This is a genomic window from Silanimonas sp., from assembly GCF_027531545.1.
Lineage (GTDB): Bacteria > Pseudomonadota > Gammaproteobacteria > Xanthomonadales > Xanthomonadaceae > Silanimonas.
Map to the genome: position 1 here is coordinate 1 of NZ_JAPZSC010000020.1, position 57,671 is coordinate 57,671.

Genomic DNA, 57,671 nt, shown 5'->3' on the forward strand with positions numbered 1-57,671 from the left:
CAGACCGATCCGCTCACCGGCGTCGCCACCCGCCAGCATTTCAACGAGCTCGCCGCCGCGGCACTGGCACGGGCGCGCGAAGGCACTCGTCCGCTGATGCTGGTGGCCTTCGACCTCGACCACTTCAAGCGCATCAACGACAACCACGGCCATCTTGCCGGCGATGCCGTACTGCGTGCCGTCAGCGAGGCCGTGCGTACCGTGCTGGCCCCGGTGCCGCGCATCATCGGTCGAATCGGTGGCGAGGAGTTCGCGGTGCTGCTCGAAGGCGCCACCGAAGCCCAGGCCGCCACCTATGCCGAGGCCTTGCGCCGGGCCGTGGCCGCCGCCGAGATCGCCGTGGAAGGCAGCGCCCCCTTGGGCGTCACCGCGAGCTTCGGCCTCACCGGCACCCACGAGGCCGGCCACGATCTGAAAGCGCTGCTCGACCGCAGCGACCACGCGCTCTATCGCGCCAAGCACGAGGGCCGGGACCGCATCATCGCCACCGTCGGCAGGCCAGTCCGCGAAGCCGCCTGAGATCCGCGCGACCCGCAGGCGAGGGCCGTGGCGCGGCTGCTAAGCTCCGGGGCACGTCGTCGCTACCGTGCCATCGGTCGTGTGCGACGGCCGACCACCAGGGGATGCACCGACGATGACGACACTGATCCACTTCCTTTCCGAGCTTGCCCGCCAACCGGCGATGCCGCTGTCGAACCTCGACGAATGCGCGCGCGCCGCAGGCATCGAGCTCACCGATGCGGAAAGCGATGCGCTGCGCCGCCGCGACGCCTCCGGTCTGGGCCGACTGGTCGAGCAAGGGCCGAAGCTCTGGTGCGTGCTTTTCCCCGCGGAAGACACACCCACGCCCGACAAGAGGCCCGATGACGCGCCGCAGGACGATGCGCCGCCCACGGAGCCGCCCGCGTCCGACAAGACGCACTGAGCCCGGACATGGCTGCCTTCGCCCGGCCTCGCTGGTGGGGCGTCTTGGCCGCCGCAGTGATCGTCGCGGTGTCGCTGCAAGCGACCCCAGCGACCTTCGAAGCGCGCCTCGTCGAAGCAGACGAGGTGCGCAACACCGACCCGGCGCGGTTCCGTGAGCTGCTCGCCTCGTTGCAGGCGGACCGTGCCACGGCGATGCCCTCCCAGATCGAGCGCGTCGACTACCTCGACGCGCACGCCGAAGCGTATGCGGGTGATTTCGACGAAGCCATCCGCAAGGCCATCCGTCTGCACGAAAGCGCGACCGATCCCGGGGTGCGCTTCCGCGCCGCCTCGCTGATCGTCAACAGCGCGGCCGGCAACCGCGACTTCGCCACCGGCTTCCGCTACCTCAACGTGCTGACGCAGTCGGCCGCAGGCATCGAAGATCGTGCGCTCCGCCACCAGGGCCTCGGGACGGCGACCACGCTGTTGAACCAGGCTGGCCAGTACGAGGATGGGCTGCGTTACGCACAGGCCCTGCTCGACGACCATCCGGAGTTGCCGAGGCGCTGCGCCGCCGGTTACCTGAAGCTCGAAGCGCAGGCGGAGCTGACACCGGATGCAGTCGGCGACGCCGCCATCGTCGCTCTCATCGACGAGTGCGAGCGCAGCAGCAATCCCCTGGTCACCGGTCTCGCCCGCTTCCAGCGCGCGCGCTTGATGGCACGTCGCGGGGATGACGCCGGAGCCCGCGCCTTGCTGCTCAGCGACGCCCCGGCCGCCGACGCCACCGGCTATCCCCGCCTGATCGTCGAGGTGCAGGCACTGTTGGCGCAGGTGAACCTTCGCCTCGCCGACCTCGATGCCGCTGCAACCCATGCCGAGCGTGCCGTCGAAGCCGGGAAGGGCGCGCGCTTCAGCGTGCCGGTGGTGGAATCGCTGCAGGTGCTCGCCGATGTGGCGCGGCAGCGTGGCGACAACCCCGAGGCGTTGCACCGCATGGCCGATTTTGCCGAGGCGCAGCGCGGCTACCTGGATGAAGTCAGGTCTCGCGAGCTGGCCGTGCAGCTGGCCCGCCACCAGACGCTGCAGCAGGCGCAGTCGCTCGAACTGCTCGAGCGCCAGAACCAGCTGCTGCGTCTGCAGCAGGACGTCGGCGAGCAGCGGCAGACGATCTTCCTGCTGGCGCTCGCGTTGCTGGCGGGCCTGCTCGGCTTCGTCGTGTACTGGGCGCTCCGGGTGAAGCGCCTGCAGTTGTCTTTCCAGCGCCTCGCCGAGACGGACGGCCTGACCGGCCTCGCCAACCGCGCGCATTTCACGGCGCAGTGCGAACAACGGCTGGCGAAGGCGAACGCCGCAGGCCGGACGCTGGCGGTGGTGCTGTTCGATCTCGACCACTTCAAGCAGGTGAACGACCGCCACGGGCATCCAGCCGGCGATGCCGTACTGCGCGCCGTGGGTGAAGCCGTCCGCAACGCCCTGCGGCCCGGCATGCAGGCGGGTCGCATGGGCGGCGAGGAATTCGGCCTGGTGTTCGAGGCCGATGACCTGCCCGCGGCGCTGGCCGGCGTCGAAGCCTGCCGCGCGGGTATTGCTGCGCTGTCGGTGCCGATCGATGCCACGATCCTCGCCATCACCGCCAGTTTCGGCATGGCGCGCTCGCATGCGCGACGCCGCGAATTCAAGGCCCTCCTGATCGCCGCCGACGCAGCGCTCTATGCGGCCAAGGCCGGTGGCAGGAACCGCGTCTGCCTCGCGCCGGAAAGCGACGCCGCGCCTACGCCGGCAACGATGACTTCCCTTCTGAACACCTCGCCCCAAGGACCCACCCATGGCTGAGCCTACTTTGCGCCCGATCGCCATCGCCCTCGTCCTCGCCCTGCCGCTCGGGGCCAGCGCCGATGCGCAGGCCGCCAGCACCGTCGTCAGCGCCGACCGCCTGTTCGACGCCCGCAGCGGCCGCATTGAGCGCGATGCCGAGCTGCTCGTCGTCGACGGCCGCATCGCCGCCGTCGCCACCGGCGGCCGGGCGGTGCAGGCCCCGGCCGACGCCACGCGCGTCGACCTCGGCGACATGACCGTGCTGCCCGGCCTGATCGACATGCACGTGCACATCGACAGCGACCCGACCTACAGCGGCTACACCGGCCTGCAGTTCAACGACCGCTACTGGTCGGTGGTGGCGGTGCCACACGCCTTGCGCACGCTCGAGGCGGGATTCACCACGATCCGCACCCTGGGCGCCGACGCCTGGAACGACGTCGGCCTGCGGCAGGCGATCGACGAAGGCAAGGTGCCCGGGCCGCGCATCATGACGGCGGCCTTCGCGTTCGGCGCCACCGGCGGGCACTGCGACAGCACCTACTTCCCGCCCTCGATGGCGCAGCGCAACCGCTACAACGCGGACAGCCCGGACGAAGGCCGCCAGCGCGTGCGCGAGCTGCGCAAGTACGGCGCGCAGGTGATCAAGATCTGCGCCACCGGCGGCGTGTTCTCGCGGAACACCGAACCCGGGCAGCAGCAGATGCGTTTCGAGGAGATGAAGGCCGTCGTCGACGAGGCGCACCAGTGGGGCCTCACGGTCGCCGCGCATGCGCACGGCGCTTCGGGCATCCGCGAGGCGATCCGCGCCGGCGTCGACACCATCGAGCACGCCAGCCTGATCGACGATGAGGGCATCCGCCTCGCGAAGGCGAATGGCGCGTGGCTGTCGATGGACATCTACAACACCGAGTACACGCAGTCGGAAGGCGCGAAGAACGGCGTGCTGCCGGACAACCTGCGCAAGGACCGCGAGATCGCCGAGGCGCAGCGGCAGAACTTCAAGCGCGCCCACGAAGCGGGCGTTCGCATGGTCTATGGCACCGACGCCGGCATCTTTCCGCACGGCGAGAACGGCAAGCAGTTCGCGGTGATGGTGCGCTATGGCATGACACCCGCCGAAGCGATCCAGGCCGCGACGATCAACGCCGCGACGGCCATGAAGCGCGAGGACGTGGGCGCGCTGGAAACGGGCCGCTTCGCCGACCTGATCGCGGTGCCCGGCGACCCGACGCAGGACGTGACCCTGCTCGAGCGCGTGCCCTTCGTGATGAAGGGCGGCGACGTGGTCAAGGACGCGCGCTGACGCACCCCGCGGCGTCAGCGGCGCGTCTCGACATCACGAAACCATTGATAGGCCCCGCCTATCAATTCGAGTCAAACAATCCATTTCCCCATTGTCATGGGAGGGGCGTAGGTTGCTGGGCACGCGGCATCCCGTCGCGCCAGCGCCGCAACCCGCCGCGCGGATCCTCACAGGAGCCTCCCATGTCCACCGAACCGAAGTGCCCGTTCTCCTCCGGCAGCCGAACGACCTCGCAGACCGGCCAAGGCGGCAATGCCGCGTGGTGGCCCGAGCAGCTCAACCTCGCGATCCTCCACCAGCATTCGACGAAGTCGAACCCGCTCGGCAGCGACTTCGACTACCGCAAGGCCTTCGCCGCGCTCGACATCGATGCCGTCGTCGCCGACCTCAAGGCGCTGATGACCGACTCGCAGGACTGGTGGCCGGCCGACTACGGCCACTACGGCCCGTTCTTCGTCCGCATGACCTGGCACGCGGCCGGCACCTACCGCATCCACGACGGCCGCGGCGGCGGTGGCCACGGCGGCCAGCGCTTCGCGCCGGAGAACAGCTGGCCGGACAACGGCAACCTCGACAAGGCGCGCCGTCTGCTGTGGCCGATCAAGGCGAAGTACGGCCAGGCCCTGAGCTGGGCCGACCTGTTCATCCTCACCGGCAACGTCGCGATGGAGACGATGGGCTTCAAGACCTTCGGCTTCGCCGGTGGCCGCCCGGACATCTGGGAAGCGCAGGACGACATCGATTGGGGCCCGGAGACCGAGTGGCTCGGCGACAAGCGCTACAGCGGCGACCGTGATCTCGCTGCGCCGCTCGGCGCCGTGCAGATGGGCCTGATCTACGTGAACCCGCAGGGCCCGAACGGCAACCCGGACCCGGTCGCCTCGGCCCGCGACATCCGCGAGACCTTCGGCCGCATGGCCATGAACGACGAAGAGACCGTCGCCCTCGTCGCCGGCGGCCACACCTTCGGCAAGGCGCACGGCGCCGGCCCGGAAAGCCACGTCGGCCGCGAGCCGGAAGGCGCGCCCGTCGAGGCGCAGGGCTTCGGCTGGGCCAACAGCTTCGGCAGCGGCAAGGGCGGCGACACCATCACCTCGGGCATCGAGGGCGCGTGGAAGCCGAACCCGACCACCTGGGACAACGGCTACTTCGACACCCTGTTCGGCCACGAGTGGGAGCTGACCAAGAGCCCGGCCGGCGCGCACCAGTGGAAGCCGAAGGGCGATGCCGGTGCTGGCACCGTCGTCGACGCGCACGATCCGAACAAGCGCCACCAGCCGATGATGACCACGGCCGACCTCGCGCTGCGCTTCGACCCGGCCTACGAAAAGATCTCGCGCCGCTTCCACCAGAACCCGGCCGAGTTCGCCGATGCGTTCGCCCGCGCCTGGTTCAAGCTGACGCACCGCGACATGGGCCCGCGCGCCCGCTACCTCGGCAAGCTGGTGCCGAAGGAAACCCTGATCTGGCAGGACCCGGTGCCGGCCATCGACCACGCGCTCGTGGATGCCGGCGACATCGCCGCGCTGAAGGCGCAGGTGCTGGCCTCCGGCGTGGGCATCCCCGCCCTCGTCTTCGCGGCCTGGGCCTCGGCCTCGACCTTCCGCGGCAGCGACAAGCGCGGCGGTGCCAACGGCGCGCGCATCCGCCTCGCCCCGCAGAAGGATTGGGCGGCGAATAACCCGGCCGAGCTGGCGAAGACGCTCGCTGCGCTCGAGGGCGTTCAGAAGGACTTCAACGCGAAGTCGCCGGGCGGCAAGAAGATCTCGCTGGCCGACCTGATCGTGCTCGCTGGCGGTGCCGCCATCGAAGCCGCGGCCAAGGCCGCGGGCCAGTCGGTGACCGTGCCCTTCCACCCCGGCCGCACCGATGCCGGCCCGGAGCACACCGATGCCGCTTCGTTCGCGGTGCTCGAGCCGCAGGCTGACGGCTTCCGCAACTTCGCCAAGCCGGGCCGCGAGGCCAAGGCCGCGGAGCTGCTGGTCGACAAGGCCCAGCTGCTCACGCTGACGGCGCCGGAGATGACGGCGCTGGTCGGTGGCCTGCGCGTGCTCGGCGCCAACACCGGCGGCAGCGCCCACGGCGTGTTCACCCACCGTGCCGGCGTGCTGAGCAACGACTTCTTCGTGAACCTGCTCGACATGGGCACGGCGTGGTCGCGCTCGGCTTCGAACCCGAACGTGCTGGAAGGCCGCGACCGCAAGAGCGGCGCCGTGCGCTGGACGGCCACGGTGGTCGACCTGGTGTTCGGCTCGAACTCTCAGCTGCGTTCGCTGGCCGAGGTCTATGCGCAGAGCGATTCGGCGGCGAAGTTCACCGCTGATTTCGTGGCGGCGTGGACGAAGGTGATGGAGCTGGACCGCTTCGACCTGCGTTGACCGAACGCGTCACGGCTGAAAACGCACGGGGTGGGCTGGCGAAAGCTGGCTCACCCCGTTTTCGTTTGCGGCGCATTTCGCCGAGTGCTGGCTGCGCCACAGCACGCCCGCGTGGCGACGCTGGCCCGCCCCGTCACCATCGACGTCATCTGCCCGGCGGCCCGCTCGAATGCGACGTCCCTGTCGCTCGAGCGGCGGCGCATCCATGCGCCGCCCTTCGGGCTTTCGCCTGATGATCCGGCCGGGGCTCCTTATTCGCGTCGCCACGCGGGCGTGCTGTGGCGCTTGCCGCAATCGGCGATGCGCAGCATCGGGAGCGATGAAGCTCGAACGCGCCGCCGCCAACCCACTCGCGGAGTTCCGCGAGCGGCGGCGCAGGGCCGGCCGCCAAGGCGAATAAGGAGCCCCGGCACGCTGTTGAGGCGCAAGGTCCGAAGGACCGGCTCAGGGATGAGCCGTCCGATCGAGGGGCAGGACGCCCCCTTCGATCGGACCGCCTGAAATCTCGCCTTGAAGGTGACGGGGCGGGCCAGCCTTGGCAGACGACCCTGCGCTGGCGCCATGGAGATCCCCGCGATCCACCACCGCAACCGCGCGACACGCGCCGCTAGAATCCTCGCAGTCCCCATCACTCGAGCCGCCGCCATGCCCATCCGCCCCTTCCGCGACAAGACGCCCCTGCTCGGCGAACGCTGCTACGTCGACGAGGGCGCGCACGTGATCGGCGACGTGGTGCTGGGCGACGACGCCTCGCTTTGGCCGGGCGTGGTGGTGCGCGGCGACGTCAACCACATCCGCATCGGCGCGCGCACCAACGTGCAGGACGGCACGATCATCCACGTCACGCACGACGGCCCGTACACGAAGCCGGACGGCTTCCCGACGATCATCGGCGCAGATGTCACCATCGGCCACGCGGCCTGCATCCATGCCTGCACCATCGAGGACGCCTGCCTGATCGGCATGAAGGCCCTGGTGCTCGATGGCGCGGTGGTTCGCAAGCATGGCTTCGTCGGTGCGGGCGCGGTCGTGCCGCCGGGCAAGGTCGTCGAGAGCGGCGAGCTGTGGCTCGGGAATCCGGCCAAGCCGGTGCGCCGCCTGAGCGACCGCGAGATCGAACAGCTCTACTACTCCGCCAAGCACTACGTGCGCCTCAAGGACGCCTACCTCGGCCTGCCGCTTGAATGAGCGGCGGCCGCCCGGCCGCGGCGGTCACTCCGCCGTGTGCAGGGCCACCGCGCCGGCGCGAAGTTCGCTGTAGATCGGGTCGGTGTCGGGCGCCTGCCCGTGCCACAGCCGAAAGGCTTCGGCCGCCTGCTCCACCAGCATGCCCAGGCCGTCGAGGGTGATCTCGCAGTCTTGCGAACGCGCCCACGACAGGAAGGCGATGGCGGCTTCGCCATAGCTCAGGTCAACCGCGAGGGTGCGCTCCGTCGCCAGTGACGACGGCAGCGCCATCGCGCTGGCACTGCGCCCCGCCGACGTGGCGTTGACGATCATGTCGAACACGCCGAGGTTGGGCAGGTCGTCCCAGTAACGCGTGTGCACGCGGCCGGGCTCGCCGAGGCGATCGCTCAACGCATCGGCGCGGTCCGGGCTGCGGTTGACGATCCACAGCGATTCGATGCCGGCATCGAGCAGTGCGGGAGCCACGCCGTGCGCCGCGCCACCGGCGCCAAGCAGCAACACCTTGCGCGCGCGCAGGTCGAGGCGATGGCGCTCGGTGAGGTCGTGCACGAGGCCGGCGCCGTCGGTGTTGTCGCCGTGCCAGCCATTGCTGCCGCGGATCAGCGTGTTCACCGCGCCGCAACGGCGTGCGCGCTCCGAGAGCGTGGCGCACAGGGCACGCGCGGCCTCCTTGTGCGGCAGCGTCACGTTGAGGCCCGCGCCGCCACTGCGGGCGAACGCAGTGACCGCGGCGTCGAAGCCCTCCGGCGCGACGTCGATGAGCCCGTACTCGAGGGCGATGCCGCACTGCGCGCCGAAGGCGGCGTGGATGCGCGGCGACAGCGAATGCGCGACAGGCTGGCCAACCAGGGCATAGCGTCCGCTCATGGCGTTCTCTCCTTGGCGAAGCGGTGGAAGCACTCGTTCAGCCTGCGCGCAACCAGCGCGCGGCGTCCAGCGCGAAGTAGGTCAGGATGGCGTCGGCGCCGGCGCGCTTGATCGACAGCAGGGCCTCGAGGGCGCAGGCGCGCTCGTCGAGCCAACCGTTCTGCGCCGCCGCCTTGAGCATCGCGTACTCGCCGCTCACCTGGTAGACGAAGGTCGGCGCGCCGTAGGCATCCTTCACCCGGCGCACGATGTCGAGGTAGGGCAGGCCCGGCTTCACCATCACCATGTCGGCGCACTCGTCGAGGTCGAGGCCGACCTCGCGGATGGCCTCGTCGCTGTTCGCCGGGTCCATCTGGTAGGTGTATTTGTTGCCCTTGCCGAGGTTTCCGGCGCTGCCCACCGCATCGCGGAACGGCCCGTAGAAGGCGCTGGCGTACTTCGCCGAGTAGGCGAGGATGCGGGTGTGCACGTGGCCCGCGGCTTCGAGCGCATCGCGGATGGCGCCGATGCGGCCATCCATCATGTCGCTGGGCGCGACCACGTCGGCACCGGCCTCGGCGTGGCTGAGCGCCTGCTTCACGAGGGCGTCGACGGTGGCGTCGTTGACGACATAGCCGCTGTCGTCGATGAGGCCGTCCTGGCCGTGCGTGGTGAACGGGTCGAGCGCCACGTCGGTGATGACGCCAAGCTGCGGGTGTGCCGCCTTCAAGGCCCGCACGGCGCGCTGGGCGAGGCCCTGCGGGTTCCAGGCTTCGGCGGCGTCGAGGCTCTTGGCCGATGCAGGCGTCACCGGGAACAGCGCCAGCGCCGGGATGCCGAGCGCCACGGCCTCCCCGGCCACCTTCAGCAGTTCATCGATCGACACCCGCTCGACGCCGGGCATGGAGCCGATGGCCTCGCGGCCCGGAAGCTCGTGGACGAACACGGGCAGGATCAGGTCGTCGGCGGTGAGGCGGTTCTCGCGCACCAGGCGGCGTGAAAAGTCGTCACGACGCAGGCGACGCGGGCGTTGGCGGAGGGCACTCATTCGGGAAAACGTCGGTGGGCAGGGGATGAATGCCGATGGTACGCCGCCGGGGGCGGTCGGCAGGGCAAGACGGCCATCCCATTCCGCCCCGGGCAACCGGGCTTACACTCGGCCGAATGACGACGCCACCCTCCCCTCGCAGGACCGCGCCGGGACCCGCACCGCCGGACCCGGTGCCGCCGCCCGGGCAGGCGTTGGCGGACGCGGAGCGGGAGATCGCTCGTCTGCGCACGGAGCTGGACCGCCGCGCCCACGCGATGCGTTTCCAGGAGGCCCTGTTTGCCATCTCCGAGGTGGCCAGCTCGTCGAAGCCGACGGCCGAGGTCATGGCGGCGATGCATCGCATCGTCGGCACGCTGATGTACGCGGAGAACTTCTTCATCGCGCTGCGCGATCCGGAACGTCGCACCCTGCGCTTCGTGTATTTCGCCGACAGCGAGGACGCCGACGGCCTCGAGCCGGACCTGGAGATCCCCGAATCCGAGCTCCGCGGCAGCCTCACGGTGCAGGTGATCCAACGTCAGCAGGCGCTGCGCGGGCCCTCCGCGCAGCTGGCCGCCAGCCTCGGCATGCAGGACGAGGCGCATGGCCCCGAGAGCAACGACTGGCTCGGCGTGCCGATGACCAGCGACGGCATCACCCAGGGGGCGGTGGTGGTGCAGAGCTACCGTCCCGAGCACTCCTACAGCGCCGAAGACGAACAGCTGCTGTCCTACGTGGCCGAGCACATCGCCACCGCGCTGGCCCGCCGCCAGTCGACGATCGAACTCGAGCGCCGCGTGCAGCAGCGCACCGAGGCACTGCAGACCGAGGTGGTCGAGCGTGAACGCGCCGAGCGGCTGCAGACCGCGTTGTACCGGATCACCGCGCTGGCCAGCCGCCACGAGTCGGACGACGACGCGCGCTTCTACGCCGACGTGCACAGCATCGTCGGCGAGTTGATCGATGCGCGGAATTTCTACATCGCGCTGTGGGACGAAACGACGGACGAGACCTCCTTCCCCTACTCCGTCGACGAGCGGACGCCGACGCGCCCGTCCCGGAAGGCCGGCCAGGGCCTGACGGAGTACGTCCTGCACAGCGGCGAACCGCTGCTCGCCACCGAATCGGTGATGCGCGAATTGAATGCCCTGGGCGCGACCACGCCCGGGCAGCAGTCGGCGAGCTGCTGGCTGGGCGTTCCGATGATGGTGGACGACGCACCGGTGGGCGTGATCGCGGTGCAGAGCTACCGCGCGGACGTGCGGTTCACCCACCGCGACCTCGAACTGCTGAGCTTCGTCGGCACCCACATCGCCGCGGCGATCGGTCGCCGACGGGCCGGTGTCGCGCTGCGCCAGGCCTACCTCGACCTCGAACACCGCGTGTCGGAGCGCACGCGCGAGCTGGGGCTGGCCAACGAGACGCTGCGCCAGCAGATCAGCGCGCGCGAAGGCGTGGAACGCCAGCTCAAGCACCAGGCCCTGCACGACAGCCTCACCGGCCTGCCGAACCGCCAGTACCTGCTCGACCGCCTCGTGGCCTCGATGGCCCAGCACTCGGCGCAGCCGGAACGGCTGTTCGCGGTGCTGTTCCTCGACCTCGACCGGTTCAAGGTCATCAACGATTCCGAAGGCCACCTCGTCGGCGACGCGCTGCTGCGCGAGGCCGCGAAGCGGATCGGCGAGTGCGTGCGCAACCCGGACGTTCTCGCCCGCCTCGGCGGCGACGAGTTCGCCGTGCTGCTGGAGCGCATCCGCAGCGTCGAGGACGCCATCCAGGTCGCCGAACGCATCATGCAGGTGCTCGACCAGCCCTTCTTCATCGAAGGGCGCGAGCTGCACAGTTCGGCCAGCGTCGGCGTCGCCGTCGCACAGCCGCACTACGCGTCTGCCGAGGAGATCCTGCGCGACGCCGACGCCGCCATGTATCGCGCCAAGGCCGATGGCCGGAAGCGCTATGCGCTGTTCGACGAGGACCTCCGCCATCTCGCGCAGCAGCGGCTCGAGCTCGAGCGCGAGATGCGCCGGGCGATGGTCCACCAGGAGTTCGAGCCCTACTACCAGCCGATCGTCAGCATCGCCAACGGCGCCGTGCTGGGCTACGAGGCGCTGCTGCGCTGGAACCGGCCGGACGGCAGCGTGCGCGCCCCCGGCGCCTTCCTCGGCCTCGCCGAAGAGACGGGAATGATCGAGGAGATCGACTGGCGCATGTACGCGAGCGCGATCGGCGACCTCGCCCGCCTGACGCCGAGCCATGCCTACGTCTCGGTGAACCTGTCGCCGCGCCATCTGCTCGCCCCGGATTTCGCGACGCGCTTCCTTGCCCTGGTGCGCGACCAGCGTGCACACCCCTCGCGCGTCTGCGTGGAGGTGACCGAAGGCGCGCTGATCGACCGCAAGGACCTCGCCCGCGCTGCTCTCGAGACGCTGCACCGCGCCGGCGTGCGCATCATGCTCGACGACTTCGGCACCGGTTACTCGGCGCTCTCCTACCTGCAGCACTTCCCGCTGCACGGTCTGAAGATCGACCGCAGCTTCGCCACCGCGCTCGAAAGCGGCGCGGAAACGCGCGGCGGCTCGCGCCCAATCATCCGCGCGATCGTCGCGATGGCCGCGTCACTCGAGCTCGAGGTCGTCAGCGAGGGCATCGAGACCGAGGAACAGCGCAAGTCGCTGTGGACGCTCGGTATCCGCCAGGGCCAGGGCTACCACTTCGGCCGCCCCGCGCCGCTGCAGCACTGGATCGACCTCGGGGCGCAGCCGGCCGCGGTCTAGGGCCGCCTCAGCCCCGCCGCACCTCGACGAGGTGCCGTTCGCCCTCCAACCCCGGCACCGACAGCCTGTGGACGGCCCCACCGACCCAGCCGGCCGGCAGCTCGGCGATTTCCTCGGCGGGGTGCACACCCTTCATCGCCAGCAGGCGGCCGCCAGGGGCAAGGAGATGGCCGCCGACCTCGAGGATGCCCACGAGGCGGTCGAGCGCGCGGGCGGTGATCGCCTCGAACGCGCCGGGTTCGGCCACCGCTTCGGCACGGGACTCGAGCACGCGCACGCGCGGGGCAAGGCCGAGCTGGCGCACGCATTCGCGCAGGAAGCGCGCTTTCTTGCCGTTGCTCTCCACCAGGGCCACGGCGAGGCCCGGCGTGGCGAGCGCCAGCGGAATGCCGGGAAGGCCGGGGCCGGTGCCGAGGTCGGCGAGCGTGGCGAGGCCGCGCACGTGCGGCGCCATCGCCAGTGAATCGAACAGGTGCTTCACCAGCATCTCGGCCGGATCGCGGATGGCGGTGAGGTTGTAGGTGCCGTTCCAGCGCACCAGCAGGGCGAGGTAGGCCAGCAGGGCGCCGGCCAGCGTGCCGTCATCGCCCGCCGCCGGCGCGGTGCGTTCCACCGGCGCGCCCGGATCGAGGCCGAGAGCGGCGAGGCCTCGCTCGAGGTCGGGGCGCAGGAATCCAAGGTCGGTCGGAGCATTCATGCCGACGATTGTCGCGCCTCCGGCCGTTCGCGCCTACCGCCCATCCGGCGTGCGCGCCTCGACCAGGCGTTGCAGCAAGGCGATCTGCTCCTGCTGCGTGGCGATGAGCGTCGCCATCTGGTCCACCCGGAGCGCGTCGAGCTTCTCGTGCAGCGCGATGATCCCGAGCTCGGCGCGCAGATTCACCTCGTAGTCGTGCGCGGCCGCGATGCGGTCGCGTTCGGCCTGGCGGTTCTGGCTCATCAGGATCACGGGGGCCTGCACGGCCGCCAGCATCGAGAGCATCAGGTTGAGGAAGATGTAGGGATACGGGTCGAAGGCCGCCGTGCCGAGCAGCTCCGTGTTGACGAGCGACCACAGGACGATGACGAGGGCGAAAAGCCCGATGAAGGTCCAGGACCCGCCGAAGGCCGCCACCCCGTCGGCCATCCGCTCGCCGAAGCTGCGCTGGGCGTCGGCCTGGAGCGCCGCGTCCTTGGCGACGGTCTTCTGGTGCAGGGCGACGTCGAGAACGCGCCGCTCGACCGCACTCGCCTCCGCGAGGGCTTTGCCGAACCACTTCTCCGCGGCACGGGTGGGGGTGCTCGTCGGTGTGCCGTTCATCGGGTCCATGGGGAGGGGTCTCGTTGCCGGGTGGTGCCGGGATTCTCCTCCGCCCGCCGGCCCGAAGCGTCAACCAACGTCATCCTGAACCACGGCGCGACCGTGCTCACGTTCCGCAGGCCCCGGATGGGCCACCTTCGGCCTCCCCCCTGCTGCGAGCCTCCCCATGGCTGAAGTCCTGCTCACCGGAGCCACCGGCTTCGTCGGCCAACACCTGCTGCGCGAACTCGTCGCGGCCGGCCACGTCGTTCGGGGCGTCTCGCGTTCGGAGTCGGGCGATGCCGCCATCCGCGCCTTGGGCGGCGAGCCCGTCCGCGCGACGCTGGGCGAAGAGCGGCCCGCCGAGTGGGCCCTGCTGCAGGCGGCGGTCGAAGGCTGCGAGGCGATCTTCCACACCGCGGCGGACACCACCCAGTGGCGCCCGCACAACCCGATCCAGACGCGCACCAACGTGCGCGGGGCCGAACTGCTGCTGCGCGCGGCGGAAGCGGCCGGCATCCGGCGCTTCCTGCACACCAGCTCGGTCTCGGCCTACTCGCACCTCGTCCACGGCGTGCTGCGCGAGGACGTGCCGCAGCGCGGCGGCGAGAGCTGGGTGAACTACGAGCGCACCAAGTTCCTGGCCGAGCAGGCCGTGCGCGGCTCGCGCGTGCCTTGGGTGGTCCTCCAGCCCTCCCACATCCTCGGCCCCGGCGACACGCGCAACTGGGCGCGGCTGATCCTGCTGGTCGACCAGGGCAAGCTGCCCGGCGCCCCGCCCGGCTCCGGCGCCTTTGCGGATGTCCGCGAGATCGCCCGGGCCCAGGTGCGGGCTTTCGAGGACGGCATCGAGGGCGAGACCTTCCTGCTCGGTGGCGCACACGCCAGCTTCGTCGAGCTGATCGGCATGATCGGCGAGCGTCTCGGCCGCAAGGCCCCCACCCGCGCCACGCCGGCCTGGGTGCTGAAGTCGGTCGCCTTCGCCAGCGACACCCTCTCGCGGGTCACCGGGAAGATGCCGGACATCACCCCGGAGGCCGCGGTGTTCCCTTGCCACGACCTGCAGGTCGACTCGTCGAAGGCCATGGCCCGGCTGGGCTACCGCGAAACCCCACTGCCCGAGCTGCTCGACGCCACCATCGCCAGCCTGCGCGAAGCCGGCCTGCTCCGCGGCGGGCCCGGCAACCGCGCCTGAGCCCGCACGCAGCCCCACCTGAGCCGGGGCTCCGGGGCGCTGTGGCATCATCCACGGCCTTGCCGGCCCCTCGGGCCGGCTGCATGGAACCCGCGTCCCGCATGGCCCGCATCCTCGCAATCGCCAACCAGAAAGGCGGCGTCGGCAAGACGACGACGGCCGTCAACCTGGCCGCCGCCCTCGCCACCACCCCGCGCCGCGTGCTGCTGGTCGACCTCGACCCGCAGGGCAACGCCACCATGGCTTCGGGCGTCGACAAGCGCGAGCTCGAGGCCTCGATGTGCGAGGTGCTGTTCGAGGAGGCGACCGCGGACGCCGCGATCGTCAAGACGCAGGAAGGCTACGACCTGCTGCCGACCAACATTGATTTGACCGCAGCAGAAATACGGCTGATGGACGAGTCGCAGCGCGAGCAGCGTCTGAAGAACGCGCTCGACACGGTGCGCGACCGCTACGACTACATCCTGATCGACTGCCCGCCCTCGCTCTCGCTGCTGACCTTGAACGCGCTGGCCGCGGCCGACGGCGTGATCGTGCCGATGCAGTGCGAGTACTTCGCGCTGGAAGGCCTGTCGGCGCTGGTCAACACCATCAATGCGCTGAAGCAGAAGCTGAACCCGGCGCTCGAGATCAGCGGCATCGTCCGCACCATGTACGACGTCCGCAACAACCTCGCCAGCGCCGTCTCGAACGAGCTCACCGAGCACTTCGGCGACAAGGTGTTCCGCTCGATCGTGCCGCGCAACGTTCGCCTGGCCGAAGCGCCGTCGCACGGCCGCAGCATCATCGGGTATGACCGTTCCTCACGGGGCGGCATCGCCTACCTCGGGCTGGCCGGCGAGATCGTTCGCGGCGAGAAGAAGCTGGCCAAGGAGGCTGCACGATGAGCACGAAAGCACGCGGCCTCGGTCGCGGCCTCGATGCCCTGCTGGGCACCGGCAACAAGGGCGCGAAGGCCGACGAACCGGCGCCGGGCGATGTCCTGAAGACGCTGCCGATCGGCCAGATGCAGGCCGGCAAGTACCAGCCGCGCCAGCATTTCGACGGCGCGGCACTCGACGAGCTCGCCGAGTCGATCAAGGCGCAGGGCGTGATCCAGCCGATCCTCGTGCGCTCGGTCGGCAAGGACCGCTACGAGATCATCGCCGGCGAACGTCGTTGGCGCGCCGCCGAGCGCGCGGGACTCGTCGAGGTGCCGGTGGTGCTGCGCAAGGTCGACGACCGCGCCGTCATCGCGATGGCGCTGATCGAGAACATCCAGCGCGAAGACCTCAACCCGCTGGAAGAAGCGCAGGCCCTGGCCCGCCTCATCGACGAATTCGCGCTGACGCACCAGCAGGCCGCCGAGGCCGTGGGCCGCTCGCGCGCGGCCGTTTCGAACCTGCTGCGCCTGCTCGAGCTGCCGGAAGCCATCCGTGCGCTCGTCGACGCGCGCAAGCTGGAGATGGGCCACGCCCGCGCCCTGCTGACGCTCAACCCGCAGGCCGCGATCGCGCTGGCCCAGCAGGCCGCCGAGGAAGGCTGGAGCGTGCGCGAGGTCGAACGCCGCGCGCACGAGCTCGCCGCCGGCAAACTGCCCGAGACCAAGCCCGGCAAGAAGCCCGCGGTGAAGCGCGACGCCGATGTCGCCGAGCTCGAGCGCGAGCTCGGCGAACTGCTGGGCACGAAGGTGGAAGTGAAGTCCGGCCGCGGCGGCAAGGGCCAGCTGGTCCTGCACTTCCACGGCAACGAAACGCTCGAGGGCTTGCTCGAGCGGCTGCGCGGCCCCGCGAACTGAAGGCCAGATCGCCGGCGGACGCATCGTCCGCGCGACGCGTGCCCGAACCGGCTCAGGTCCAGTCGACCACGCCGAACTCGTCGAGCAGCTCGTCGCACAGCACGGCCCACTCGTTGGCCACCGCGCTGTTGGTCGGATTCCGCCACACCGGCTTCTTCGCGGCGAGCGCATCGGCCACGGCGATCGCGCGGCGCAGGTAGGGCGTGCGCACCTTGAACTGCTGCGCGAGGCGAGCCGCGGTGGTGGCGTGCTGCTTCGCGCGCGGGTTGATGGCGTTGATGACGAACTCGGCCGGCGCGAGGCCCGGGTTCATGTGCTCGGCGATCGACACCGCCTCGGCCAGCAACGAGGCCACGCCGTCGACGGCGTAGCTTTCGGGCTGCAGCGGGATGACGAGGCGCTGCGAGGCCGCGAGGGCCGCGGTGAGGCGCAGGCCGATCGCCGGCGCGGTGTCGATGACGATGACGCTGAACTCCTTGTTGAGCGTCTTCAGGTGGCCAATAGCGGTGAAGGCCTGCGAGAGCTGGCCCCGGTCGGTGGCGTTCAGGCCCGCCGTGGCGGGCAGCACGGCGATGTTCGGGTCGACGCCCGGCATCGGCACCGGCACCCCGTCGGCGGAGAACAGACGCTCGGCGCCATCAGCCTTCAGAGCCTTGCCGCGATCGGCCAGGGTGCCCGTGAGGTTTCCCTGGGCGTCGAAGTCGACCGCCAGCACCTTGTTGCCGCGCTCCGCGGCCCGGAAGGCCAGGTGCGCGGCCAGCGAGGTCTTGCCCACGCCGCCCTTGTGGTTCGCCACCGTCACGATCATGCGGTTCTCCCCCGTTCCGTCCGCCCCGAGTGTCGGCGGGATGGGCCCGGGGTGGCAACGGTCGCCGCCCGACCGCCTGAACGCCCTACCCGGCGGACTTGTCCACAGGCCGGGACGCTGGCATAGTGCGCGGCTCCCTGCGTCCGGCCCCGGCCGAACCGGGGATCCTCCGCCTCGACGCCGGCAAGAGCACGCGCTCTCCAAGGCACGGCCTCTCGGCCGCGGGGCGGGCCGAAGCCACCCAGGCAATGGGCGGCACCCACGCAGCACCCAGGAGGGCCACATGGGCCGCAAGTGTCAGCTGACCGGCAAGAGCGTGATGTCGGGCAACAATGTTTCCCACGCGAACAACAAGACGCGCCGTACCTTTTCGGCGAACATCCACGAGCGCCGCTTCTGGGTTGCCAGCGAGAACCGCTGGGTGAAGCTGAAGATTTCGGCGAACGCGCTGCGCACGATCGACAAGAACGGCATCGACGCCGTCCTCGCCGAACTCCGTGCCTCGGGCGTCAAGGTCTAAGGGAGAACGAACATGGCTTCGAAGCGCGACAAGATCCGTCTGGTGTCGACGGCCGGTACCGGCCACTTCTACACCACCGACAAGAACAAGAAGACGATGACCGGCAAGTTCGAGATCAAGAAGTACGATCCGACGATCCGCAAGCACGTCGCCTACAAGGAAGCGAAGATCAAGTAAGCCTCTGGCCGAACGATCCGCTCCATGAAGAACCCGCCGAAAGGCGGGTTTTTTGTTGCCTCAATCCGGGGCCACCACGACCCGGTTCCGCCCGCCGCGCTTCGCGGCGTAGAGCGCCTCGTCGGCGCGCTGCAGGGCTGCCTCCGGCGCTTCCGAGCCCTGCCACCACGCGGCGGCGCCGATACTCATCGTCACTTCGCCCGGTCCGAGCCCATCGCCACCGGCCGCGATCGCACTTCGCAAGGCTTCGGCGAGCAGCCCGAGCTGGGCGGGATCGCGCCCGCTGACGAGCACCGCGAACTCCTCGCCACCGTAGCGGTAGAGCTTGGCGCGGCCGCGCTCCGCCTCCGACTGCAGCGCGCGCTGCAAGGTGCTGGCCACCGCCACCAGCACGCGGTCGCCCTCGAGGTGGCCGCGCTGGTCGTTGATGGCCTTGAAGTGGTCGATGTCCATCAGCAGCACGCCAAGACGCGTGGCTTCGGCACGCGGCGCGACACGCCGCGCCATCGCCTCGTTGAATCGGCGCCGGTTGAAGCAGCCGGTCAAGCCATCGCGGTCGCCGAACTCGCGCAGCATCATGCCGGCGCGCTCCTCGAGCAGGGCGTACGTCGTGACGAAGCACACCATCAGGCCGTACACGCTGGCGAAGCGGACCACGTCGATCGGCGCCAGTTGCAGCATCGCGACGCCGCAGACGAACAGCCCGAACACGAGCATGGCCACCATCGCGCGCCACGCCGGCAGCAGGAACACGACGACCACCGGGAACAGGAAACCCCAGTAGTGCAGCGGGCGCTCGTGCCACCAGCCGAACCCGATGGCGAACACGATGAGGCCGAGGATCACGCCGAAGAAGGCCATGGTGCCGGCGCGCCTCGGCAGCCAGAGCAGGCCCAGCAGGCTCGTCGCGTTGAGCGTGAAGACGATCCAGGCCAGGCGTGCCGTGTCGGCGAAGCCCAGCGAGGTGTTGAGCAGGCCGAGCGCCAGCATCAGGGTCGACATGAGGGCGACCAGCACCAGCGCCACGCGCCAGCGCAGCGTTTCTCGAGTCTCGGCGTAGCTGGGCCGCGTGGTCGGCATTCCCTCTCCCCAGGGTGCCCACCAGCCTAAACGAGCACGGCGCCCCGCGGGGCGCCGTGCACGTCGATCAAGTCCCGATCAGGCGTCGCGGTGGGCCATCGCCATGAACTCCCGGGCGTTGCCGGTGTTCTTGGTGAGCAGGCTGGCGACGATGATCGACAGCAGGGCCGCCGGGACGCCATAGAGCGCCGGGTTGCCAAGCACGCGGATGCCCATGATGTCGGGCACGGCGGCGAAGCGGGCGAAAGTGAAGACCAGCGACACCACCAAGCCCACCAGGAGGCCGGCGATCACGCCTTCCTTGGTGAGGCCCTTCCACCAGACGGAGAGGATCAGCACCGGGGCGAAAGTGCTGGCGGCGATGCCGAAACACATGGCGACGAGGATGGCGACGTTCTGGTCCTTCAACCACACCGACGCCAGCGAGGCGATCACCGTCAACACCACCGCACCGACCTTGGCGAACACGAGGCGCTCGCGGTCGCTGCTGTTCGGGCGCAGCACGCCCGCGTAGACGTCGTGGGAGAGGCTGGTGGTCATCGAGATCAGCAGACCCACCGCGGTGCTGAGCATGGCCGCCATCGCGCCGGCGGCGATCAGGCCCAGACCCACTTCACCACCAAGCTCCATGCCCAGCAGCGGGATCGCCATGTTGGTGGCGCGACCGCGATCGCCGGCGGCGAGCATCTGGATCAGCTCGTCGTAGAGGATCATCATCGTGGCGAAGCCGACGAACAGCACCGTGATGTAGAACACGGCAAGGCCGATGATCGTGAGCCGTGCACCCTTCTTGGCGTCGGTGGCGTCCTTCACCGTGTAGAAGCGGATCAGGATGTGCGGCAGACCGGCCACGCCGAGCAGCAGGCCGAGCACGAGGCTCACCTGGCTCCACACGTCGGGCACGGCAAGGCCGGGCGTGAGGGCGTTGGGCAGGTCGGCGAAGCCCTGGCGCACGGCCTCGGCCAGCACGAACGGCCCATGCGCCGCGCCTTCGGCCGCCGGCGGCACGACGACCTGGCCGATGACCTTCACCGCCTCGGTCGGCGGTACCGCGTCCATGGCCTGGCCGATGATCGCGAACGGATTGCCGCCGAAGTACAGCACGGTGGCGAGCACGAACAGCGCCAGCATGGCCGCCAGCAGGATGACGCCCTGGATGGCCTGGTTGTAGGTGGTGCCCATCATGCCGCCGAGGATCACCATCAGGCCCATCGTGACCGCCGAGACGACCACCGTCACGTTGTAGTCCCAGCCCAGCAGCAGCTGGAAGAGGTGGCCGGCACCGACGATCTGCGGCACCAGGTAGAGCGTGCCGATCACGACCGTGGTGGCCATGGCGAGGAACTTCAGGCTGCGGCCACCGAAGCGGCCGACCAGCACGTCGGCGACGGTGAACTTGCCCGAGCTCTTCAACGGTCCCGCGAGGGCGACGAGCACGAAGATCCACGCACCGAAGAAGCCGATGGCGACCCACCAGCTGTCGACGCCAGCGAGGGCGATGGCGCCCGCCACGCCAAGGAAGCTCGCGGCGCTGCAGTAGTCGCCGAACATGGCCCAGCCGTTGAGGCGCGCCGAGATCTTGCCGCCGGCCACGTAGAAGTCCGTCGTCGTCGTGGTGAAGCGCTTGCCCCACCAGCTGATGTACACCACGAGGGCGAGGCTGACGGCCAGGATGGAGAACGCAATGGGATTGTCCATGCTCAGGCTCCCTTGTCCTGCGCGAGGCACATGCGCGTGACGACGATGCCCACCGCGAACACCAGCAACCCGGTGTAGATCGCCAGCGGGATGCCGAAGATCAGGATGCCGGCGATGTCGGCGAACTTGGCGGTGGCGATCACCGCCGCCGAGAAGTACACGGTGCAGAACAGGGCGAGCAGCTTGATGGCTGCCCACATCTTGCGCTTGAAGGCGGCCTCGTCGAAGACGACCCCCTCAGGCGGATTCCCGGGTGTTTGGGTGCTCATTCGGATGCCCCTCAGAAGTTGTAGCGGACGTGGAAGTGCAGGCGGGCGAGGTCGCCCTCGGTGCCGTTCTCGAGCCAGCGGCGACCCAGCCGCCCCTCGAAGCCGACGTCGACGCGCGGGAGCGGGCTGTAGACGAGGTTGGCCGCGATGGAGCCGACCTTCTCCGTCGCGCCGGCGCCGCTCAGCGCGACATCGTTGTCGAAGGTGGCGAGGCTGCCGTAGAAGTTGCCGCGCAGCTTCGGGTTGAAGACATGCCGCAGGCCGGCGAAGCCCGCCATCATGTCGACCGCCTCGAGCCGGTTGCCGGCGTCGAGCAGCACGTCGGGCGCGATGCCGAGGCCCACGTAGCGGCTGATGCCGCGGCCGGCGGTGACGCCGAAGCGCAGGTCGTTGCTGGCGTTGATCACGCGACGGCCCGTGAGGGACAGGCCGTAGCCCGCGCCGGCGTCGTCGATCCCGGTGGTGGTCTCGTGGCGCAGCTCGCGCAGCACGCCGGCCAAGCTGAGGTGGCCCCAATCGCCGCGCCGCGTCCAGCGCGCAGTGAGGTCGGGCAGGCGGTTGTCGTCGGACGAGATGCGTGCGCCGTTGCCGCGGAAGTTGCCCACCGTGGTCTCGGGGTTCTCCAGCGCGAAGGCCCAGGCGCCCGAGGTGTAGCGCAACTGGGCCTGGCGGACGAAGACGGTGCCGTCGGTGGCGCCGATGAGGTCGATGGTGTCGACGAGCGAGGCCGGGTCCTGGAAGTTGCTCCAGTTCTGGCCGACCATCCACGGGCCCCAGCTGGCCCAAGCGTGGCGCACGGTGACGCCGTAGGTGTTGGTGGTCGCCTCGGCGCCGAGCGCGCTGCCGAACAGGTCGAACTCGAGGTAGCCGCGCAACGGCGTGCCGCTCTCGGTGGCCGCGTCGCTGCTGAACCAGAAGCGCGAGAACTGCGCGGTGGCATCGAGGTCCATGCCCTCGTCGGGCCCGCCGACCGGCGTCGCCGAGGGCACGTAGAGCAGGCGGGCATTGCTGGCGTCGGGGATCTCTCCCCCGTCGGTATTCGTGGCCACGCCTTCCATCTTGATGAAGCCGCCGAAGGAGAAGCGCGTCCCCGGCCAACCCGCGGTGTTGATCGGCGTGGTCTGGATCGTCGGCGCGGCCGGTGCAGCGGGCGCGGCGGATGGTGCCGGTGCGGCGGCGGGCGTCGGCGCGGCGGCCTGCTGCGCGATGAGTTCGCTCACCATGCGCTCGAGCGTGGCGACGCGGGCCTCGAGCGCCTGCTCGCGCTCGGTGGATGGCACGGCAGCCGGCGCCTGCGCGTGCAGGGCGGCGGGCGCGAGTGCTGCGGCCAGCATCAGGCCGGTCGCGCGCGCCAAAGGATGGACGTGGTTTCGGTGCATCGGCTCTCCCCTTCCGAACGGGTGGTTCCCAGTCCGTGCAGGCTCCGTCGTGGCCGCGGCGGCAGCCATTCGCCTTTGGTCGAACAGGCCGGTGGGCTTCCACCAAAGTCGAAGGCGCGGCGCGAGACAGTTCCGGCCCTGCGTCGCACACTGCGGCCATCCCGAGATGGAGACGACCCATGGCCACCCCCGACGAGCGCCTGCCCATTCCCGCCCACTTCGCCGCGACAGCGCATTACGACAGCGCGGGCCTCGCCGAAGCCCGCGCGACGTTCGAACGCGATCCGGACACGTGGTGGCGCTCGCTGGCCGAGCGGCTGGACTGGTCGCGTTTCCCGACGCAGATCGAGGACGTCGATTTCGATCACGAGCGCTTCCGCATCCGCTGGTACGGCGACGGCGAACTCAACGTCGCGGCCAACTGCCTCGATCGACAGCTCGCCGCGAACGGCGACAAGACGGCGATCCTCTTCGAGCCGGATGACCCGAAGGAGCCGGCGCAGCGCATCAGCTACCGCGAACTGCACGCCCGCGTGTGCCGCCTCGCGAACGCGCTCACGAACCTCGGCGTGAAGCGCGGCGACCGCGTCACCATCTACTTGCCGATGATCCCGGAGGCCGCCGTCGCCATGCTGGCCTGCGCGCGCATCGGCGCCGTGCATTCGGTGGTGTTCGGCGGCTTCGCGCCGCACGCGGTGGCCGACCGCATCGCCGACTGCGGCAGCACGCTCGTCATCACCGCCGACGAGGCGCGTCGCGGCGGCAAGCGCATCCCGCTCAAATCGACCATCGACGAGGCCTTGGCGATGCCCGGCACCACGACGGTCTCGACGGTGCTGGTGGTGCGCAACACCGGCGCCGCCGTGCCCATGCAGATGCCGCGCGATCGCTGGTACGAATCCGTGGTGGAAGGCCAAGCCGACACGCACACGGCGCCCGCGATGGGCGCGGAAGACCCGCTGTTCATCCTTTACACCTCGGGCTCCACCGGCAAACCGAAGGGCGTGCTGCACACCTCGGGCGGCTACCTCGCGTGGGCCAGCTGGACCTTCCACGCGGTGTTCGACCACCGCCCGGACGACGTGTTCTTCTGCACCGCCGACGTGGGCTGGATCACCGGCCACAGCTACGTGGTCTACGGCCCGCTCTCGAACGGCGCCACCGCGGTGATGTTCGAAGGCGTGCCGACCTGGCCGGACAGCGGGCGCCTGTGGGACATCGTCGACCGCCACGGCGTCACCATCCTCTACACCGCGCCCACCGCCATCCGCGCGCTGATGCGCGACGGCGACGAGCCGGTGAAGAAGCGCTCCCGCAAGACGTTGCGCCTGCTGGGCACCGTCGGCGAGCCGATCAACCCGGAAGCCTGGCGCTGGTACCACCGCGTGGTCGGCGACGAGCGCTGCCCGGTGGTCGACACCTGGTGGCAGACGGAGACCGGCGGCATGTTGATCTCGCCGGTGCCGGGCGCGGTGGAAGCCAAGCCCGGCTCCGCCACCCTGCCCCTGCCCGGCGTGCGGCCTGCGCTCGTCGATGCCGAAGGAAAAATCCTCGATGGCGCAACGAGCGGCAACCTCGTGCTGCTGGGCTCGTGGCCGGGCCAGATGCGCAGCGTCTATGGCGACCATGCGCGCTTCATCGAGACCTATTTCAAGGCCTACCGCGGCATGTACTTCACCGGCGACGGCTGCCGTCGTGATGAGGACGGCTACTACTGGATCACCGGCCGCGTCGACGACGTCATCAACGTCTCCGGCCACCGCATCGGCACCGCCGAAGTGGAGAGCGCGCTGGTGTCGCACACGAAGGTGGCCGAGGCCGCGGTCGTCGGCTTCCCGCACGACATCAAGGGCCAGGGCATCTACGCCTACGTGACGTTGAAGGCCGGCATCGACATGGACGAGACGCTACTGGCCGAGCTGAAACAGCAGGTCCGCCACGAGATCGGCGCCATCGCCCAGCCCGACCACATCCAGTTCGCGCCAGGCCTGCCGAAGACGCGCAGCGGCAAGATCATGCGGCGCATCCTGCGCAAGATCGCCGAGAACGCCCCGGACCAATTGGGAGACACCACCACGCTCGCCGATCCAGCGGTGGTGCAGCACCTCGTCGAGCACCGGCTGGTGCGCTAAAGGCCCGCTCACTCCATCGGATCGATCACGAACCCGCTGCCGAGGCGCTCGCGCACCTCGGCGAGGCGACGCCGGCTGATCGGCACGCGCTCGCCGCCGCGCAGTTCGCAGGCCCAGCCCTTCGCGCTCTTCGACACGCGCCGGAGATGCGCGAAAGCAATCCAGTGCGAGCGGTGCACGCGCAGGCCCGCCTCGGGCAGGGCGGCCTCGACTTCGGCGAGGCTGCCCTGCACCGTCGCCCGGCCCAACGCGGTGCGCACTTGCAGGTAGTGCAGGTCGGCATCGATGCGCACGAGATCGCGGCCGATGGCGGTGGGAAGGCGTTCGAAGAAGGACGATGCGAGCGGTTCGGGCGGCGGGGTGATCGGGGCATCGCCGTTCCGGGCGTCGACTTCCTCGACTTCCTCGACTTCCTCGACCACCGGCGGGATCGACGCGCCACGCGCGGGCGCCGCGGTGGGCTCACGGATCACCGTGGGCGCCAGCGGCACGAGGTTCAACAGCGCCCAGCTGACGAGGTAGCTCGGCGCGAGTTGCAGCCATTCGGCCACCAAGGCCAGTCCGCCACCCGCCTCCGCCCAATGATCCAGGACGTCGTCAGGGGGGCTTTCCACCGGCATCGGGAACAGGCGCTCGAACCCGAGGGCCAGCGGGGCGAAAGCGAGGCTGCCCAGCAGGCCACCGACCAGCAGGCGTGACCAGGCCGGCGCCGCGCTCAGGACGGACCAACGCGCCGTGGCATGGGTGGCGACGATGGCCAGCGCGAGCCCGACCCCGATGTGCACAATCCACACCGCCCAGGCGGCGAACCAGGGCAACGTCCGCGTCGGCTCCGGCTCCAGTTGGGCGAACAGCAGGGCCAGCGCGATGACGACGATCGGCCAGGTGCGGGCGTAATGGGCGGTCATGGCGGCAGTTTAGGGCGGCCGTTCGTGCAGGCAACCTGCCGCTGGTGCAGCCGGCACGCGGTGGTCACACCAGCGGGTGGGCGACGTGGGCAGCTTAGACCCACCGCGCACCCCGACGCGGTCTGACCCGGAGACCCCTGAAATGACCCGACACCCGACCCCGAACCGCTCCCTCCGCCGCGCCGCCCTGTGCCTCGGGCTGGCCCTGGCTGCCGCGCCCGTCGCCCAGGCCAGCGACGAGGGCCTCTACGCCACCGCCCTGCTCGGGCTGGCCAACCAATCCGACCAGACGCTGACCTGGAGCGGCGTCGGCGCCCCGCCGACCGGCAACCAGTCGCGCAATCTGGCCCTCGACAGCGGCCTGCTCGGCGGCGGCGCCCTCGGCTGGGCCTTCGGGAACGGCTGGCGGGTGGAAGGCGAGTTCGTCTACCAAAGCGTCGACGCCGGCAACCCCGGCTTCGCCCCGCCCGGCCCGCAGGGCGCCGGCGACAACTTCGCCTCCACCTCCTTCGGCCTCAACCTGCTCTACGACGTCGACCTGTTCGGGTCGGACAAGGCCAAGACGTATGTCGGCCTCGGCTATGCCCGGCTGACCGAGGTCGACATGGACATCGGCGGCTCGTCCTACAGCGGCAGCGGCGACGGCTTCCAGGTGCTCTTCGGAGCGCGCTACGACCTCGGCGAGAACCTGTTCATGGATGCGGGCGTGCGCTGGCTGGACGCCGGCAAGGTGAAGCTCGACGCGGAACGCGGCAACGGCCGCATCGAAACCGACTATGCCCCGTGGGCCCTCACGGTCGGTCTGGGCTGGCGCTTCTAACGCGGGGCCCATCGCTGACGATGCGCCCGTCGACCAGCTCGATCACCCGGTCGCAGCGGTCGGCGAGGCGCGGGTCGTGCGTCACCACGAGCACGGCGAAGCCTCGCTCGGCGTGCAGGCGACGCAGCAGGGCGAAGACCTCGTCGGCGGTCCTCGTGTCGAGGTTGCCGGTCGGCTCGTCGGCGAGCAGCAGGGCGGGCCGCGCCATCAGCGCCCGGACGATCGCCACCCGCTGCTGCTGGCCGCCCGAGAGCGCCATCGGGGGGCGGTCGGCCAGCGCGCCCAGGCCCACGGCCTCGAGCAGCGCCATGGCCTCGGCCACCAGCGCCGGGGTCGGCCGACCCTCGCGCGCCAGCCTCGGCATCATCACGTTCTCGAGCGCCGTGAAGGCCGGCAGCAGGTGGTGGAACTGGAAGACGAAGCCGATGGCCTCGCCGCGCAGCCGCGTGCGGGCCTCGTCGTCGAGCGTGCGCGTGGGCTGGCCGAGCAATTCGATCTCGCCCTCGGTGGGCGAATCGAGCTGGCCCAGCAGGTTCAGCAGGGTCGTCTTGCCCGAACCCGACGGGCCAATGAGTGCGGCGAACTCGCCGCGGCGCAGCTCGAAACCGAGGCCGTGCAGCACCTCGATCTCGCTGGGCAGGCCGACGTTGTAGCGCTTGCGAACGCCGTCGAGGCGCAGGACGAGCTCATCCGCCACGCATCGCCTCCACGGGGTCGAGTCGCGCCGCGCGTCGCGCCGGGGCCATGGCCGCGAGCATGCCCACCACCGTGGCCATCGCCGAGGCACCGACGAACAGCGTCGGCGTGACCACCAGCGAGAACGCACCACGGCCGGAGCGGGCGAGGCCCATCAGCTCCCACAGGCCGAGTAGCCCCGCGCCGATCAGGCAGCCGAAGGCCGCGCCGATGAGGCCGACCAGCGCGCCCTGCAGCAGGAACACCCGCAGCACCTGGCCGCGCTGCGTGCCCATCGCACGCAGGATGCCGATCTCGCGGCCGCGCTGCACCACGCTCACCGCCAACACGCTGGCGATGCCGAAGGCGGCGGAGAGCCCAACGAACACCTTGATCAGGTTGGTCGACATGCTCTGTGCCGACAGCGCGCCGAGGATGTTGCTGTTGAGCGTCATCCAGCTTTCGGCCTGGATGCCGAGGCGTGCGGCGATCTGCTGGGCCACGTCTTCGGCCTCGAAGATCTCGCGCACGCGCAGGTCGATGCTGGTGGCGCCACCCGGCAGGTCGAGCAAGCTCTGCGCCGGCTTCATCGCGAGGTAGACGAAGCGGCCGTCGAGGTCGCGCACGCCGAGTTCGAACAGCGCGACGATGGTGAACACATCGCTGCGGCCATCGCCGGTATCGAGGCGGATGCGGTCGCCCAGCTGGGCCCCGAGGTCTTTCGCGAGCTCACGGCCGATCGCCACGTCATTGCCGACGATGCGCCAGCGCCCTTCCTGCACGTTGTCGGGCACCGGCACGATGCGCACGTAGCGCTCCGGGTCGATGCCCATCAGCACCACGGCGCGGCTGGCCGCGCCGCGACGCGCCAAGGCGGGGCCGGAGACCAGCGGCGAGATCGCCGTCACTTCGGGAAAGCCGGCCAGTGCGGTTTCGATGCGCTGCCACTGGTCGACCGAGCGCAGGCGTTGCGCGCGCTGGTCAACGCGGGAGAGCACCGCCGTCTCGCCGTCGACGCGCAGCGGCCGGGCCACCTCGTCCGGGGCGCTGATGCGGATGTGCGCCTGCGTGCCCAGCGTGCGATCGATGATCTGCTTCTGCAGGCCGCCGATCAGCGCCGTCAGGAAGACGATGACGGCTACGCCCACGCCGATGCCGGTGATGATCAGCAGGGTCTGGGCGCGGCCTTCCAGCAGCAGGCGGGTGGCCAGCGTCCATTCGAACCAGAGCCGCGACACGCTCATTCCGCCGCGGCGACGCGCACGCGCGCACCGTCAGCAGGCGCACCGGCCAGCGGCAGCACGGCTTCGCCTTCGGTGAGGCCTTCGAGCACTTCCACGCGGTCCACGCCGCGCAGGCCGAGCGTCACCGGCACGCGCTGCACGCGCCCCTCGCGAACGACGAGCACCGTCGACGGCCCAGCGCTGTCGCTGGCATCGACGGCATCGATCGGCAGCACCAGGGCGCGCTCGCGACGCCCGACTTCGATGTCGATGGAGACGGTCATGTCCTGCCGCAGCGTGGCCGGCGGCTCGGGTACTTCGACGCGGACTTCGACGGTGCCGGTCTGCGGGTCGACGGCCGGCGCGATGAAGACCACGCGGGCCGGCAGGCGCTGGCTGGGGAAGGCATCGGCGGAGACGAGGGCCGACTGCCCTTCGGCGAGTCGCTCGAGATTGCGTTCGTCGACCTGCGCGACGACGAGCAGGTCACCCTCGCGGGCGAGCTCGACGATGCCGCGGCCGGCCTGCACCACGTCGCCGGGCTCGGCGAGCCGGCGCAGCACGGTGCCGGCCACCCGCGTGCGGATGACGGCCTGCGCCAGCGCGGCCTCGGCCGTGGCGACGCGATCGCGCAGCAGGCGTTCGGTGCTGCCACCGGGGCCGGACGCTCGGGCCTGCGCTTCCGCTCCCGCCAACGCGGCGTCGGCCACCCGGCGGGCCTGTGCGGCCTGTTCGGCGCGGTCGCGGGCCACGAGGCCCTTGGCGGCGAGTTCGGCGAAGCGCGCGGCATCGCGGCGCGCTTGCTCGGCCGCACCACGGGCCTGCACCAGCGTGGCCGCGTCCACCGGACGCTCGCGCTCGAGAAGCTGCGCGAAGGCCGCACGGGCTTCCTCCAACTTCGCGCGCTCGTCGTCATCCGACAGACGGGCGACGACATCGCCGGCGGCAAGGCGATCACCCTCGCGCACCGGGCGCTCGAGGACCGTGCCGGTGATCTCGCTGCCAACGGTCACGCGCGACGGCGTCTCGACGCGGCCCGTGGCGACGACATTGGCCAGCAGGGGCCGGGCCTCGACGCGATACGCCTCGACGACGGGGCCGAACAGCCAGCCCGGCACGCGCGAGGCGATGAAGAGGAGCACGAGCGCCGCGACGACCCAAGGCCAGCGGCGACGCAGCGCAGGAAGGAGGGCGCGCAGGGAAATCGACATGGCCCGAGCGTAGCGCAGGCTGGGACTGGCACACCGTGCGGAAGCGCGCCAGGCTCGCCAGACCCCGCGCCGCGTGCGCTGCCCCGGAGACCGCCATGCCCGTCCACACCCCCTCCCTCGGTGCGCCGTGCTGGTTCGAACTGGCGAGCACGGACCCCGCGCGTTCCATCGCGTTCGCCCAAGCGGTGTTCGGCTGGTCGGCCGATGAGCAGGGCATGCCCACGGGCCCCTACGCCTTCATGGCCAATTCGACCGCCGCGGTGGGCGCCATCTGTGGCCTGCCACCCGACGCCGAGGGCGCACCCTCGTTCTGGAGCGCCTACTTCCTCGTCGCGGACGTCGATGCCTCGCGCGCGAAAGCCATCGCGCTCGGCGCCACGCCCTTCGGCGAGCCCTTCGACGCGCCGGGCATGGGCCGCGGCGCCGTGCTGGCCGACCCGGGCGGCGCGGTCTTCAATCTCTGGCAGGCGGATGCGTCCGGGGGCGGCGACTTCGCGATGTTCGAGGACCACAGCATCGGCTGGGTGGAACTCGCCACGCGCGATGTCGATGCCGCGCAGCGCTTCTACGGCGAACTGCTCGGCTGGACCTTCAAGGACTCGGCGAATGCGCCGGCCGGCACGCGCTACAGCGAATACGCCGCCGGCGACACGCACTACGGCGGCCTGTTGCAGATGACGGCGGAATGGGGCGACCTGCCCGAGCACTGGTCGCTCTACGCGGTCGTTCCGGACCTCGATGCCGCGCTGGCCGCCACCGCAAGCGCGGGCGGCAGCGTCAGCGTGCCGGCCTTCGACGCGCCGGGCGTGGGCCGCATCGCCCGCATCGACGACCCGACCGGCGCCGGGCTCTACCTGATCGAACTGGCCCGCTGACGCAGGAAGGCCACCAGCGCCTCGGCGCTCGCGCCGCCGCGCGTCATGGCGAAGGCGTGCTCGGTGTCGCGGTGGCGATCGAGCCAAAGGCCGCCCTCCGCGCGCGGCTCGGGGCGCGTGGCCGCCAGCCAAAGCGCCGTATCGGCACCCTGCTCGCCGGTGCGCAGCAGCCGGCGCAGCACGCGGCGGAAGCCCGGCAAAGCGCTGCGCACGCCATCGGTATCGACCCAGCCCGGATGCATCACCTGCGCGCGCGGTCCGTGCGCCTCCGCGTTCCAGGCCCGCGTGAGCTCGATCTGCGCGCGCTTGTGCTGCGCATAGGCCATGAAGCCGTCGTGGTGGGCCGCGTCGCGCGCCTCGAGCGCGTCGAGATCGAGCTTCGCGCCGTAAGCGCCGCCGGAGCTCATCGAGATGATCAAGCTGCCCGCGTCGAGGGCGCCGGCCCCGCGCAGGGCCGTCGTCATCGCGAAGGGAACCAGCAGGTTGGTCGCGAAGCTGGTTTCCACGCCTTCGGACGTCACCGTGTGCCCGTGGAGCATCACGCCGACGTTGTGCACCAGCACGTCGAAGCGCGGGGCGTGCGCCGCCCAGGCCCCGGTCGCCGAGATCCGCGACAGGTCCAGCGGAACGGCATGCAGGCGGCGGGCGTCGTCGCCGGCATCGCGCCGCAGCGCCTCGAGCTTGCCGGGGTCGCGCGCCAGGGCATGCACCTCGGCACCGCCCCGCAAGGCACCGAGCACGATGGCGCGGCCGATGCCGCCGCTGGCGCCGGTCACGCACCAGCGCTGCCCAGCGAAATTGAGGGGCGGCGCGGGGCGGGCGGCCAACCGGCGGCGATGTCCGAGGGTCGAGAACGGCCCGAGGAAGCGGGCATAGAAAACCAGCGAGGCGAGTGTCTTCAGCATGAGGGCAGTTTGGCCCATCGGAAGGCGAGGCGCAGTGAGCGGCACGCGAGTGCGGGGTGAGGGCGCGCACCGCGGGCCCGGCTGCTAGGCTTCCGGCCCATGCCGCTCCTGCTCGTCGCCGATGACCACCCGCTGTTCCTCGATGCGCTGAAGCGCCTCGTCGGCGGTTTCTGGCCCGACGTCGCGGTGCAGGAGGCCAGCGATGCGGAGAGTGTCTTCGCCCTCGCGGAAGCTCAGCCCGACGCCGACCTGCTGCTGCTCGACCTGACCATGCCCGGGGCCCGCGGTTTCTCGGTGCTGGTGCACCTGCGCGCCCAGCATCCCGCCCTCCCGATCGTGATGGTCAGCGCCCGCGACGACGCCGACACCCGCCGCCGCGCGCTGGACCACGGTGCCGCCGGCTTCCTGTCGAAATCGGCTTCGCCGGAGGAAATGCAGCGCACGCTCGATGCCGTGCTGGCCGGCGACCGCCCCCAGCCGCCCCCCGCCAGCGCGCCGGTGGGCCCCGATGAACGCGCCATCGCCGCGCGCATCGCCACGCTGACACCCGCGCAGTTCCGGGTGCTCAGCCGCGTGGCCGCCGGCCTGCTGAACAAGCAGATCGCCTGGGAACTCGGCATCGGCGAGGCCACGGTGAAGGCCCACATGGGCGCGGTGCTCGACAAGCTCGGTGCCACCAACCGCACGCAGGCCGTGCTGATGCTCGGGCAACTCGGTCTCGAACCGCCGGCGCCCATCCCCGACGAAGAGTGATCGCCGGGCGTGGCGGTGCGGGCTCAGCCCGCCGCCAGCCAAGCGCGCAGCGCCGCCGGCCGTACCGGCTTGTTGATGACGGTGAAGCCCGCCGCGCGAGCACGCCGGCGCAGCGCCTCGCCGCCTTCCGCCGTCAGCAGGAGCACCGGCATCGCTCCCCATCGCGCCACGAGCCGCTCGGCGAGTTCGATGCCGTCCATGGCGTCGTGCAACTGGAAGTCGACGATCAGGCGCGTCGGTCGCGACGTGTCGGCGAGCGCCAGCGCCTCGGACGCGTTCCCCACGCATTCGACGGCGACGCCCCAGCGCGCGAGCAGCGCATGCAGGGCGTCACGGATGTCGGCGTCGTCGTCCACGCAGAGCACGCGCAGGCCGGCCACGGCGTCGGCCGGTTCCATGGCGCCGCTGGCGGGTGAAGTCCCCGACGCCGGTGCGCTGCGCGGCAGGGCGATGCCGAACACGCTGCCGTGCCCCACGCGCGAGCGCAACGAGAGCGGATGGCCGAGCCCGTTGGCGAGCCGTTGGGCGATCGACAGGCCGAGGCCAAGGCCACGATCGCCCTCGGCGCCGGTCGCGCCGGCGCGACGGAACTCCTCGAAGATCAGCTCGCGATGTGCCTCGGCGATGCCCGGGCCGGTATCCCACACCTCGACCACCCAGCCAACGCGGCGCCAACGCACGCCGATGCGCACGCCGCCGTGGACGGTGTAGCGCAGCGCATTGGCGATGAAGTTCTGCAGCACGCGTCGCAGCAAGGCGGGATCGCTGGTCGTCCATGCGCGCGTGTCGACCGCTTCGATCGACAGGCCGCGGGCGCGCGCCAGCGGCTCGTATTGCTCGACCAGCCCGCACAGCAGCGGCCCCAGTGCCAGCGCCTGCGGGCGCGCCTGCAGTTGCCCGGACTCGATGCGCGAGAGGTCGAGCAGGCCGTCGAGCAGTTCCTCGGCCGCGCGCAGCGAGGCATCGATGCGGCCGCTGATCTGGCGCTGCTCGCCACGCTCGTCGGCTTCGCGCAGGGCCGCGGAAAACAGCCGTGCGGCATGCAGCGGCTGCAGGAGGTCGTGGCTGAGCGAGGTCATGAAGCGCGTGGTCGCCTGCCGCGCCTGCTCGGCATGGCCTTGCGCGCGCGCGGTTTCATCGAGGGCGATCGAGAGCGCATGGGTGCGCTCCTCGACGCGCCGCTCCAGCTGGGCGGCGGCATCGCGCAGCTCGAGCTCGACGCGCTTGTAATCGCTCACGTCCGTGTAGGTGGTGACGTAGCCGCCGCCGGGCAGCGGCTGGCCGCGCATCTCGATCACCTGCCCGTTCGGACGGATGCGCTCGAACACGTGGGGCGCACCGCGTCGCAGATGCTCGAGACGACGCTGCACGTGGGCGTCGACGTCGCCGGGACCGCACTCGCCACGCAGGGCGTTCCAGCGGATCAGCTCGGCCACGGGCTTGCCCACGTAGAGCTGCCCGTCGGGATACTCGAACAGGCGCTGGTAGGCATGGTTCCAGGCGATCAGGCGGAGCTCGGCATCCACCACGCTGACGCCATGGCTGACGTGCTCGAGCGTGGTGGTGAGCAGCTCGCGGTTGAAGCGGCGCTGCTGCCCGGCTTCGTCGAGCAGGGCGACCACCTCGCCGAAGGCCATGCCGCTGCCGCGCAGCGCCGCGGTGAGCAATGCGCGCGCCGAGGCCGCGCCTACCGCGGAGGCGAGCAGGCGTTCGCCGAACTGCAGGAAGGCCCGATCGGCCGGCGCATCGGGCCTCAGCGGTCGGCCGCGCTCGGTGGCGAAGGCGGAGAACTCCGCGTGCGCGGCGGTGTCGCCGAGCACGCGGGCGCAAAGGGCGAGTACGTCGCCCTCGGTGGCACGTCCGGTGGCTTCGGGGTCGGGCTCCTCGCGCGCCGCGTCCGGCGCGAGGAAGGGTTCCGCCGCCAGCCGCGCCTCGAGGCCGGGCCGGTAGCGCAGCGAGCCCGCCACGAAGGCCGCGACGTTCGCGAGCAAGGACAGCACGGTGCCGTGCGTGAGCGCGTCCCAGCCGGACAGCCCGAACATCGCCTCCGGACGCAGCATGGCGAGGCCGAACAGACCGTGGGCGAGCCAGTCCGCGCCAAAACCGAAGCCCCGGGCCAGCGCGGGCAGCAGAAGCGTGTAGAAGAAGACCGCGAAGCCGAGGGCGATGCCAAGCCGTGCACCGGCCCGGCTGGCTCCGCGCCAGTAGAGGCCACCGATCAGGGCCGGCGCGAACTGCGCGACGGCGGCGAAGGCCAGCAGGCCGTGCGAAGCCAGCGCCACGTCGCCCGCGAACGCGCGCGAATAGGCCCAGGCCCCGAGGCACAGCGCGACGATGCTGGCGCGGCGAACCCAGAGGATGCGCTGGCCGAGGCGGCCGGGATCGTCGGCGCCGCGCAGCAGCCACGGCATCGCGAGGTCGTTGCTCACCATCGTCGCGATGGCGAGGCTGGCCACCAGCACCATCCCGGTGGCCGCCGATACGCCCCCGAGGAACGCCACGAGCGCGAGATCGACCCGCCCTTCCGACAGCGGCAGGGCCAGCACCCAGGCATCGGGCGGCGCGCGCCCGGCCAGCGCCGCTTCGCCGGCCCAGGTGATCGGCAGCACCGCGAGGCAGACCAGCAGCAGGTAGAACGCGAAGGCCCAGCGGCCCGGCCTGAGGTCGTCGGCCGACTGGCACTCGACCACGAGCACCTGGAACTGACGCGGAAGGCAAAGCAAGGCGAAGAACGCGAGCAGCGTCTGCGCGGCGAAGGGATCCGGCAGCGCCGGGAGGGGTGCGTCGCGCACCGCACAAGGGACTTCGGCACCGAGCAGTTGCCACGCGAAAAGGCCCACCACGACGAGGGCCAGCAACTTGACGACGGACTCGACACCGATGGCCCACATCAGGCCGCGATGGTGGCGCGTGGCGTCGACATGGCGGGTGCCGAACAGGATGGCGAACAGCGCGAGCAGCCCGGCCGAGAGCAAGGCGGGGTCCTCGAGCGGCGCGCCGCGAGGCATGCCCGTCAGCACCTCGACGGAGAGGGCGATCGCCTTGAGCTGGAGGGCGAAGTAGGGAATGGCCGCGACCACCGCGATGAGCGCGACCATCGCCGCGAGCTCGCGGGCGCGGCCGTAGCGCGCCGCGAGGAAGTCGGCGATGGAGGCCGTGCGCTGCCGCTGGCCCACCACCACCATCCGCCGCAACAGGTCGCCACCGAAGACGAGGAGCAGCAGGGGGCCGAGGTAGATCGGCAGGTAGCTCCAGAGGTTGCCCGCCGCGCTCCCGACCGCGCCGAGCAGGGTCCATGAGCTGCAGTACACCGCGAGCGTGAGCGCGTAGAGCAGGGGCCGTACTCGCGGGCTCGCGGGCCCGGCGCGATCGCCGCTCCAAGCCACGGCCAGCAGCACGCCGGCATACAGCAGCGAAAACGCCAGCAGGCTCAACCCATGGACCATCGATTCCCCCTTGCCTCGATTCTAGGCCCCACCGGCGCGGGCGCGCAGGACGCACCAGGCCAAGGCCGTCGCGGCGGCGTCGGCGAGCGCGTCATGGCGCTGCATCGGAGGCACCCCGGCCTCGGCGAGGATGGCATCGAGATCGCGATGCCGGGCCGTCTCGGGGTGCCGGGCCCACTGCCGCCGATAGTCCACGTCCGCGAGGTCGATGCGGCGGCTGGGCAGGGGGAAATCCGTGATCGCGCGAACGCTGCGATCGAGCAGCGCGATGTCGAAGTCGATGCAGTAACCCAGCAACGGCCGCGGACCGAGCCAGTGGAGGAAGGCCTCGACCACCACGCGCTCCGCTTCGGCCGCCGCCACGTCGCCGGGCAGGATGCGGTGGTGGCGGATCGAGTCGATGCCGAAGGCGCGGCCCGGATCGACCCAGCGCTCGAAACGCTCCGACAGCACCACGCGTCCGCCGCGCACCGGGACGGCGGCCAAGCGCAGGATGCGATCGGACGACACGTCGAGGCCGGTGGTCTCCAGGTCGAGGCTCACCACCTCGTCCGCGGGCGGCGCGGCGAACAGCGCCCCCCAAGGCCCGGCGCCGTGGCGCCACGCCAGCCAGCGCCTGCGAAGCGCGTTCATGTCATGCCGCGCAGCTGGAGCGCGTCGCGCAGTTGGTCCTTGAAGCGATTCACCACCCGCAGGGCATCGCGCAGCAGCTCGCGGTCGAGGTGCCTCAGCGCGGCCACGTCGAGGCGGTTGTCCGGAACCCGCCCGGCCGCCAGGGCGTCCAGCTGCTGTGCGAGGCGCAGGCGCTGGAACACCGCGAGGGCCTGCGGCACGTCACGGCCCAGCTCGCCCGGCAGCGCGCCGGCCGCCACCAGCCCTTCGCAGCGCGCGAAGCTGTTGCTGCGCGCCACGCCATGGCGCAGGGCGAGCGTCCGCAGGCCGTGAACCAGCGGGAAGATGCCGCCCTTCTTGATGTCGGTCCCATCGCCACCGTCGCGCACGCGGCCGAACAGGGTGAGCGGCGTATCGAACTGGAAGGTGGCGAGGCCCATCTCGCGCATCAGTCCCTCGTCGCGGCCCAGCATCATCAGATCCTCGTGCAAGGGCTGCACGAGATGCCGGTCACCGGCCACCGGGCGCGCATCGACCACCATCGACAGCTCCATCAGCGATACGGGATCGCCACGGCGACGCCAGTCGGCGATGCGCCCGCGCCAGCCGTCGAGCGTCTGCCGCCAGTGCGGGTTGCTCGCCATGACGCCGCCGGCGCAGGGCGGGTAGCCGATCTCGGCGAGCCGCGCCGCGAAACGCGCCATCGCGCCGGCGTAGGCATCGGGTTCGCAGCCCGGCGCGAGGATCAGCGCGTTGTCCTGGTCGGTCTTGAGGATCTGTTCGCGACGGCCCTCGCTGCCCAGCACCAGCAGGCACGCGCCCTCGCGCAAGGCCTCGGGCACGCAGAAGCGGAACAGCGCGGCGAGCAGCCGCGAGTTCAGCGCGCTCACCATCTCCATCAGGTAGCTGATCTTCGCGCCCTGCGCGAACAGCGTGCGCACCAGCGCGTCCATCTCGCGCGCCGCGGCCACCACTTCCGCCTCGTCGGCCGCGCGGGCGAGGCGAAGGCTGATGAGGTGCGACTGGCTGGCGTAGTGGCTCAGCACTTCCGCCAAGCCGATCGTGCCGACCACGGCGCTGCCGCGGCGCACGGCCACGCGCTCGATGTGCGATTCGGTCATCGTCACCAGCGCTTGGAACAGCACGTCGTCCTCGCGCACGCCGATCAGCGGGCGATGCGCCAGCGGACCCACCGGCGACGCGAGGCCATGGCCCTCGAGCGCCAGCGCATCGAGGAGATCCGTGCGGGTGACGATGCCGGGCCCGTCTTCTCCCGGCGAAGGCTCGATGACGAGGCACTCGACGCCGCGACGGCGAAGTTCGGCCACCGCGGCGCCGATCGACACCTCCGGCGACACCGCGACGGCCTCGGCCAGCTGCGCATCGCGGACGCGGGTGAGCATCAGCCGGTTGGCTTCGGACGGGGCGCTCTTCTCGGCCAGCAGTTGCCGTTTCGCCGACAGCCCCTCGTGGAACCACGCGGCGAAGCGCGGCTGCTCGTCGAGCAACACGCGGAACACCGGTGCCGGCAGCACGAAGGCCAGCACTTCGCCGCGGGCTCGGTAGCGATGGCGCGCCCGGCCGGTGATCACCGCGAACGCGCCGAACACCTCGCCGGGGCCGTAGTCGGAGAACAGCCGCTCGCGGCCGTCCTCGATGTCGCCGGCCTCGACCTCGCCGCGCAACACCACGTAGACCTGCGTCGACGGCTGCCCCGCTTCGATCAGCACCGTGCCCGGCGCGAAGAAGGCGAGGTCCAGCGCGGCCTCGACGCGCGCACGCGCCGGGGCATCGAGCAGGTCGAAGGGCGGGGCATGGAAGTCGAAGCCGGGCGTGGCCATGGCCCAAGGCTGCCACGCCCGCAACGCGGCGTCCCTTCGACCTTCGGCGAAGGGCGGCGTCACGGCTTGCCGTACGCGCCGCCGGGTGCGCCCGCTCGTCGGAATCGGCTGGCGGAGTTGAACGGCGTTTTGCTCAGATGCCGGCGTCGCCCGCCACCCCCCGCGCCTGCCCATGAACCACGACGCCGAGCTTGACCAGCTCCACGCCCAGTCCGACGACATCGCCGCCGCCCAACTCCCCTTGCTGGTGGCGTTCGGCTTCGCCATGACGGCCCTCGCGGGCTTCGCTCTCAGCTCGCCCGGCATCGGCATCGTCGGCTGGTTCGGCGGCTTCCTGATCGGGCTGTACGCCATCAGCCGAGGGGCCGCCGCCATCGAGCTGCCAGCACTGGCGAAGTACCCGGCGATGCTCGCCACCTTCGTGCCCGGCTTCTGCGCGCTCGCCACCGGTGGCGTGTGGTGGCTGTCGCGCAATGCCGCGTCGGCGAACGCCGCGGCGATCGAACGCACGGAACGCAGCGCGCGCCTGGCGGCGCAACGTCCCGCGCCCGCCACGACGGCGGCTCGCGTGCCGCAGCCGACGCCCGCCGCGGCGCCCTCGCCGATCCCGGAGAAAGCGCTGCCCGTGGTGCGCGCCGTGCTCGAGCAGCCCGCCGACCCGGGCGCGCCGATCAAGATCGGCGTCCCCGAACGCCCGGAAGGCATGAGCGATGCGGACTGGGCCTTGTTCGCCAACGCCACCGGCCCGGTCGCGCGCGGCGCCGGTCACTTCCTCGTGATGTACCGGATGGACAACGGCGACAACTGGCTGTTCGTCAACGAGGACGTCCGCGAACAGTCCGGCCTCACCCGCGACGGCCTGCATCGCAAAGCGCTGCAGAACCTGATGGCCATCGCGAAGCGGCCCGGCCAGCTGCGCCAGGTCGACCACCCGCCGTACATGGGCTTCCTGCTCGATGGCGAGCACGAGTCGTCGCTGGTGCTCGTCGACGAGGTCTGGAACGCCGTGCTGCGCAACGACTGCCCGAACGGCGCGGTGGTGGCGATCCCCGCGCGCGACCTCTGCATGTTCTGCGACGCCGATTCCCCGGAAGGCATCGTCGCGCTGCGCGAGATGTGCGCGAAGTTCGCCGGCCAGCGCGGCTTCGTTTCCGACCAGCTGCTGCTCTACACCGCGCAGGGCTGGTCGGCGTTCCGCTGATTGCGTCGGCGCCGGGCGCCGACGCCCGGCCTCACGGCGCGCTGCCTGCCGCGCCGTTCCCGTCGTTCGCACCGCCGAGGTAGTCGAGCGCCAGCTGCGCCATCACGCGCACACCGAGGTCGAGCCCGCGGTCGTCGATCTGGAACTCCGGCGTGTGGTGGCCCGGCGCCTGCGCTTCCGGCAGGGCGGGGTCGCGGCCGCCGAGGAAGACGAACAGGCCCGGCGCTTCCTGCGCGAAGAACGAGAAGTCCTCGGCGCCGGTGACGGCCGGGCGCAGTAGCACCTTCTCGGCCCCGGCAGCGCGCTGCAGGCTGGGCAGCATGCGCGCGGTGAGCTCGGGGTCGTTGTAAGTGACGGGATAGGCCACGCCATCGGGCACCGTCACCTCGACCGTGGCGCCCATGGCACCCGCGATCTGCGTCGCGACCGCGCGGACGCGCTCGCGCAGCAGCGTGCGGGTCTCGTCGTTCAAGGCGCGCAGCGTGCCTTCGAGTTCCACCTGCTCCGGGATGATGTTCGAGCGCACGCCGCCGCTGATGCGGCCCACCGACACCACGGCGGCGCCTTCGGTGAGCTCGACGTTGCGGCTGACGATGGTCTGCAAGCCCATCACCACCTGCGTGGCGGTGACGATCGGATCGACGCTGCTCCACGGATAGGCACCGTGCGCCTGCTTGCCCTTGATGATGATGCGGAACGACTCGGCGCTGGCCATCGTGCCGCCGGGACGATAGGCCACGTGGCCGACCGGCAGCACGGAATTGACGTGCAGGCCGAACACCGCCTCGACCTTCGGGTTCTGCATCACGCCTTCCCTCACCATCAACTCGGCACCGCCTTCCTCGCCAGCGGGCGGGCCTTCCTCGGCCGGCTGGAAGAAGAACTTGATCGTGCCGGGGATCGAATCGCGTCGCGACGCGAGCACTTCCGCCACACCCATCAGGATGGCCACGTGCGCGTCGTGGCCGCAGGCGTGCATCACGCCCACCTCTTGGCCGTTGTAGGTGCTACGCACCTTCGAGGCGTAGGGCAGGTCGACGCGTTCGGTCACGGGCAGCGCATCCATGTCGGCGCGCAGCGCGATCACCGGGCCGGGCCGGCCACCCACGAGGGTGCCGACGACGCCGGTGTGCGCGACACCAGTTTTCACGTCGAACCCGAGGCCCTTGAGATGCTCGGCGACGAGTGCCGAGGTGCGGAACTCGCGATTGCCCAGCTCGGGATGCTGGTGGATGTCGCGACGCCACGCGACCACCTTCGGTTCGATGGCGGCGACGGCGGCGGCAAGGGCCTCATCGGCCTGCACCGGGCGGGCGGTGGCGATCGCGGCAGCGACAAGGGCCAGGGACAGGGCGGCACGACAAACGGGAACAGGCATCGCGGGCACTCCGGATTCAACGAAGGAGGCGCCGGGGGAGCGTGGACGCTAGCACGCCGTCCACGGGTGGGGAGCGTAGACTGCAAACCTTGACCGCCGCACCAGCCGGAACACGCCCATGGACAGCCGCGAACCCGCCCAAGCCCCGGTCTGCACGCCGGCTGCACTGGCCGCCACGCTCTCGACCCTTCGCGAGGCTTGGCGGACGCAGCGCCCGGATTTCGCCCAGCGCCGCGCCGACCTCGACCGCCTCGCCGCCGCCATCAAGGCGAAGCGCGAAGCCATCGTCGAAGCGATCAACGCCGACTTCGGCCGCCGCGCGGCCGTCGAAACGCTGGCCGCCGACGTGATGGTGACGCTCGAGGAGATCAAGCACGTCCGCAAGCACCTTCGCTCGTGGATGAAGCCGAAACGCGCGCCGATCAACCTGCTGTTCCTGCCGGCCCGCGGCGAGATCCGCTTCCTGCCGCTCGGGGTGGTCGGCATCGTCGCGCCGTGGAACTACCCGTTCCAGCTGGCAATCATCCCGCTGGTCGACGCGATCGCCGCCGGCAACCACGTGATGATCAAGCCCAGCGAGTTCACGCCGCGCACCAGCGCGCTGATCCGCGAGCTCTGCGCCGAGGTGTTCCCAGCCGATCGCGTCGCGGTCATCGAGGGCGATGCCGCGGTGGGTGCCGCCTTCACCAGCCTGCCTTTCGACCACCTGCTGTTCACCGGCAGCACCGCCGTGGGCCGCAAGGTGATGGCCGCCGCCGCGCCGAACCTCGTGCCCGTCACCTTGGAACTCGGCGGCAAGTCGCCAGCGCTGATCGCCCCCGGCTACGACATCGCCCACGCGGCCGAGCGCATCGCCACCGGCAAGCTGTTCAACGCTGGCCAGACCTGCGTCGCGCCCGACTACGTGCTGGTGCCGGAAGCGCAGCGCGAGGCCTTCATCGACCTGTTCTTCGCCGCGGTGGCCAAGCGCCTTCCGACCCTCGGCGACAACCCCGACCTCACCTGCGTGATCAACCCGAGGCAGTCGCAGCGCCTTCGCGAATGGCTGGACGATGCGAAGCAGCGTGGCGTGGCGATCCGCCAGCACACGCCGGATGACGGCAAGGCCGCGCCGGGCGAAATCATCCCGCCGACCGTGCTGATCGACCCGCCGGACGAGGCCCGCGTGATGCAGGAGGAGATCTTCGGCCCCTTGCTGCCGGTGAAGGGCTACCGCACGCACGACGAAGCCATCGCCTACATCCTCGGCCGCGACCGGCCGCTGGCCTTCTACCCCTTCGACCGCGACCGCGAGCGCCTCGACCGCACGCTCAACACCGTCGTGGCCGGCAGCGTCTGCGTGAACGACACGCTCATCCAGTTCGGGCAGCACGAGCTGCCGATTGGCGGCGTCGGCGCCTCGGGCATGGGCCACTACCACGGGCACCAGGGCTTCCTGACCTTCAGCAAGGCGATGCCAGTGATGCGGCAGGCGCGCCTGAACGGCATGTTCCTGTTCGACCAGCCCTATTCCGGCCTGATGAAGCGCGTGCTGGATTTCCTGACGCGCTGAGCGCCGAGCGCCGAGCGCCGAGCGCCAGAACGGTCCCGCGTCGTCGTCGAACGCCGCCATGCTTTGGATAGCGCTGTCCCTGGCGTTCGTCTGGCTCGCGCTGCGGGAACTGTGCTCGCCCTGGGATCGGCATCACCCGCAACCGATCCATCCGCCCTACCTGCTGATGGTCTGCGCCCTGGCCGTGGGCTTCGCCTGGCCCCCGGTGTCGACGTGGCGCTTCGAGCGCTTCCTCGAGGCGAAGGCCCGGGTTCTGGCCGACGGTCGGCCGGTCTCGGTCCACTGCAATACCCTCTTCGACACGATGCTCGACCCAAACGCGCTGGCGGCAGGCCACGCCAATCTCGCCACCGGACGGATCGTGCTGCAGAAGCCCTGGTGCTCGACGCTGCGCGACTACCTCGACGACCCGGCAAGCGCCGACGAACGCGGCATCCAGAGCCTCAACCTCTTCACCCATGAGGTGATGCACGTGCGCGGCCTGCTCGACGAGCGCGTCACCGAGTGCCACGCCGTGCAGTACAACCGGCGCATGGCCGAATTGCTGGGCGTTCCCGCGCCCTTGGCGCTCGAGCACGCGCGGCGCTATTTCCGCGAAAGCTATGCCCTGCGGGCCGAGGTCGGGGGGCTTGCGGGGTCCTACCACTCCCCGGAGTGCGCCCCGGGACGCGCGCTGGACCTTCGGCTGCCGGACTCGATCTGGCGGTAGGCACCGGGGGACTTCCGGCGGCCCGACGAATCCCCGCTGTCAACGTCCACGCCCATGGTGCGTTCGTGGGCGGGATATCTGCATCGACGAGGTCGGCCATGGCGTTCACGGGGCGGTTCCTGGTGCCGATGCTGGCGGGCTTGGCGCTGGCGGCGGCCGGTCCGGCCGTCGGTGCGCGGGTCGAGGCCGCGACGTGGACCGTCGGTGGCGTCGAACGCACCTTCCGGGTCGCGACCCCCGATGGCTGGGATGGGCAGACGCCCTTGCCGCTGGTGCTTGCCCTGCATCCCTTCGGCAGCAACGGGGACGCCTTCCTGCGCAGCTCCGGATGGCTGGAGGTCTCCGACCGCCATCGCGTGATGGTGGTCTCGCCGGACGGAAGTCGTCGCGCCGGTGCCAGCGGGTTCAACTGGAACAGTTACACCTTCGACGGCAGCGGCCCGGACGACCTCGGGTTCCTCGCCGCGCTGCCTGCCGAAGTGGCCCGGCGCTGGTCCGTCGCCTCGACTCGCGTGTACGTCACCGGGTTCTCGAACGGCGCGATGATGGCCAGCACCCTGGCCTGCGCCCGCCCCCGCCTGTTCGCCGCCTACGCGCCGGTCTCCGGGGGGTGGTTGAGCGCCTACGGCGGGTCGGAAGCACCCTGCACGCCCGATGCCCCGGTCGACATCTGGCTGTGGCGGGGTGAACGCGAATCGCAGGTCACGGGAACCTCCAACCCGCAGCCGCGGAATGTCCAGGATGCCGCGCAACGCGACTTCTGGGTCGCGCACAACGGCGGCGGGATGCCGGTCTCGGTGACGGAGACGATCACCATCGACGGTCGGTCCGTGACCCATCGGACCCAGCGCTGGAGCAGCGCCGCCGAGACGTGGTTCACCGAAGTCGCTGGCGCCAGCCATCAGTACTTTCCCGGTGCCGCAGAGCGCATCTGGAGCGAATTCTTCGTCGGCCGGCAGCTCGATGCGTCGACGCCTCACACGACCGCCGACCCCGGACTGGAGTACGCTTGGTCGCTGTTCGGCAACGGCGTCGCGCGAGGCGTCGCCCTGGCGGCCAATGGCGATGTGTGGGTGGTCGGGAGCTATGCCGGCTCGCTCGCCCTCGGCGGGCGTCAGATCAACAGCCGGGGTGCATCCGACGCCTTCGTGGCCCGCATAGACGCCAACGGACAGGTCTTGGCCCTGACGGGCCTCGGGGGGGCCGCAAGCGACGTCGCGACCGACATCGTGGTCTCGGACGACGGCCGCATCTTCGTCACCGGAGGTTTCACGGGGGGGTTGGGCGAAGGCACTCCCATCCTCCCGGCCTTCGGCCGGATGGACACCTTCGTCGCCGAACTCGACGCCTCGGGCGCGATCGTCTCGGCGACGTCGATGGGCGGAACCGGGGACGACTACGGCAATGAAGTGGATGCGCGCGCCGGCCGCGTGGCCATCGCGGTGAACGCGACCTCGGGCATCAGCGTTCCACCCCTCGGTGCGCTGCCGTATTCCGGCGGCGATGAAGGTTATGTCGTGGTCCTGGACGATCGCCTCCGCCCGCTGTCGTCGCACCAGGTGGGAGGCGCCGGGGCGGCGTCGGTGCGCGCCGTGGCCATCGGCGAGGGCATGGTCGCCTTCGCCGGCGAATGCGTGGGCGACCTGCAGATGCTCGGGGCGTCGCTCCGCTGCGACGATGCAACCGACGGCTACGTCGCCGGGCTCGCCATGGCGTCGGGCGAGGCCTGGGTCCGCTTCGCCGATGGCACCGGCCTGCAGTCGGTCCGCGGCGTTGGCATCGATGGCTCGGGGAACGTCACGGCACTGGGCCGCTTCGATGCCGCCGCACGACTCGACGCGGCGGTCCACCTGACCTCCTTCGGAAGCAAGGACCTGATGGTGTGGCGACTGGACTCGCGGGGCCGCACGCTGGGTGCGCTGCCGGTGGGAAGCGCCGGGAACGACGAAGGCGGCGAGCTCGTGGTGTTCCCCAATGGCGTGTTCTCCATCGCGGGGCACTTCCGGGGCGCGCCGGTACTGAAGCGCCTGGATTCGCCGCCACACCACCAGGGTGGCGCCGACGAGGTCGTCCTGTCCTTTTCCGGTCGCGGCGACCTGATCGGCATCTCGCGCGGCGGCGGCGCGGGCGACGAGATCCACTACGCCATGGCGGAGTCGACCCGGGGCAACGTGACCGTGGGGACGTACTACGGCGACACCCGTTTCGGCAGCCGCGCGAGCAACGGGGAAGGGTTCTACGTCTCGTTCCGGAAGTTCGTCCCGATGATCGCGCCACGGGCTGCGGGAGGCGGCCCGGTGCCAACGGACGCGTCCCCGGCACCGCCGGTGACGACCGGAGCGACGCCACGGGCGACCCGCCGCGATGCCGCCCGCACGGCCCGTCGAGATCCCACGCGGTGATCGATGCCAGCATCGTCGCTATCCTTGGGCGATGCGAGCCACCGACAACCCCCTGCTCTCGCCGGCCCTGCTGCCGGACTTCCCCGCCCTCCAGCCCGCGCACGTGGTGCCCGCCGTCGAGGCGGTGCTCGCCGATTACCGCGCGGCCGTCGAGCGTCTCGTCGCCGATCCGGCCGCCCGCGATTTCGACGCACTCATCGCACCGCTCGAACGGCTGGACGAACAGCTCTCGCGCACCTGGTCCCCGGTCTCGCACCTGCACGGCGTGAAGGACTCCCCGGAGCTGCGCGAGGTGTATTCCGAAGCCGACGAGCGCATCACCGAGTTCACCACCGAGCTGGGCCAGCACCGGGGCCTGTACGAAGCGATGAAGGCCGTGCGCGAAGGCGCCGGCTTCGAAGCACTCGACCGCGCGCAGCGCACCCTCGTCGAAGACAGCCTGCGCGGCTTCCGCAACTCCGGCGTCGCGCTGGAGGAACCGGCGCGCACGCGCTTCCGCGAGATCCAGACCGAGCTCTCGAAGCTGGACACCGCGTTCGAAGAGGCCGTGCTCGACGCCTCCGAGGCGTGGACGCTGCCGCTGGCCGAGGCGCAGCTCGCCGGCCTGCCGCCCTCCGCGCGTGATCTGTTGGGGGGCCAAGCGAAGGCGAAGGGCAAGGACGGCTTCCTCGCCACGCTGAAGGGGCCGGTGGTGCAGGCGATCCTGGCCCACGCCGACGACCGCGCGCTGCGCGAGGCGGTGTACACCGCCTACAACACGCGCGCCTCCGACCAGGGGCCGCAGGCCGGCACGTTCGACAATTCGGAACGCATCGCCAGGATCCTCGCGCTGCGGCACGAGTCCGCGCAGCTGCTCGGTTTCCCGAGCGCCGCGCACGAATCCCTCGAGGACAAGATGGCCGGCACGCCTGAGCGCGTGCTCGCCTTCCTGCGCGAGCTCGCCGCCAAGGCGCGGCCGGTCGCACAGCGCGAGCTGGAGGAGCTGCGGGCCTTCGCCGCGAGCGAGCTCGGCCTCCACGACCTGCAGCCCTGGGATGTCGGCTGGGCCAGCGAGAAGCTGCGCGTCGCGCGCTATGCCTTCGAGGAGGAGCAGCTGAAGCCCTACTTCGCACAGCCGAGCGTGCTCAAGGGCGTGCTCGACATCGCCACCGACGTGTTCGGCGTGCGTTTCCGCGAGCGTCATGACGTGGCGACCTGGCACGACGACGTGCAGTACTTCGACGTGCTCGATGCCGACGGCACGGTGCGCGCCGGCGTGTACTTCGACCACTACGCCCGCGAGGGCAAGCGCGGCGGCGCGTGGATGGACGTGTGCCGCACGCGGCTGGGGCTGACGGGGCAGATCCCCGTCGCCTATCTCACCTGCAATGCCGCGCCGCCGGTGGAAGGCCGCCCCAGCCTGCTCACGCACGACGACGTCATCACCCTGTTCCACGAGTTCGGCCACGGCCTGCACCACCTGCTCACCGAGATCGGCTGGCCGGCGGTGTCGGGCATCAACGGCGTGGAGTGGGATGCCGTCGAGCTGCCCAGCCAGTTCATGGAGAACTTCGGCTGGAAGCGCGAGGCCCTCGACCGCTTCGCGCGCCATTGGCAGACCGGCGAGGCGCTGCCGGACGACCTGTTCGCGAAGATGACGGCCGCGCGCCACTACCACGCGGGTCTGTTCCTCGTGCGCCAGCTGGAATTCGCGCTGTACGACTTCCGCCTGCACCTCGAGTACGACCCGGAACGGGGCCCGCGCACGCTCGAACTCCTCGAGGATGTCCGCGCGGAAGTAAGCGTGATCACGCCGCCTGCCTGGCACCGCTTCCCGCACGGGTTCACCCACGTCTTCGCGGGCGGCTATGCCGCCGGCTACTACAGCTACCTGTGGGCCGAGGTGCTGAGCGCCGACGCCTTCGGCGCCTTCGAGGAAGCCGCGGCCGCCGCGGGTTCGGTGTTCGACGCGGCCACTGGTGCGCGCTACCGCCGCGAGATCCTCGCCGTCGGCGGCTCGCGCCCGGCACTCGAAAGCTTCATCGCCTTCCGCGGTCGCGAGCCCGACCCGAACGCGCTGCTGCGAAGCTACGGCCTCGCCGCATGACTGGCTTAATCCTTGCTTGGACCCCCCGCGCATGAAGTCCGCTCTCCGTCGAATCACCACGCCCCTGCTGGGTGCTTTGCTCATCGCCTGCACGCCTGCGGCGCCGCCCTTCCCCGAGGACGCTGCGGGCCAGCCGTTCTCCGATGATTTCGACGGCGACGGCCCGCTGCAGGGCTACACCACGGCCCGGGCGGAGGTGCTGCCCAGCGTGGCCCGCGCCGACGGTCGCTACCGCGCCGAGTTGCTCGACAACGCCAACAACAAGACCCTGCATTTCAACAAGGACCAGGGCCGTCTCGATGCCCGCCCGCTGCGCTTTCCCTTCGAGGTGATCGTGCGCAACGTGGGCATTGGCAGCCTCGAGGACAGCCAATCGCCGCCGCGCCCGGCGGACGCTTACGTCTTCGCCGGCCTGCAGGTGCATGCACCGGATCTGGAGGCGCCCGAGTCCGCGCATCTGGTGGTGGGGCACCGCGGCCGCACCCTGTTCACCGTGGAAGGCAAGAACACCCGCCGAGGACGCTCGGGGGTCACCGACGAGGGCGCGGGCGTGGCACCCGAAGGGCGCGCCGATCTGCGCATCGTCGGCCTCGAAGACCGCAGCCTGCGGGCGTACTGGCAATTGCCGAACCCCCAGCCCGGGGTGACGCCCGATGCATGGCGCGCCTACGGTGGCGACGGCCTGCTGCCGGGACGGGCCCCGCGCTTTCCGGAATGGGTGTACGTGGGCCTGATCACTTACGCCCAAGGCGATGCCGGCTTGCCCTTCGTCGGCACCGCCGACGGCATCGAGCACGTGGACGGATTGCCGAAGCCCGATTGAGCGGGGATCGGGCTGGGGGCGTGAGCAGGGCCTCGCCTCAGCCCTGATGCTGCTCCCTGCCCAGGCCCTTGCGGCGCGCCCGTACCGGCGATAGGTTACGTATTACGTAATCCCTTCCGGAGGTTGCATGGGCCTGATCCAGGACGAGGGCGCATTGGCGCTGTCGAGCCGCCTCAAGCTGTTGTCCGAGCGCTGGTACGACCAGGTCGACGCGGCCTACCGTGAGCACGGCTCTGGCTTGCAGTCGCGCTGGTTTCCGCTGCTGCGCGCCCTGCAGGTGCAGGGGCCGTCGACCATCGGCGCCTTGGCCCGCGGCCTCGGCCTCACCCACCCGGCAGTGAGCCAGCTCGCCAATCGCCTGGTGCGCGACGGATGGCTGCTCACCGCCCCCGGGGCCGACCGTCGCGAGCGTCGGCTCGCACTGAGCCCCAAGGCCGAAGCCGAACTCCTGAAGGCGCGGCCGATCTGGGCGGCGATGCGGGCGAGCGTGGAGGCACGACTCGCCGCCACCGGCGTCGACGTGCTCGCCGTACTCGCCCAGCTCGAGCGCGGCCTCGACGAGGACCCCTTTCCCGCCGACGTCGCCCGCCGCTGCCGCGAAGCCAGCGCGGGCTCGGCCGCCGTGCGACTGGTGTCGTGGTCACCCGACCTGCAGCCGCACTTCTACCGGCTCAACGCCGAATGGCTGTCGAAGTACTACCGCATCGAGCCCTTCGACCATGAGGTGCTGTCCAATCCGCAAAAGCACATCATCGACCCCGGCGGCACGATCCTCTTCGCAATATTGGGCGATGAGGTGGTCGGCACCTGCGCGCTGATGCTCGATGCGCCCGGCGTCTACGAACTGACCAAGATGGCGGTGACGGAGGCGCACCAGGGCCTCGGCCTCGGGCGACGGCTGATCGAAGCCGCGATCGACGAGTTCCGCCGGCGAGACGCGCAGACGCTGTTCCTGGAAACCAACAGCAAGTTGCAGACGGCCATCGCGCTGTACCGGAAGGTCGGTTTCGAACAGCAGCCCGGCATCAAGCCGGGAAGCCATTACTCGCGGGCCGACATCTACATGATCTGGCGCGATCCGGCGGGCGAAGCGACCCGCTGAGCGCCGCGCGGGTCAGGCCCGACGCCGGCTCAGCGCATCGCCGCGGCGATCACACTGGTGAAGCGCTACGGACTCGCGGTTTGCTGCGGTGAGCGCCCGGACGCCATCGACACGGGAGGCAATTGGCGCAGCCGACGCAGCAAGCGCTCGTGCGCGGCGCGCTCCGTTGCGTTCCGGAACCGGCGTGTGCCGTCCTCCGCCAACACCCAGGCGTCCGCCGTCATCAGCAGATACCGGACCACGCCCTCCGCGGCCGATGCCTGATCCTGCGCCGGCGTCAGAACGCGGGCATTCCGGGCTTCAAGCGCATCCACGACGGCAAGGAATGGCTCCAAAAGGTCGGCATCTTGCGATTCGCTCAGTCCGTGGTCGGCCAGGGTCGAGCGCATCAACGCACCCCAATCCTCGGCGCGATCCCGAGAGGAATATGACCCGAGGCTGTGCTGCACCAGCGAAGCACCCAGCGTTTCGAGCTGCGACACCGAAAGACGATCTTCCGCCAGATGGCGAACGGACGACCGAAGCGTACTGACCGCCGCCTGCAGTTCCATCTCGCGCGCCATCAGAAGGCTCAACGACGCCTCAATTCCTCGGTGCTGAGCCAGAGGAGACTCACCAACCAGCTCGCCGAAACGCCGACGCATCTCGTCCATACCGTGGTTCATCGCGTCTCGCTTCTGGCGTCGCTCCATGGCGTCATCAAGAAGGGGCGCTAGAAAGATCGGAAGCTGCGTCGCCAATTCGCGGCGGCTGTGCTCGTTTGGCGGCGGGCGCACGCCGCCAAGATCGAAGGCCTGGAGCACCTTGAACTGAGCGGCCCTGACTCGCCACTCCGCCACTTGATGCTTCGCTGAAACGTCGGCCGCCGTGGCGGCATCGACGTTCGGCCTGCCCGCAACGTCCACCAAGTGGCAACTGGCCTTGGCGAAGTCCGACAGTGCGGCTGCATGGTCGACGAGCAGCGGGCTGAGCGCGCGCCAACCTGCTCCACCGTAGTCTGGCGGAAGTGGCGAAACGCGGCTTGCGTAGCCTCGCGCAACCGATGTCAACGTCTCGCAGGATCCAGCCAACTGTTCAATCCTCGCCACGGGACTGTGCTCTAGCGAGAATCCGTTCGCGTAGTAGCGGAACTCAGCGAGCGCATCGATAGGGGAAGCGACAAGGTCGAGAAGCATCTCGAGGGATCGGCGGTGCGCCTTGAGCCGCTCGACGGCATTCACCGTCGTGCGCAAGCCAGACTCGACCTCCAGCGCCTCGAAACTCCTCGCAATGGCCGTATCGAGAGTGTTCCGGGGATGGAAGCCCGAACGCACGGCGTCCTCGAAGTCACGCATGGCACGATCTGCCGCAAGGTCCACGCGCAACTGCTCGATGACGACCTGGTGGTTCCTGTAAAGGGCGAACGCGGAAAGCACCGACAGCACCAGCGCCGTCGCCACGACAATGGCATCGAGCGGCCTTCCGCCTGCCTTCGAGCGCCTCCAGCAGAACCACGCCGACAGCAGGGAGCCCAACCCGATGACGAAGGTCGCGGCAAGCAACAGGGGGTATGCCGATCTGAGGTGAATACCAAAGGCGACGACCAGCGCCATGGCCAGCACGGCGAGAACACTGGCCCCGATCGGCCAACGGGATTCCCCGGCGCCTTGGTCACGCCGGGATCGGAAACGGAGGGTTTCCAACGAGTGGGGGGTTTCGCTCGCGCGTTCGGGGGCAGGCATCACGATGTCCTTATCGGTCTGTGGCAATCACCGTCGTAGTGTCCTACAGAGGGCAATGGCCACGCACGCAGGGCATGGCCACGCCAGCGGCTCCGGCGCGGGCGCCTGGGGGATCAGCGCAACGCCGCCGCGAACGCCGCCACGCCACGCGAAATCGCCGCATCGTCGATGTCGAGGTGCGTGGCGAGTCGCACGCGCGGGCCGCCGACGCTGGCGACGAGGCCGTAATCATGGAGCGTCGCGCGCAGGCGCGGCAGCGCGGCCTCCGGCACGGTGACGAACACCAGGTTGGTTTGCGGCGCCTCGACCGCGAGGCCGGGAATCGCCGCGAGCCCTGCGGCGAGAACGCGCGCACGCCGATGGTCGTCCGCCAAGCGCTCGACGTGGTGGTCGAGTGCGTGCAGTGCCGCCGCGGCGAGCATGCCGGCCTGGCGCCAACCGCCACCCAGCAGCTTCCTCAGGCGCTTGCCGCGGGCAATGAGCTCGGCACTGCCCAGCAGCACCGAACCGACCGGCGCGCCGAGGCCTTTCGAGAGGCAAACCGACACGCTGTGAAAGGGCGCGACGAGCGTGCGCACCGGCAGGCCTTGGGCGACGGCGGCATTGAACAGCCGCGCGCCATCGAGATGCAGGGCGAGGCCGCGCTCGTCGCAGAGCGCGCGCGCATCGGGCGCGTAGGCGAGCGGCAGCGGCTTGCCGTGCCAGGTGTTCTCGAGGCAGAGCACGCGGCTGCGCGCGAAGTGCGGATCGTCGGGCTTGATCGCGGCGCCGACCGCCTCGAGCGGCAGCGTGCCGTCGGGCGCCTGCGGGATCGGCTGCGGCTGGATCGAACCCAGCACCGCCGCGCCGCCGCCTTCGTACTTGTACGTGTGCGCGTCGGCGCCGACGAGGTACTCGTCACCGCGCTGGCAGTGGGCCATCAGCGCGATCAGGTTGCTCTGCGTGCCGCTGGCGACGAACAGCCCCGCCTCGAAGCCGAGATCGCGCGCCAACCGGTCCTGCAGCGCGTTCACCGTGGGGTCGGCCCCCCACCGGCAGGTGATGTGTCCATGGACATCCCTAGAAAGCCCTTAGTAGCGCCCTTTCCCGGAGCAGCCTGCATGTCCATAGTGAAGGGGCACTTTGGTTGGCTTTGGACGGTCTCGATGTCCATACCTCGAACAGCATTCCAACCGTTCGTCCTGATGCATCCCAACAGGTGGATGCCGAGACACCCTCCGGACAATCTGGAGGTGATCATTTGCATATCTGCGAAAGGCCGCCGGCTTGCCCACGCTCGCCAGAGAATCTGGCCATTCTCGCCACTCAAGTTGACCAGTTCTGGCGGCCGACTGACCGACTCCGGCCTATTCCGTTGAAAAACTCGGTCGGCAAAGAAAGGCTGCTAATTCAGGCGCTGCGGCACACGCGACGATGCGGTTCTGGGTCTCTGGATGACTGCCAGGAGGCCAGAAACTGGTCGTCGTGAGAACAGGGAGACTAAGCGTCGCGAGGCGCCGAGTTTTTCAACGGAATAGGCCAATAGCAGTCATTCGGCTGAGGTACTCGAACGCTGAGAAGCCGTGCTACTCGAAAACGGGGGGGGCGTCGCAGCAGGTTACCAAGAGTGCCGCTGGCCATAGGAATGCTTCTTCTAGGACTGTCCCGGACCCTCGCGTGCCAGACCAGGAGGCTTCCTTAGCCACGCGCCGCCGGACATAAACGGAGAGCCAACGACGTCCCCCCAGTATTGAGTAGTGCTGCTATATGGAGTCGTTCTTCTCAGACGAACGACCGCAATGGGTCGGCTTGAGCCACCCAGTCGTCAGGCGAAGTGCGGCCAGGCGCGGACATATCGGAGCGCGCTAGCCCCGTCGACAAAGGTCGAGCAGCTGAGTGTGTGACGCAGAAGCAGGGCCGCATCGCCAGGCCATGGCGACGCGCCTGCGCGATACTCTGGCTTTATGACCAAGCCGCCCACTTCGCGCAAAAACCACTACGTGCCCGAGTGGTATCAGGCTGGCTTCTCCGTGGCCGGTACGCCGAACTGGCTGCTGGATCTCTCCCCCGCGCCGCTTCGCCCCGACGGCACGCCGATCGTGCGGGTGCCCCGCGCGCGGGCGCCGGCGAGCGCTTTCTGGGAGAGGGATCTGTACGTCACGCGGTTTGGCGAGCAGCTCAACGACCAAGTCGAAACGATTCTGTTCCAGGGCATCGACGATAGCGGGGCCAACGCCGTGCGCGCCTACGTGCAAGGTGACGCGGTTCAGATGCACCATCGGTGCCAGCAGCTGTTCGATTACCTGGGTGCGCAGAAGCTGCGCACGCCAAAGGGCCTGGACTGGATTCGCAGCCGCTACCCGATGCTGGACCAAGTCGAGCTGCTGGTGGAAATGCAGCAGCTGCGGCAGATGTTCGGCACAGTCTGGGTGGAAGGCGTGCGCGAGATCGTAAGTGCCGAGGATGCGCAGGTGAAATTCATCGTCAGCGACCACCCGGTGATGACCTTCAACGCCGCCCTGGCCGCGATCCCCGGTGCGCTCAAGTACCCCAATGACGCGAGCATCCTGCTCAACGGCACTCAGACCGTTTTTGCGTTGGATGCCAATCACTGCCTGATCTTGACGCACGTACCATACGCGAAGGAACCGCAAGGGGTATGCCCCTTGCGAAAACGCATCAATGCTCGCCACTTCGGTCACACGATCATACGCACCGATGCGCTGATCCGCGAGCGACGGCTGGGTAGCGACGAAGTCGTCGCGATCAACCACCTCCTCAAGCAAGGGGCGCATAACTACCTGGCCGCGGGCGAGCTCGAATGGTTGTATCCGGAGCGTATGGCGCCCTTCGATCTCACACGCACTACGCAGGTCTTACATCCACCGCAAAACAAGCTGTTCCAATTCGGCGGCGAGATGTATTTCGGCTTCGAGGACGGTCGCACCGGATACCGCGATCCATTTGGCCGTGGCTCCAAGGACCACGAATTCGTAGCCAAGGAGCCGCCGGCCCAGCTGCCGGCGCCAGAGGATGCTTGCCCTTGCGGAAACGGCGACAGCTTCGGCCATTGCTGCGCGAACGTGGACCCGGCGCAGCGCCCGCCTTGGGACGTGATGAGCCTGCGCGAGCGCACCTTGGCGCTGCAGCGCGCCACCAACGGCATCCTGGAGTTGGACGAACACACTGAGTGGATTGATGTGCGCCGCAATCTGTCCGATGACCAGGTCGTGCGCCTGCATCGCTTCTACCAGTTGCTGTGGCCAGAAGACACCGACCTGACCGAACTGCTGCCTCGGCCGGGCGACGGCAAGTCACGGGCCATCTACATGGGCTTGTCAGACCCGCGCACCATGGGTGAAAGCATCATCAGCTTGGTACCGCTGTTCGACCAAGTGCTGGTACTCAATCCGTTTCTCAACCCCCGCTACATCGCCCCGGACGCCAATCCGCTGCAGCACCCGGCGGCCCACAAGCAGCAGTTGCTCAAGAGCATCGCCTTTTTGTTCGAACTAGGAGCCTTGATCGAGGCCAACAAGGTCGTGCTGGTCCCGGATCCGGGCGATTTTAATGCCGCATTTCGCCAGTCCATGCACTCAATGGCCGAGCGACGAACCGCCGGGTGGGAGATGAGTGAAGAGCATCTGGCCGAATTCCGGTGGCTAGGCGAAGACGACTTTCGCCGCTCGCTTCGGCAGTTGCCGCCAAAGGCCCTGGCCGAGCACTTGAAAGATGCTGGGCCCGAGCTTTCGGACGAGATGCTGGCCGAGATGGTTGACTACCTGCGTCAGGAAGCGGAAGACGATCCTCTGGCCCTTTTGCAACCGCTGCAGTCAGGAAAAGACAACGGGCATTTCGACATCCTCCGCGGAGTAAACCTGGAGCTGGCCCTGTATCTGGCGCAGGTCACGGGCGCGATACCGGTAACCGACAATGGCGCGCTATGGGAGCACCTGCACCTGCACACGCGCGCATCCCGCGACCTAGACGGGGAAGGAGAAAGGACCTGTTTCATGACAGTGCCCTACCGCGGCTACCTGCACCCGGATGACGCCCTGGCCGCTTCAGGTCTGCCGTCAGCGCTCTTCCTTCGCAAGATCCTGCTGGCGACGCAGCTGCCTACCGAGGAGCAAGTCCCGGTGCCGACAAGACTGCAGGCCACCGGCGCCGTGTTCCAAGCGGCACCGCTGGACCTCGGCGCCGAAACTACTCACCCTGACTTGGTTGCGCCCATGCAGTTGACCTTCTCGATGCCCTCGGCAAGCTTCGCCTCGGCGACCGCTCAGCGCCTCAATGTTGCCTTTGGGCGCGACCATGCGCCTCTTCGAATGCCGCTGGCGATCTTGCGACGAACAGTCTCGCCGACATGATCATGATAAGGAAGGCGACGCGGCCCACGATGGCCGAGTAACGCTAGCCTCGCTAATCCTTCGTTTTTGCTTCTTGGGCCAACGTAGCTGCGAGATGGGCGCGATATGCGTCAGCGAGCTTCTTTGGCATGAATATGTACTTCAGCAGCTCTTCCAACATCTGGGGATAGTGGGTCAGGTGCGGATTCTGCGCGTTGAGGTGACTCTTCACTGTGACCGTTGAACGCTTGCGCCCACTAAAGCACGGGTTCTGCCACAACAAGGCTGCTCGGCTCGGATGGGAGCGTTTGGCAATAACGCTCTCGAGAAGTCCATTGTGAAGGCGGAACTTGTATCGCGGCTCTTTATTGCTGACCTTCAGGCGCTCGTGTGCCTCCTCTAGCAGCAATTGCTCATCGTTTGGCAGGACTTTGCCGAATACATATAGCACCTGGCAGTACCGACGCAGCTCCCATACAGTGAGGTCAAGGTCGATCAACACGTGCCCATACACGTGGAATGGCACATCTAAATAGCGGAACTCACCACAAGTGGCGATGAGGTCAATAAACTTCTCGCTGCGCTTTGATAGGCAGATCTTGAACGGAAGCCCTCCTGTCAGTCGCATGGCTTCTTTGATGTCATGACCGACCTTAGTCGCTTTAATCCGGTTGTAGAGCAAGATGGCTTTCAGGTACTTCTCTAGCGCTTGTTGAGACGACCAAAGGAACTGGGGAAACAACTCGTAACGGCACGCTAGCCTTGCGGCGATGTAGTCTCGGTCAGCTTGGTCGCGGAATGACTGAGTGGCGAAACTGTTGAGATACCGATCGAGCTTGTCCTCCTCATTTTGGTAGGGCGCGATGGACATAGCAGATACCCAAGTTGAGCGGAGACTGCTCTAGGGCAATCTTCTGGTCATGAACATTGATGATTGCATAGCGCGGGGGATGTCCGCTTCGGGTCGATCTGAGTTGCCCAGTCACCAGGCAGAGCTTGGCCAGAAGCAGACGTTCGTACGCTTTCGCAAAACCGGTTCCAGTTTCATCGGAGGCTGGAAGTTACGCTGCATAGACTTAGCGACGCTCTCCATTCTGGACTTGCCGGCCGATCGGCTCTGGGTCCCGCATGTCTGTCGACCGAACTGAGGAATTTATGCGTTTTGCACAGGTCATTCTTGCGATTCTTCTTGCAGCCTCCGGCGGCAAAGCCAATGCTTATCTCGACCTTGAGTGCGGCCATACTTTGGACTTCGAAAATCGCGATCCATCGGCCGAGATCAATGACATTGCCCATTTGCGATCTACTGGAGTGAGGTCCATCAAGGAGTATTACCAGTGTGAAGTCGACGAGCGTACCTGTAAAACCGGATGGTCGGAAAATCCTACAACTTACGATTTCGACAGAGCTGGGCGGCTGGTTTCAAGCCGCAAATCCTATGATTTGACGTCACGCACCTATCGGTACGTTGGGGATAGTCGCTTTCCGTCCGAGTCACGGCAGGGCGAGCACCGAGAGATTTACGAGAGGACGCCGGACGGAACGCTCGTTGCCATAAGGTTCCCCCCGAGTGGGGAGCGACATCGCAAGCTTTGGAGCAAGCAGGGAGATACGCTGGTCGTGCAAAGCCCCGAAGGACAGAGAGAGTTCTACCAGCGCGCCTATTTGAACGGCCGGCATGCATGGGAGGTGTCTGAGGGGATGCCAACGCTCAATGGCTCGAGATCGCCGCGGACTCGGAGCGAGTGCGATTTCGCCACTCTGGATTCGGGCCACCTGCAAATTGACACTTATGAGATGCGCGGCGGCTCTCGCGTATTGTCGAGCAGGGAGGTGTTGGACGAAAGAAGTCGACCGGTCTTCAATTGGATGCTGAGCTTAAATCCGGAGCAGGCGAGCCGCAACCTAGGCATAGCAGTGAATCGGAGCTATCTCGATTTCGATGGCAAGGCCAACTGGACACGAATGACGGTATGCAGGCCGGAGTGCGTGGAAGTAAAGCGCGACATCCAGTATTGGTAGCTGCGGTCAGCTTTCTTCTCATCACGCCTTCGCTGTCTTCACCACAAGTTCGCAAATACTTGGATGCGACCGTGGTCCTACACACTCCGTCATCGCGGTCCTGAGTAGCCGAGGTGCGATGGTCTTCTCTGGGTCGGTAGTGCCCGGTGGTTAGCGAGGCTCACATTGGCCAGCAGCAGACTTTTGCCTTCCGCGCTGCTCAAAACCGGCGAGGCGTCGCGTTGGCACGGTGACGACAAGCCGTCGAGCCTGGTGGTTCCCGATAGCCATCCCATGAATCAGATGGGGAATGGCGTTTGTAAACGCCTGTGTCCCAAGGGATGAAGTGTGAACTGCTGAGAATTCCCAACTCCTTCTCGAAGTCATCATTGGAAAATAGCTTCCCCAACCTGTGGCCTAGGAGGTTGGATGTTTTCCTTTCTTGAGTCGACCTTGGTTGGAATGGAAATCTAATGAAGTCCTTGATTGCGGCCATAGCACTGACACTCTCAGCAATCCTCTCCAGCGGCGCTTCG

General features: G+C 69.4%; 47 protein-coding genes (1 of these 47 running past the window's edge). 26 read left to right on the forward strand and 21 right to left on the reverse strand.

Translation table 11 applies throughout. The annotated features are described in order from the left end of the window. The 6 genes from O9280_RS12820 to O9280_RS12845 form a co-directional block, all read left to right on the forward strand. A partial coding sequence (locus tag O9280_RS12820; RefSeq protein WP_298343380.1) for a GGDEF domain-containing protein occupies positions 1-519 on the forward strand: 519 nt, incomplete at its 5' end. A 115-nt stretch (positions 520-634) separates the two neighbouring features. Then, positions 635-925, forward strand: coding sequence for a hypothetical protein (locus O9280_RS12825; RefSeq protein ID WP_298343383.1), 291 nt, complete (start codon positions 635-637; stop codon positions 923-925). An 8-nt stretch (positions 926-933) separates the two neighbouring features. Beyond that, positions 934-2,745 (forward strand): GGDEF domain-containing protein, encoded by a 1,812-nt coding sequence (locus O9280_RS12830; RefSeq protein WP_298343386.1) that lies wholly within the window; start codon positions 934-936, stop codon positions 2,743-2,745. Continuing rightward, positions 2,738-4,033 (forward strand): amidohydrolase family protein, encoded by a 1,296-nt coding sequence (locus O9280_RS12835; RefSeq protein WP_298343389.1) that lies wholly within the window; start codon positions 2,738-2,740, stop codon positions 4,031-4,033. The genes O9280_RS12830 and O9280_RS12835 overlap by 8 nt, the downstream gene beginning before the upstream one ends. 182 nt (positions 4,034-4,215) lie before the next feature. Beyond that, positions 4,216-6,411: a catalase/peroxidase HPI gene (gene katG, locus O9280_RS12840; RefSeq protein WP_298343391.1), complete on the forward strand. Its 2,196-nt coding sequence runs from the start codon at positions 4,216-4,218 to the stop codon at positions 6,409-6,411. 645 nt (positions 6,412-7,056) lie between these two features. Beyond that, positions 7,057-7,599 carry a gamma carbonic anhydrase family protein gene (locus O9280_RS12845; RefSeq protein ID WP_298343395.1) on the forward strand — a complete coding sequence of 181 codons (543 nt, stop codon included), beginning with the start codon at positions 7,057-7,059 and terminating at the stop codon, positions 7,597-7,599. 24 nt (positions 7,600-7,623) lie between these two features. Here the strand turns inward: O9280_RS12845 and aroE are convergent, their stop codons facing one another. Both aroE and hemB read right to left on the reverse strand, forming a co-directional pair. Then, positions 7,624-8,466: a shikimate dehydrogenase gene (gene aroE, locus O9280_RS12850; protein WP_298343397.1), complete on the reverse strand. Its 843-nt coding sequence runs from the start codon at positions 8,464-8,466 to the stop codon at positions 7,624-7,626. Positions 8,467-8,503: 37 nt separating this feature from the next. Then, on the reverse strand, positions 8,504-9,493 hold the full coding sequence (hemB, locus tag O9280_RS12855) for a porphobilinogen synthase (protein WP_298343399.1): 990 nt from the start codon (positions 9,491-9,493) through the stop codon (positions 8,504-8,506). Between the two features lie 116 nt (positions 9,494-9,609). Here hemB and O9280_RS12860 point away from each other — a divergent pair, with 116 nt between their 5' ends. Beyond that, positions 9,610-12,249: an EAL domain-containing protein gene (locus tag O9280_RS12860; RefSeq protein WP_298343401.1), complete on the forward strand. Its 2,640-nt coding sequence runs from the start codon at positions 9,610-9,612 to the stop codon at positions 12,247-12,249. 7 nt (positions 12,250-12,256) lie between these two features. Here O9280_RS12860 and rsmG read toward each other — a convergent pair whose 3' ends face one another. Continuing rightward, positions 12,257-12,946: a 16S rRNA (guanine(527)-N(7))-methyltransferase RsmG gene (rsmG, locus tag O9280_RS12865; RefSeq protein ID WP_298343403.1), complete on the reverse strand. Its 690-nt coding sequence runs from the start codon at positions 12,944-12,946 to the stop codon at positions 12,257-12,259. Positions 12,947-12,979: 33 nt separating this feature from the next. After that, entirely contained in the window at positions 12,980-13,558 is a 579-nt protein-coding gene (locus O9280_RS12870) for a DUF1003 domain-containing protein (RefSeq protein ID WP_298343405.1), read from the reverse strand. Positions 13,559-13,715: 157 nt separating this feature from the next. Here O9280_RS12870 and O9280_RS12875 point away from each other — a divergent pair, with 157 nt between their 5' ends. The 3 genes from O9280_RS12875 (at position 13,716) to O9280_RS12885 (ending at position 16,500) form a co-directional block, all read left to right on the forward strand. Then, complete coding sequence (locus tag O9280_RS12875; RefSeq protein WP_298343407.1) at positions 13,716-14,723, forward strand: NAD-dependent epimerase/dehydratase family protein; 1,008 nt, start codon at positions 13,716-13,718, stop codon at positions 14,721-14,723. Between the two features lie 101 nt (positions 14,724-14,824). After that, the gene (locus O9280_RS12880; RefSeq protein ID WP_298343725.1) at positions 14,825-15,610 is read left to right on the forward strand and encodes an AAA family ATPase; all 786 of its coding nucleotides are present in this window, start codon (positions 14,825-14,827) and stop codon (positions 15,608-15,610) included. Beyond that, entirely contained in the window at positions 15,607-16,500 is an 894-nt protein-coding gene (locus O9280_RS12885; RefSeq protein WP_298343410.1) for a ParB/RepB/Spo0J family partition protein, read from the forward strand. Before O9280_RS12880 ends, O9280_RS12885 begins: the two co-directional genes overlap by 4 nt. A gap of 52 nt (positions 16,501-16,552) precedes the next feature. Here the strand turns inward: O9280_RS12885 and O9280_RS12890 are convergent, their stop codons facing one another. Further along, positions 16,553-17,308, reverse strand: a complete 756-nt coding sequence (locus O9280_RS12890; protein ID WP_298343414.1) for a ParA family protein — start codon at positions 17,306-17,308, stop codon at positions 16,553-16,555. A gap of 283 nt (positions 17,309-17,591) precedes the next feature. Here O9280_RS12890 and rpmB point away from each other — a divergent pair, with 283 nt between their 5' ends. Together rpmB and rpmG are read left to right on the forward strand one after the other, a co-directional pair. Then, positions 17,592-17,828 carry a 50S ribosomal protein L28 gene (gene rpmB, locus O9280_RS12895; protein WP_297865251.1) on the forward strand — a complete coding sequence of 79 codons (237 nt, stop codon included), beginning with the start codon at positions 17,592-17,594 and terminating at the stop codon, positions 17,826-17,828. A 12-nt stretch (positions 17,829-17,840) separates the two neighbouring features. Beyond that, positions 17,841-18,005 (forward strand): 50S ribosomal protein L33, encoded by a 165-nt coding sequence (rpmG, locus tag O9280_RS12900; RefSeq protein ID WP_297865250.1) that lies wholly within the window; start codon positions 17,841-17,843, stop codon positions 18,003-18,005. 60 nt (positions 18,006-18,065) lie between these two features. Here rpmG and O9280_RS12905 read toward each other — a convergent pair whose 3' ends face one another. The 4 genes from O9280_RS12905 to O9280_RS12920 form a co-directional block, all read right to left on the reverse strand. Then, complete coding sequence (locus O9280_RS12905) at positions 18,066-19,085, reverse strand: diguanylate cyclase (protein ID WP_298343418.1); 1,020 nt, start codon at positions 19,083-19,085, stop codon at positions 18,066-18,068. A gap of 78 nt (positions 19,086-19,163) precedes the next feature. Further along, positions 19,164-20,783: a cation acetate symporter gene (locus O9280_RS12910; RefSeq protein WP_298343423.1), complete on the reverse strand. Its 1,620-nt coding sequence runs from the start codon at positions 20,781-20,783 to the stop codon at positions 19,164-19,166. A 2-nt stretch (positions 20,784-20,785) separates the two neighbouring features. Beyond that, positions 20,786-21,052 (reverse strand): hypothetical protein, encoded by a 267-nt coding sequence (locus O9280_RS12915; protein ID WP_298343426.1) that lies wholly within the window; start codon positions 21,050-21,052, stop codon positions 20,786-20,788. Positions 21,053-21,063: 11 nt separating this feature from the next. Then, a complete protein-coding gene (locus O9280_RS12920) occupies positions 21,064-22,431 on the reverse strand; it encodes a DcaP family trimeric outer membrane transporter (RefSeq protein WP_298343431.1) in 1,368 nt (455 codons plus the stop codon). 179 nt (positions 22,432-22,610) lie between these two features. On the opposite strand from O9280_RS12920, the gene acs reads away from it, so the two are divergent. Beyond that, positions 22,611-24,563 carry an acetate--CoA ligase gene (gene acs / locus O9280_RS12925; protein ID WP_298343435.1) on the forward strand — a complete coding sequence of 651 codons (1,953 nt, stop codon included), beginning with the start codon at positions 22,611-22,613 and terminating at the stop codon, positions 24,561-24,563. 8 nt (positions 24,564-24,571) lie between these two features. On the opposite strand, the gene O9280_RS12930 is transcribed toward acs, so the two are convergent. Then, positions 24,572-25,471 carry a LytTR family DNA-binding domain-containing protein gene (locus tag O9280_RS12930; protein WP_298343438.1) on the reverse strand — a complete coding sequence of 300 codons (900 nt, stop codon included), beginning with the start codon at positions 25,469-25,471 and terminating at the stop codon, positions 24,572-24,574. 142 nt (positions 25,472-25,613) lie between these two features. Between O9280_RS12930 and O9280_RS12935 the strand changes: the two genes are divergently transcribed. Then, positions 25,614-26,291 (forward strand): outer membrane beta-barrel protein, encoded by a 678-nt coding sequence (locus tag O9280_RS12935; protein ID WP_298343441.1) that lies wholly within the window; start codon positions 25,614-25,616, stop codon positions 26,289-26,291. Here O9280_RS12935 and O9280_RS12940 read toward each other — a convergent pair. Genes O9280_RS12940 through O9280_RS12950 form a run of 3 tightly spaced genes read right to left on the reverse strand, consistent with a single transcriptional unit; the run spans position 26,263 to position 29,400 of the window. Beyond that, complete coding sequence (locus O9280_RS12940; protein WP_298343444.1) at positions 26,263-26,988, reverse strand: ABC transporter ATP-binding protein; 726 nt, start codon at positions 26,986-26,988, stop codon at positions 26,263-26,265. The genes O9280_RS12935 and O9280_RS12940 overlap by 29 nt on opposite strands. Further along, complete coding sequence (locus O9280_RS12945; RefSeq protein ID WP_298343446.1) at positions 26,978-28,204, reverse strand: FtsX-like permease family protein; 1,227 nt, start codon at positions 28,202-28,204, stop codon at positions 26,978-26,980. Before O9280_RS12945 ends, O9280_RS12940 begins: the two co-directional genes overlap by 11 nt. A gap of 2 nt (positions 28,205-28,206) precedes the next feature. Continuing rightward, positions 28,207-29,400 (reverse strand): efflux RND transporter periplasmic adaptor subunit, encoded by a 1,194-nt coding sequence (locus O9280_RS12950; protein WP_298343449.1) that lies wholly within the window; start codon positions 29,398-29,400, stop codon positions 28,207-28,209. 95 nt (positions 29,401-29,495) lie between these two features. Between O9280_RS12950 and O9280_RS12955 the strand changes: the two genes are divergently transcribed. Then, positions 29,496-30,275: a VOC family protein gene (locus tag O9280_RS12955; RefSeq protein WP_298343451.1), complete on the forward strand. Its 780-nt coding sequence runs from the start codon at positions 29,496-29,498 to the stop codon at positions 30,273-30,275. Here the strand turns inward: O9280_RS12955 and O9280_RS12960 are convergent. Further along, on the reverse strand, positions 30,251-31,180 hold the full coding sequence (locus O9280_RS12960; protein WP_298343454.1) for an SDR family NAD(P)-dependent oxidoreductase: 930 nt from the start codon (positions 31,178-31,180) through the stop codon (positions 30,251-30,253). The two genes, O9280_RS12955 and O9280_RS12960, sit on opposite strands and share 25 nt — an antisense overlap. A gap of 99 nt (positions 31,181-31,279) precedes the next feature. Between O9280_RS12960 and O9280_RS12965 the strand changes: the two genes are divergently transcribed. Then, a complete protein-coding gene (locus tag O9280_RS12965; RefSeq protein WP_298343457.1) occupies positions 31,280-31,933 on the forward strand; it encodes a response regulator transcription factor in 654 nt (217 codons plus the stop codon). Between the two features lie 23 nt (positions 31,934-31,956). Here O9280_RS12965 and O9280_RS12970 read toward each other — a convergent pair whose 3' ends face one another. The 3 genes from O9280_RS12970 to O9280_RS12980 are packed head-to-tail and all read right to left on the reverse strand — an operon-like array spanning position 31,957 to position 37,832. After that, a complete protein-coding gene (locus O9280_RS12970; protein WP_298343460.1) occupies positions 31,957-35,379 on the reverse strand; it encodes a PAS-domain containing protein in 3,423 nt (1,140 codons plus the stop codon). A 21-nt stretch (positions 35,380-35,400) separates the two neighbouring features. Further along, the gene (locus O9280_RS12975; RefSeq protein ID WP_298343465.1) at positions 35,401-36,012 is read right to left on the reverse strand and encodes an exonuclease domain-containing protein; all 612 of its coding nucleotides are present in this window, start codon (positions 36,010-36,012) and stop codon (positions 35,401-35,403) included. Then, entirely contained in the window at positions 36,009-37,832 is a 1,824-nt protein-coding gene (locus O9280_RS12980; protein WP_298343468.1) for a DUF294 nucleotidyltransferase-like domain-containing protein, read from the reverse strand. The genes O9280_RS12975 and O9280_RS12980 overlap by 4 nt, the downstream gene beginning before the upstream one ends. A 172-nt stretch (positions 37,833-38,004) precedes the next feature. Here O9280_RS12980 and O9280_RS12985 point away from each other — a divergent pair, with 172 nt between their 5' ends. Then, positions 38,005-39,033, forward strand: a complete 1,029-nt coding sequence (locus O9280_RS12985; protein ID WP_298343471.1) for a hypothetical protein — start codon at positions 38,005-38,007, stop codon at positions 39,031-39,033. A gap of 31 nt (positions 39,034-39,064) precedes the next feature. On the opposite strand, the gene O9280_RS12990 is transcribed toward O9280_RS12985, so the two are convergent. Continuing rightward, positions 39,065-40,411 (reverse strand): amidohydrolase, encoded by a 1,347-nt coding sequence (locus O9280_RS12990; RefSeq protein WP_298343474.1) that lies wholly within the window; start codon positions 40,409-40,411, stop codon positions 39,065-39,067. Positions 40,412-40,529: 118 nt separating this feature from the next. On the opposite strand from O9280_RS12990, the gene O9280_RS12995 reads away from it, so the two are divergent. The 6 genes from O9280_RS12995 to O9280_RS13020 all read left to right on the forward strand — a co-directional run bounded on the left by O9280_RS12995 (position 40,530) and on the right by O9280_RS13020 (position 49,085). Beyond that, complete coding sequence (locus tag O9280_RS12995) at positions 40,530-41,963, forward strand: coniferyl aldehyde dehydrogenase (protein WP_298343477.1); 1,434 nt, start codon at positions 40,530-40,532, stop codon at positions 41,961-41,963. 58 nt (positions 41,964-42,021) lie between these two features. Then, positions 42,022-42,672: a hypothetical protein gene (locus O9280_RS13000; RefSeq protein WP_298343480.1), complete on the forward strand. Its 651-nt coding sequence runs from the start codon at positions 42,022-42,024 to the stop codon at positions 42,670-42,672. Positions 42,673-42,770: 98 nt separating this feature from the next. Beyond that, complete coding sequence (locus O9280_RS13005; protein WP_298343483.1) at positions 42,771-45,074, forward strand: PHB depolymerase family esterase; 2,304 nt, start codon at positions 42,771-42,773, stop codon at positions 45,072-45,074. A gap of 31 nt (positions 45,075-45,105) precedes the next feature. Next, positions 45,106-47,160 carry a M3 family metallopeptidase gene (locus O9280_RS13010; protein WP_298343486.1) on the forward strand — a complete coding sequence of 685 codons (2,055 nt, stop codon included), beginning with the start codon at positions 45,106-45,108 and terminating at the stop codon, positions 47,158-47,160. A gap of 31 nt (positions 47,161-47,191) precedes the next feature. Beyond that, positions 47,192-47,983, forward strand: coding sequence for a hypothetical protein (locus tag O9280_RS13015; RefSeq protein ID WP_298343489.1), 792 nt, complete (start codon positions 47,192-47,194; stop codon positions 47,981-47,983). Between the two features lie 127 nt (positions 47,984-48,110). Next, positions 48,111-49,085 carry a bifunctional helix-turn-helix transcriptional regulator/GNAT family N-acetyltransferase gene (locus tag O9280_RS13020; protein ID WP_298343491.1) on the forward strand — a complete coding sequence of 325 codons (975 nt, stop codon included), beginning with the start codon at positions 48,111-48,113 and terminating at the stop codon, positions 49,083-49,085. Positions 49,086-49,150: 65 nt separating this feature from the next. Here O9280_RS13020 and O9280_RS13025 read toward each other — a convergent pair whose 3' ends face one another. Together O9280_RS13025 and ltaE are read right to left on the reverse strand one after the other, a co-directional pair. Further along, positions 49,151-50,806, reverse strand: a complete 1,656-nt coding sequence (locus O9280_RS13025) for a hypothetical protein (RefSeq protein WP_298343494.1) — start codon at positions 50,804-50,806, stop codon at positions 49,151-49,153. Positions 50,807-50,919: 113 nt separating this feature from the next. Further along, the gene (gene ltaE, locus O9280_RS13030) at positions 50,920-51,849 is read right to left on the reverse strand and encodes a low-specificity L-threonine aldolase (protein WP_343228762.1); all 930 of its coding nucleotides are present in this window, start codon (positions 51,847-51,849) and stop codon (positions 50,920-50,922) included. Positions 51,850-52,749: 900 nt separating this feature from the next. Here ltaE and O9280_RS13035 point away from each other — a divergent pair. Then, the gene (locus O9280_RS13035) at positions 52,750-55,155 is read left to right on the forward strand and encodes a hypothetical protein (protein ID WP_298343496.1); all 2,406 of its coding nucleotides are present in this window, start codon (positions 52,750-52,752) and stop codon (positions 55,153-55,155) included. A gap of 52 nt (positions 55,156-55,207) precedes the next feature. Here O9280_RS13035 and O9280_RS13040 read toward each other — a convergent pair whose 3' ends face one another. After that, positions 55,208-56,005, reverse strand: a complete 798-nt coding sequence (locus O9280_RS13040) for a HEPN domain-containing protein (RefSeq protein ID WP_298343498.1) — start codon at positions 56,003-56,005, stop codon at positions 55,208-55,210. A gap of 284 nt (positions 56,006-56,289) precedes the next feature. Between O9280_RS13040 and O9280_RS13045 the strand changes: the two genes are divergently transcribed. Next, positions 56,290-57,156, forward strand: a complete 867-nt coding sequence (locus O9280_RS13045) for a hypothetical protein (RefSeq protein ID WP_298343501.1) — start codon at positions 56,290-56,292, stop codon at positions 57,154-57,156. A gap of 452 nt (positions 57,157-57,608) precedes the next feature. Then, positions 57,609-57,671, forward strand: the start of a protein-coding gene (locus tag O9280_RS13050; RefSeq protein ID WP_298343503.1) for a hypothetical protein. The gene runs 465 nt beyond the window's last position; 63 of the gene's 528 nt are visible here — the first part of the coding sequence; its start codon is at positions 57,609-57,611; its stop codon lies beyond the right edge, outside the window.

Bases quoted from the DNA above. Each gene is read 5' to 3' on its own strand.
- O9280_RS12935 (WP_298343441.1), top strand. From the start codon at position 25,614: ATGACCCGACACCCGACCCCGAACCGCTCCCTCCGCCGCGCCGCCCTG.
- O9280_RS12880 (WP_298343725.1), top strand. From the start codon at position 14,825: ATGGCCCGCATCCTCGCAATCGCCAACCAGAAAGGCGGCGTCGGCAAG.
- O9280_RS12870 (WP_298343405.1), bottom strand. From the start codon at position 13,558: ATGGACCCGATGAACGGCACACCGACGAGCACCCCCACCCGTGCCGCG.
- O9280_RS12975 (WP_298343465.1), bottom strand. From the start codon at position 36,012: ATGAACGCGCTTCGCAGGCGCTGGCTGGCGTGGCGCCACGGCGCCGGG.
- O9280_RS12835 (WP_298343389.1), top strand. From the start codon at position 2,738: ATGGCTGAGCCTACTTTGCGCCCGATCGCCATCGCCCTCGTCCTCGCC.
- O9280_RS12825 (WP_298343383.1), top strand. From the start codon at position 635: ATGACGACACTGATCCACTTCCTTTCCGAGCTTGCCCGCCAACCGGCG.
- O9280_RS12920 (WP_298343431.1), bottom strand. From the start codon at position 22,431: ATGCACCGAAACCACGTCCATCCTTTGGCGCGCGCGACCGGCCTGATG.
- rsmG (WP_298343403.1), bottom strand. From the start codon at position 12,946: ATGAATGCTCCGACCGACCTTGGATTCCTGCGCCCCGACCTCGAGCGA.
- O9280_RS12985 (WP_298343471.1), top strand. From the start codon at position 38,005: ATGAACCACGACGCCGAGCTTGACCAGCTCCACGCCCAGTCCGACGAC.
- acs (WP_298343435.1), top strand. From the start codon at position 22,611: ATGGCCACCCCCGACGAGCGCCTGCCCATTCCCGCCCACTTCGCCGCG.
- O9280_RS12955 (WP_298343451.1), top strand. From the start codon at position 29,496: ATGCCCGTCCACACCCCCTCCCTCGGTGCGCCGTGCTGGTTCGAACTG.
- O9280_RS12980 (WP_298343468.1), bottom strand. From the start codon at position 37,832: ATGGCCACGCCCGGCTTCGACTTCCATGCCCCGCCCTTCGACCTGCTC.
- O9280_RS12960 (WP_298343454.1), bottom strand. From the start codon at position 31,180: ATGCTGAAGACACTCGCCTCGCTGGTTTTCTATGCCCGCTTCCTCGGG.
- O9280_RS12910 (WP_298343423.1), bottom strand. From the start codon at position 20,783: ATGGACAATCCCATTGCGTTCTCCATCCTGGCCGTCAGCCTCGCCCTC.
- katG (WP_298343391.1), top strand. From the start codon at position 4,216: ATGTCCACCGAACCGAAGTGCCCGTTCTCCTCCGGCAGCCGAACGACC.
- O9280_RS12885 (WP_298343410.1), top strand. From the start codon at position 15,607: ATGAGCACGAAAGCACGCGGCCTCGGTCGCGGCCTCGATGCCCTGCTG.
- O9280_RS12860 (WP_298343401.1), top strand. From the start codon at position 9,610: ATGACGACGCCACCCTCCCCTCGCAGGACCGCGCCGGGACCCGCACCG.
- O9280_RS13015 (WP_298343489.1), top strand. From the start codon at position 47,192: ATGAAGTCCGCTCTCCGTCGAATCACCACGCCCCTGCTGGGTGCTTTG.
- rpmB (WP_297865251.1), top strand. From the start codon at position 17,592: ATGGGCCGCAAGTGTCAGCTGACCGGCAAGAGCGTGATGTCGGGCAAC.
- O9280_RS12950 (WP_298343449.1), bottom strand. From the start codon at position 29,400: ATGTCGATTTCCCTGCGCGCCCTCCTTCCTGCGCTGCGTCGCCGCTGG.
- O9280_RS12995 (WP_298343477.1), top strand. From the start codon at position 40,530: ATGGACAGCCGCGAACCCGCCCAAGCCCCGGTCTGCACGCCGGCTGCA.
- O9280_RS13020 (WP_298343491.1), top strand. From the start codon at position 48,111: ATGGGCCTGATCCAGGACGAGGGCGCATTGGCGCTGTCGAGCCGCCTC.
- O9280_RS12970 (WP_298343460.1), bottom strand. From the start codon at position 35,379: ATGGTCCATGGGTTGAGCCTGCTGGCGTTTTCGCTGCTGTATGCCGGC.
- aroE (WP_298343397.1), bottom strand. From the start codon at position 8,466: ATGAGCGGACGCTATGCCCTGGTTGGCCAGCCTGTCGCGCATTCGCTG.
- O9280_RS13035 (WP_298343496.1), top strand. From the start codon at position 52,750: ATGACCAAGCCGCCCACTTCGCGCAAAAACCACTACGTGCCCGAGTGG.
- O9280_RS13040 (WP_298343498.1), bottom strand. From the start codon at position 56,005: ATGTCCATCGCGCCCTACCAAAATGAGGAGGACAAGCTCGATCGGTAT.
- O9280_RS12875 (WP_298343407.1), top strand. From the start codon at position 13,716: ATGGCTGAAGTCCTGCTCACCGGAGCCACCGGCTTCGTCGGCCAACAC.
- O9280_RS13025 (WP_298343494.1), bottom strand. From the start codon at position 50,806: ATGCCTGCCCCCGAACGCGCGAGCGAAACCCCCCACTCGTTGGAAACC.
- O9280_RS12965 (WP_298343457.1), top strand. From the start codon at position 31,280: ATGCCGCTCCTGCTCGTCGCCGATGACCACCCGCTGTTCCTCGATGCG.
- O9280_RS12905 (WP_298343418.1), bottom strand. From the start codon at position 19,085: ATGCCGACCACGCGGCCCAGCTACGCCGAGACTCGAGAAACGCTGCGC.
- O9280_RS12890 (WP_298343414.1), bottom strand. From the start codon at position 17,308: ATGATCGTGACGGTGGCGAACCACAAGGGCGGCGTGGGCAAGACCTCG.
- rpmG (WP_297865250.1), top strand. From the start codon at position 17,841: ATGGCTTCGAAGCGCGACAAGATCCGTCTGGTGTCGACGGCCGGTACC.
- O9280_RS13005 (WP_298343483.1), top strand. From the start codon at position 42,771: ATGGCGTTCACGGGGCGGTTCCTGGTGCCGATGCTGGCGGGCTTGGCG.
- O9280_RS12830 (WP_298343386.1), top strand. From the start codon at position 934: ATGGCTGCCTTCGCCCGGCCTCGCTGGTGGGGCGTCTTGGCCGCCGCA.
- hemB (WP_298343399.1), bottom strand. From the start codon at position 9,493: ATGAGTGCCCTCCGCCAACGCCCGCGTCGCCTGCGTCGTGACGACTTT.
- O9280_RS12930 (WP_298343438.1), bottom strand. From the start codon at position 25,471: ATGACCGCCCATTACGCCCGCACCTGGCCGATCGTCGTCATCGCGCTG.
- O9280_RS13000 (WP_298343480.1), top strand. From the start codon at position 42,022: ATGCTTTGGATAGCGCTGTCCCTGGCGTTCGTCTGGCTCGCGCTGCGG.
- O9280_RS13045 (WP_298343501.1), top strand. From the start codon at position 56,290: ATGCGTTTTGCACAGGTCATTCTTGCGATTCTTCTTGCAGCCTCCGGC.
- O9280_RS13010 (WP_298343486.1), top strand. From the start codon at position 45,106: ATGCGAGCCACCGACAACCCCCTGCTCTCGCCGGCCCTGCTGCCGGAC.
- O9280_RS12845 (WP_298343395.1), top strand. From the start codon at position 7,057: ATGCCCATCCGCCCCTTCCGCGACAAGACGCCCCTGCTCGGCGAACGC.
- O9280_RS12915 (WP_298343426.1), bottom strand. From the start codon at position 21,052: ATGAGCACCCAAACACCCGGGAATCCGCCTGAGGGGGTCGTCTTCGAC.
- O9280_RS12990 (WP_298343474.1), bottom strand. From the start codon at position 40,411: ATGCCTGTTCCCGTTTGTCGTGCCGCCCTGTCCCTGGCCCTTGTCGCT.